This is a genomic window from Corynebacterium sp. KPL1986 (genome assembly GCF_000477975.1).
GTDB classification, from domain to species: domain Bacteria; phylum Actinomycetota; class Actinomycetes; order Mycobacteriales; family Mycobacteriaceae; genus Corynebacterium; species Corynebacterium accolens.
Window position 1 is genome coordinate 1297462 of record NZ_KI515719.1, and the last position, 56656, is coordinate 1354117.

Below are 56656 nucleotides of genomic sequence, written 5' to 3' on the forward strand. Positions count from 1 at the left end.
CTTTCCGCGGCCCGATAACCCGCTGCTGCAGGCCCGATCCCAGGCAGCCGATGCCGCCGGCCGCTCCGGGTTCATGGAGGTCTCCGCCAATCACGCGGCCCTCCTCATGGCGCAGGGATCCGGGCGGCTCTTGCGCCACGTAACGGACCGCGGGGTCGTCGCCGTGTTGGATAACCGGCTGGAATACAAGCGCTACGGCGCATTCCTCAAGGCGTCCATGCCGCGGTTCTGGCAAACCACGAACCCAGAGACGGTGCGCGGGGCGCTTAAGCGATTGGTCGCCGCAGCGCACACACGGTAGCCGAGTCCGGGGCGATCTCGGTAAACCCAGCGTCGATGATGACCACCGCGTCCTCCTGCGCGCAGGCGGTGCGAAATACCTCCGCGTCCACCTCGCGGACGGAAAGCGGGAAACCTTCTGCTGCCCAGGCGGCGGCTTCCTCTTGGCTCATGGCGGCGGCGAGCATCATCGAGCCATGGCCCACTTGGGCGGCGGCCTTGCCCGCGGTCATGGCGAGGCTGCGGTCGACGTAGATAATGGGGGCATCGGCAAGCGGAGGCCCTGGCTCGTCCATCGCGAGATCCGTATGACCAATCTGTAGCTTGCTGATTAGCGGGTCCACCTCCCCCACCGCCGAGGGTGCAAAAGCACGCGCGCGGTCATCGACGGTCACGCCAGGCAGTAGCTGCACATCGCGCCACGCCTTATTGCGCGCGCGGCGGGCGATCTTGCGGATGCGGTGGCCGTACCACTGCGCGAGCGCCGCGGCGAAGGCACCGTCCTCACCGGCGCGGTCATCCAGACAGGTGGCCACCACGGCGCGAGCGGCCGCGGCGAGCACCTCGCTGCGCGCCGGCGGATCCTGCTTGGGCAGGTGGAGCGCGATCTGCATCGCTTGCACGGTGGACGGATCCGCGGGGTCCTCGTGAGAATCCCGGGCGGCGCAGGCGGCAACGAGGCGTTGGTGCGCTATTTCGAATTTAGACATTGGCAATCCCCAGCATCGGTAGGACGGCGTCGAGGCGGCGCGGGGTGATGCAGGCATCAGCGGCCTCGCGCAGCGCAGGCTTCGCGTCAAAGGCAATACCCAGCCCGGCAGCGGTGACCATGGCGATGTCATTGGCGCCATCGCCCACAGCAACGGTAGACTCCATGCCGATTCCGGAATCGGCGGCGAATTCGCGCAAGAATTCCTCCTTGGCCTGGCGGTCGACCACCTGCCCAATCACCTTGCCGGTCAGCTTCCCATCGCGGATTTCGAAGGTATTAGCCCGCACGTAGTCGAGCTGAAGGTCTGTGGCCAGGCCCTCGAGTACCTGAATAAAGCCGCCCGAGACCACGGCGGTGCGGTGGCCCAAACGGTGGAGGGTTCCGATCGCTTCCCTAGCACCGGGCGTGAGCTCGATATCGCGGGCGACCTCATCGATGATGGAGGCATCTAGGCCCTCCAGCACCGCGACGCGCTCGCGCAGGGACTCCTCGAAGTCCAATTCGCCACGCATGGCGCGCTCGGTCACCGCGGCCACCTCTGCTTCCTTGCCCGCGTGGGCGGCGAGCATCTCGATAACCTCGCCTTCAATCAGCGTCGAATCGCAGTCGAAGCACACCAAGCGCTTGCCGCGATTGGCCAAGCTCTCGAGGGAGAAATCAATGCCGCGGTCCTTACCCACCTCCCTCAGCGCCCGCCGCGCCGAGTCCGCGTCTTCGAGCGACACAGTAAGTTCCACCGCGGAAAGGGAATCCAATGCTATCCGGCGCATGCGAAACGTCTCCCCTTTCACGGTCTCCTGCACCGCGCTAATGTCCTCGGCGGTAATCTCCGCGCCGATGATCGCGACGGCATAGCTTGGCGCAACGGACACCTCGTGTCCGAAGGGCGCCATGGCCTCGCGCACTCGTTCTTCTAGGGCAGCGTTACCGCACTGCGCGGTGAGGGCGAGGTGATTGGAGGGGGTGGCGAGGTGGACATCGGCAAGCGGGGCAGAGAAATCAGCCAACGCGGTAAAGAAAGCGGCGGCCGCCCCAGGCTCGTCCGGTCCGAAGCTAGTAATGGTCGTGGTTTCAGCTTGAATATTCACACCGGCCATTATCCCACAAACGCCAAAGCCGCCCTCCCTACCTCTGAGAGGCTGGGGAAGGCGGCTGTAGTCAGGAGTTAAAGTGCGGGCTTAGTGCTTGCCCACGTGAGCTTCCTCGCGCATGCGCTCAACCATGTGCGGGTAGTGCAGCTCGAATGCCGGACGCTCAGAGCGGATACGTGGCAGGGAGGTGAAGTTGTGGCCCGGAGGCGGGCAGGAGGTTGCCCACTCCAGGGAGTTACCGTAGCCCCATGGGTCATCCACGGTAACGACCTCACCGTAGCGCCAGGACTTGAAGACGTTCCAGACCAGCGGGATAACGGAAGCGCCGAGGACGAAGGAGAAGATGGTGGAAATCTGGTTGAAGACCGTGAAGCCATCAGACTCGAGGTAGTCGGCGTAGCGACGCGGCATACCCATGTTGCCGACCCAGTGCTGAATCAGGAAGGTGCCGTGGAAGCCGATGAAGGTCAACCAGAAGTGAATCTTGCCCAGGCGCTCGTCCAGCATGCGGCCGGTCATCTTCGGGAACCAGAAGTACAGGCCACCGAATGCGGAGAACACAACCGTACCGAACAGGGTGTAGTGGAAGTGCGCAATCAGGAAGTAGGACTCAGCCAAGTGGAAGTCCAGCGCCGGAGCGGCGAGCATGACACCGGTCATACCGCCGAAGAGGAAGGTAGCCATGAAGCCCATGGCCCAAATCATCGGGGTATCCCAGGTGATGTGGCCCTTCCACATGGTGCCGACCCAGTTGAAGAACTTCACACCGGTAGGCACTGCAATCAGGAACGTCATGAACGAGAAGAACGGCAGCAGGATGGCGCCGGTGACGAACAGGTGGTGTGCCCAGACGGCCATGGACAGCGAGCCGATGGCCAGGATGGCGAAGACCAAGCCGATGTAACCGAAGACCGGCTTGCGGGAGAAGACCGGGACGATCTCGGAGACAACGCCGAAGAACGGCAGCGCGAGGACGTAGACCTCAGGGTGGCCGAAGAACCAGAACAGGTGCTGCCACAGGATGGCACCGCCGTTAGCGGAATCGTAGATGTGGCCGCCCAGCTTGCGGTCATACAGCACGCCCAAGGCGGCTGCGGTCAGCAGCGGGAAGATCATCAGCACGATGGCGGAAGCGGTGAAGATACCCCAGCAGAAGACCGGCATGCGGAACATGGTCATGCCCGGTGCGCGCAGGGTCAGGATGGTGGTGATCATGTTGATGGCGGAGGCAATGGTACCGACACCGGTAGCACCCACACCGACGATCCACATATCGGCGCCGATACCGGGGGTATGTACGCCATCGGCAAGCGGCATGTACATGGTCCAGCCGAAGTCAGCCGCACCACCAGGGGTGATAAAGCCCAGCAGCATGACGACACCGCCGAGCAGGGTAACCCAGAAACCAAAGGCGTTCAGACGCGGGAAGGCCACGTCCGGCGCGCCGATCTGGAGAGGCAGGATGTAGTTACCAAAGCCCCAGACAACTGGCGTAGCAAACAGCAGCAGCATCACAGTGCCGTGCATGGTGAACAGCTGGTTGAACTGCTCATTGGACAGGAACTGCAGACCCGGGGTGAAAAGCTCCGCACGGATCAGCAATGCCATAAAGCCACCGAGGAAGAAGAAGCTGAAGGCCATGATCAAGTACATGATGCCCAGCTGCTTGTGGTCGGTGGTGGTTAAAAATACCCAAGCCTTTGAACCGGTCTTTTCCCTACCGGTTGGCTCTGGACGTGTGGGAGCGACGTAATCGTCGACCCGTGGCGCCACAGCGGTCATAGAATCCTCCTGAATAACAAAGTGTCAGCGGACTGGGTCCACCTACACCTAGGTTTACCTCGATTATATTAGGACATTTTCCCCTGTTCTTGCCAGCTTCCCTTAAAGGTCTGCCAGCTTGGGGGTATTCCCTCAATAACCACAACCGTCACATAGCCCCTGCACGTGGGGCGGGCATCATTTAAGGCCTACGTTCTCTCACCCAGGTTGTGGTGTCGCATGTCACAGCGTGCGCCAGATACGCAGGTCAAAAACCGAAAAACGCACCCCCGCTCGTTATCAACCTTTCGGTTGAGGTTAAAGCGAGGGTGCGCGGGAAAGGTTAGAAGTCCCAGTCGTCATCCGTGGTGTCCTCGGCCTTGCCGATGACATAGGACGAACCCGAACCGGAGAAGAAGTCATGGTTCTCATCGGCATTGGGCGAAAGAGAAGACAAGATGGCCGGCGAGACGCGGGTCTCATCGGCCGGGAAGAGGCCCTCAAAGCCCAAGTTATTCAGGGCCTTATTGGCGTTGTAGCGCAGGAAGCGCTTGACGTCTTCGGTCCAGCCCAGCTCGTCGTAGAGATCCTCGGTGTAGTCGATCTCGTTGTCATAGAGCTCGAAGGCCAGGTCGAAGGTGTAGTCCTTCAATTCTTCCTGGCGCTTTTCATCCAGCTTCTTGTATTCCTGCTGGAATTTATAGCCAATGTAGTAGCCGTGCACGGCCTCATCGCGGATGATCAGCCGGATGATATCGGCGGTATTGGTCAGCTTCGCGCGGGAAGAGAAGTACATCGGCAGATAGAAGCCGGAGTAGAACAAGAAGGACTCCAGCAGCGTGGAGGCCACCTTCTTCTTCAACGGATCATCGCCGTTGTAGTAGGACAAGATGATCTTCGCCTTCTTCTGCAGGTTCTCGTTCTCCTCGGACCAGCGGAAGGCGTCATTGATCATCGGCGTGGAGGCCAAGGTCATAAAGATATTGGAATAGGACTTGGCGTGCACCGACTCCATGAAGGCAATATTGGTATATACCGCTTCCTCGTGCAGGGTCTGCGAATCCGGCAGCAGGGAGATCGCGCCCACCGTGCCCTGGATGGTATCCAGCAGCGTCAGGCCGGTGAAGACCCGCATGGTGGTTTCTTTTTCTTTTTCCGTCAGCGTCTTCCAGCTGGGGAGGTCATTAGAGACTGGGACCTTTTCCGGGAGCCAGAAATTACCGGTCAACCGCTCCCATACCTCGAGGTCTTTGTCATCGGGGATGGTATTCCAGTTGATAGCTTTTACCGGGCTGTCATGACTAGCAACGTAGTCATCGTATTCGTGCGACACGCGATGTCACTCCAATGCTTCACTGTGTAGAATTTCGAGTCCCAGCATACCCAATGCCGCCCCGCCTCAGCCCGCCGCACCGCGCCTATATTAAAAGCGCAGTGCACAGCCAGGAAAGGACGCCCTCACCATGGCAGAAACCACTCCCCTTTTAGGCCCTGTAGTAGACCAACTGGGCACGGATATAGTCAGCGGAGACATGGCGGAAGGCACGCGGTTTCGCCTTGGGGACATCGAAAAGCGTTTTGGCATCTCCCGCACCGTGGCGCGCGAGGCCATGCGCACCCTCGAGCATCTAGGGATGGTTTCCTCTGGGCGCCGGGTGGGCCTCAAGGTGCTGCCGCGCGGTAGCTGGGCGGTCTATGATCCCGCCGTTATTTCGTGGCGGCTGGGCCACGATAGAACGCGCGTGGAACAGGTCGCGCGCCTCAACGAGCTGCGCCTTGGCATCGAACCGGTGGCGGCGCAGCTTGCCGCGCGCAATGCCAGCCCACAGCAGCGCCGCGAATTGCTGCGGCTAGCAGGAAGGCTCAGCGAGCTCGAGACCACCCCTTCCCCACGGGTGGGCGAAGAACTCGAAACCGACCTGCAATTCCATACCCTCATCCTGGAGGCCTCCGGCAATGAGATGATCGCCGCGCTGGCGCCAGCCTTGCTGGCCATCTTGAAGGGCAAGTCCGTCTTTGGTTCCCGCAAGCGGGATCCGATTCGCGGCACGACGCAGCTACATATGGATTTAGCGCGGGAGATTGACGCGGGCGAAGCCGAAGCCGCCGAGCGTACCTCCCGCGCTATCCTGGACCGCGCCCGCGCTTAGAGCATGCAGGAAACGCAGCCCTCGATCTCGGTGCCTTCCAGGGCCATCTGGCGCACGCGGATGTAGTACAAGGTCTTAATGCCCTTGCGCCAAGCGTAAATCTGCGCCTTATTCACATCGCGGGTGGTGGCGGTGTCCTTAAAGAACAGCGTCAGCGATAACCCCTGGTCCACGTACTTGGTGGCCTCAGCGTAGGTATCAACGATCTTCTCGTAGCCAATCTCGTACGAGTCCTTGAAGTACTCCAAGTTGTCGTTATCCATATGCGCTGCCGGGTAGTACACGCGGCCGATCTTGCCCTCCTTGCGGATTTCAATCTTGGAGGCGATCGGGTGGATGGACGAGGTGGAATTGTTGATATAGGAAATCGAGCCCGTCGGCGGCACCGCCTGCAGGTTGCGGTTGTAGAGGCCGTGCTTGGCGACGTCCTCCTTCAGCTCCGCCCAGTCCTCTGCGGTGGGGGTGTAGATGGAGGAGGCATCGAAAAGAGCCTTGACCTTTTCCGTGCGCGGCTGGAACTCCGCCGGATCGTAGGAGTCGAAGAACTCGCCGCTGGCGTAGTCGGATTCGGGGAACTCGGTAAAGGTCGTGCCGCGCTCGCGGGCGATCTTATTGGAGGCGCGCAGGGCGGCGTACATGATGGCCGCGAAGTAGGCGTTGGTGAAGTCCAAGCCCTCCTCGGAGCCGTACTCGATGTGCTCGCGGCCCAAGTAGCCGTGCAGGTTCATCTGGCCCAGGCCGATGGCGTGCGAGTCATCGTTGCCCTTGCGCACGGATGGAACGGAATCGATGGAGGTCTTATCCGCCACCGAGGTCAGCCCGCGAATCGCGGTCTCCACCGTTTGGGAGAAGTCCGGCGAGTCCATGGTCATGGCGATATTCAGCGAACCCAGGTTGCAGGAAATATCGTTGCCCACCTGGTCATAAGAAAGATCCGCATTGAGCTCGGAAGCGGAGTTGACCTGCAAAATCTCCGAGCACAGGTTGGACATATTAATGCGGGAGGTCTTGACCGGATTGGCGCGGTTTACCGTATCTTCATACATGATGTACGGGTAGCCGGACTCGAACTGCAGTTCTGCCACGGTTTGGAAGAAGTGGCGCGCGTTGATCTTCTTCTTCCGGATGCGCGGGTCCTCGACCATTTCTTCGTAGTGCTCGGTAACGGAGATATCGCCGAAGGCCTTGCCGTAGACGCGCTCGACGTCGTACGGCGAGAACAGGTACATATCGTCGTTGTTCTTGGCTAGCTCGAAGGTGATATCCGGGATCACCACGCCCAAGGACAGGGTCTTAATGCGGATCTTTTCATCCGCGTTCTCGCGCTTGGTGTCGAGGAAGTTCATGATGTCCGGGTGGTGGGCGTTGAGGTAGACCGCGCCCGCGCCCTGGCGCGCACCGAGCTGGTTGGCGTAGGAGAATGCATCCTCCAGCATCTTCATCACTGGGATGACGCCGGAAGACTGGTTCTCGATGTGCTTGATCGGCGCGCCGGATTCGCGGATATTGGACAGCAGCAGGGCCACGCCGCCGCCGCGCTTGGACAGCTGCAGCGCGGAGTTGATGGAACGGCCGATGGATTCCATATTGTCTTCGATGCGGAGCAGGAAGCAGGAAACCAATTCGCCGCGCTGCTGCTTGCCGGCATTTAGGAAGGTCGGCGTGGCGGGCTGGAAGCGGCCAGTCATGATTTCATCGACGAGATGCTCTGCTAGTTCGGCATCGCCATCGCCAAGGAAAAGCGCGGTCATGGAAACCCGGTCCTCGAAGCGCTCCAAGTACCGGCGGCCGTCGAAGGTCTTCAGCGTGTAGCTGGTGTAGTACTTATAGGCGCCAAGGAAGGACTTGAAGCGGAACTTATAAGAGTAGGCGCGCTTGAATAGGGACTTGATGAACTCGAAGTCATAAGCCTCAATGACCGCTGGGTCATAGTACTTATTGCGCACCAGGTAATCGATCTTTTCTTCCAAGTCGTGGAAGTAGACCGTGTTCTGATTAACGTGCTGCAAGAAGAACTGATTGGCGGCCTCGCGGTCCTTATCAAATTGAATCTTGCCGTCTCCGTCGTAGAGATTCAGCATGGCGTTGAGCGCGTGGTAATCCAGCTGCTCTTCCTGCGATACTGGCTCTGCTACGGTCTTTCCCAATTGCGTACTCACAGCTGACGCGGCCTTTCTTAAAATCAGGATTCTATTAGGTGTGTCGCACCGCGGCTAGGCTGCCTCATCCAGTCCCAACTGGGAAGCATTAGCCAGCAGGCCTTCGCGACAAATTTTTATATCTTCATCGTTTCCGAGCAACTCGAAACGATATACATAGGGCACCTTACATTTGGCGCTGATGACGTCACCAGCCTTGCCAAAATCGGCGCCGAAGTTGCTATTTCCTCCGGCGATAACCGCCCGAATAAAACTGCGGTTGTGCTCATTATTAAGGAATCTAATTACCTGCACCGGTACGGGCCGGGAGTTTTGGTGGCTAATGGAGGCTCCCCCGCCGTAGGTGGGGCACACCAAGACGAAAGGCTCGTTGACCACTAGCGGCTCATCGGTGCGGCGCAAAGGGATTCGCGCGCTAGGAAAACCTAGCTTCTGCACGAACCGGTGCGTATTTTCCGTAGTAGAGGAAAAATACACGACCAACATGACGGCACCTCCCTCCTCGGCTACTTACGCAGAGGCGGCTAGCGCGGCAAGGTTCTTGATGCGGTCAGGGCGGAAGCCGGACCAGTGCTCGCCGTTGGCTTCCACGACGGGTGCCTGGACGTAGCCCAAAGCCATAATGTAGTCACGGGCTTCATCGTCCACGGTGACATCTACCACGTTGTAATCCAGACCCGCGCGATCAAGGGCCTTCTTGGTGGCGTTGCACTGAACGCAAGCGGGCTTGGTGTAGACGGTGATAGACATAATAACTCCCTAAAATCCTTTTGCGAGATAGCTTTTGCTCGTAGAAAGCGGAGGTTCTGACCCCTTTTCGGGCCACTTCCTGCACCGCTCTGAGCGACACCAACGACACTATACTTTGGGGGGATTGACCGCAACTAACACAACATATAGTAGTTACACCCATGATATTCCCAGGAGGGCCAGGGGCGAGACCCCACATGTTGACCACCCCGGCACCCAACCGTGAAACTACACGCCTGACATTCCTGCGGGTTTACCTTCTATTCACCTAAACATGTGGCAAAGTTCACATTCCGGCGTCGAGGCGTAGAAACGAAAAATCCGCCCCGCTCCGAACGCTCGGAGGAGGCGGACTTCCTTAAGTTTCAATTAGCCCTGACGAGCCTTGAAACGGGGATCCTTCTTGTTGATCACGAAGACCTTACCGTGGCGGCGAATAACCTGGGCGCCCGGCTTCTTCTTCAGCGACCGAAGGGACTTACGGACCTTCATCGGGCGCTCCTTTCGTTATGCGCAATCTACATGCGGTTGAGTAAATAAAGCACGGACTGGGAATCCCCAGCCATGACACGAGGAATAATTTTACCTCACGCGGCCATTAAGACCAAAACACTAGGGCTTAATGGGGTGCGGATTCCCGCGAGTAGCGGGATTTCATCTCCTCGCCTACCTCATCCAGGCTACGTCCCATGGTCTCTGGTACCAAAATGCGGGTGTAGCCGATGGCGATGAGCCCCAGCACGCCGAAGACGCCAAAGGCCACCGGGCCGGTGAGCCACTCCACCAGCGGCAGGAAGTACTGGGCCACGGCCCAGTTGGTGGCCCACAGCGAGAGCCCAGCGATGCCCATGCCGAGGCCACGCACCTGCAGGGGTACGAGCTCAGAGATAAGCAACCAGGTCGTCGGCGAGACCGCTGCTTGCTGGAAGGCAATGAACGAGGCCATAAAGACCAGCGAGACCATCGCCATCGTGGTGGAATCGGCGGCGTGCGAGTACGCCACGGACAAGATGAAGAGCGAAATCACGTTGCCGGTCAGGCCGATAAGCAGCAGGCGCTTGCGGCCGATGCGGTCGACCACCTTGAGGCCCACCCAGCAGGCGATGACGGAGACCACACCAATGACAATCGAGGTATAGACCGAGTTGGTGGTAGAAATCCCCACCTGGCTCATCATGGTGGGCGCGAAGTAGACGATGGCATTAACGCCGGTAATCTGCTGGGTCAGGCCCATCAGCATGGCGAGCAATACCGTCACCTGCATCCAGCGATTGGCCTTCAGTGCCTTCCACTCGGAGCCGCTGGAACGGCGCGCCGTTTCTTGGGAGGTAAGCTCTGCCAGATCCATCCCGGCGCGGCCTGCAACCTCACGGGCCCGCGACATCTTGTCGTGCGTGGCCAGCCAGACTGGGGTCTCTGGCAAGAAGAGCATGCCCACGGCGAGGGCCGCGCCCGGTACGGCCGCAAGCCCCAGCATCCATTCCCAGCTTTCCGTGGGCGCGAGGGCAGAATTTACAAGGTAGGCCAAGAGCTGGCCTACCACGATCAGCAGGGTATTCAGGGAGACCATGCGCCCGCGAATCTTGGCCGGCACCATCTCTGAGATATACATGGGCGAGACAATGGATACCGCACCAACGGCAAAGCCCAGGAAGGTACGGGCCGTGGCCAGCATGGTCACCGATCCAGCCAGCGCGCACCAGATGGAGCCCAAAACGAAAATGATGCCGCCGGCAATCAGCGTAAAGCGGCGGCCAAACCGGTCCGCGATGCGGCCTGCGGTCAGGGCACCCACCGCGGCACCCACCAGCAGCATGGAGGTCACCCAGCCCTCTTGGTGGGCGGTCATATTAAATTCCGGGGTGATATACAGCAAAGCACCGGACATCACGCCGGTGTCGTATCCAAATAATAAACCGCCAAGGGCGGCAATTCCTGCAACTACCTTGACATAACTTTCTTTATTCACAGCACGCAATTGTGTCAGGAGACTACGATGAACGTCATGTCACCCGATGCCGAAAACTTGCAACAATCCATCATAAAACAGCTGGATGTACGCCCCTTTATCGATCCAGAAGAGGAAATTGCCCGTCGCGTGGATTTCCTCGTGGAATACTTGAAAATGACCCATGCCAAAGGCTACGTGCTAGGCATTTCCGGCGGCCAGGATTCCACCTTGGCGGGAAAACTCACCCAGCTAGCGGTAGAGCGGGTAGAAAGCGCCGAATTTTGGGCCGTGCGCCTGCCCCACGGCACGCAGGCGGATGAGGATGATGCCCAAATCGCCCTCGATTTCATCCAGCCCGATCACCGGCTCACCGTTGATATTCAACCGGCCACCGCGGCGCTAAGCCACGAGGTCGCCCGTGCGGTAGGCCAAGATTCCTTGAACGATTTCAACCGCGGCAATGCCAAGGCGCGCCTGCGCATGACCGCGCAATATGCCATCGCCGGCGAGGTGGGCGCGCTCGTTGTGGGCACGGACCACGCCGCCGAAAACGTCACCGCGTTCTACACCAAGTGGGGCGATGGCGCGGCAGACCTACTCCCTCTGGCCGGGCTGAATAAGCGCCAAGGCGCGGCTTTGCTCAAGCACCTGGGCGCGCCGGAGTCCACCTGGTCCAAGGTCCCTACCGCGGATTTGGAAGACGATAAGCCGCAGCTTCCCGATGAAGAGGCGCTCGGCGTTACCTACGCCCACATCGATGACTACTTAGAGGGCAAGGCGGTTCCCGATGCCGCCCGCGAGCGCATCGAGACCCTGTGGCACCGCGGCATCCACAAGCGCCAAATGCCCCAGGGGCCAACCGCCTAGGCCAGCGCCTCCAGCGTGGCAAGAGCCGCGCGCTCCAGCGGCCGGTTATACGCCGAGCCGTGGGTCAGCGCGTGCACGGCCAGCGGGTGCAGTTGGTGCATGGGAATCCAGGTTTCAATATCTTTCGGCGCCCCATAGCCGCGGAAGATTTCTTCTATATAGGGCGCGCCGAATAGCGCCAGCATGCCCAAGTCAGTGTGCGGGTGCCCGCCGTGGGCGGCGGGATCGATCATGATGCCACCCTGGGCATCGAAAAGCAGGTTGCCCGCCCACAGGTCACCGTGGATGCGCGCGGGCGCCACGTCCCAGCTGCGGGCGGCAATGGCATCGCAGGCCCGCTTGACCAGGTCCCGCTGCGCGGTGCTGATTCCGGCCGGCTCCGCAAAGGGCAGCACGCGCTGCTGGGTATAAAATTCACCCCAGTTATCGGTGGGCGTGCACTCCTGTTCAATGGTGCCGATGAAGTTTTTGCCTTCCCATCCCTCCGGCGCGCTGCCAAAAGCCGCGGCCCCGGCGCGGTGCATGCGCGCGAGCTCCGCACCAAACTTCCGCGCGGCCTCTGGGGTGGGCGCTACCTCGTCAATGCGCTTGGTTACGATTTCCTTCCCGTCCGCGCGCACGACGGTGACTACCGCATCCGTGGCTTCCGCCAGCCACCGCAATCCGGCGGCTTCGGCGCCTGCTTGATCTTCATCGCGTACTCGCTTCGAGAAAGTCTGCATACCCGCCAGCATAACGATTTTCGCTACTCCATTTTTGCTTGTCCCAGAAAACCTTTAGGATCATCGTGGCCTTAATCATCCCCTATCAGTGTGGTTTCCGTCCCTGCGGAAGCCTTGAGGTACACCATGAAAAACTTCAGTAAACTTGCCGCGATTGCCGCTTGCACTGCCGCACTCGTGGGAGGCAGCACCGTCGCTACCGCGGCCGTGCCTGGCAATACGGTCCTGACTGGCGATAGCGTCGTCGCCAACCCTAATTTCCTTGATTACGCGCAAAACCGCGCCGGTATAAAAGCAAACACCAAGGTCGGTTGCATTACCGATAACTCCATCGCCAACGAAATGACGCGGGTATCCGGTGCGCATGTGGATCAATACCAGTGCGCCGGCGCATCCTTTGGCACCGGCGGCCAGCACATCGATGACACCCTGCGCACGGCCGCCCGCAACGGGGATCTCAACCCCGAGACTAGGAATGTTGTCATCCACGCCGGCGCAAATGACACTTACCCGCACAAGGACAATATCGCGGCTTCCGAGCACTTCCTGCGCACCGGCATGCGCAGCGCCATCGATGTCGCCCACCACTTTGCGCCGAATGCGAAGGTAACCATCGTGGGATACCCGCGGGTCTCCAATAACAACTCCGCGTGCCTGACCTCTGCCACCATCCCGATTCCGGCTAGCAGGGTTGCTTCTACCGAAGAGCGCCTGCAAAACACCCTGCGCGAGGTAGCCGAGCAGAACGGCGCTTCCTTCTTGGACGCTCACCCGATTTCCACGGGCCACGATAACTGCTCTCCTGACCGCTGGTGGGTCAACCTAGTAGACCCGCTGCCACCGGCACCAGGTAACCTGCCGCTGCACCTCAACGCCAACGGCACCCACGCGCTGGGCGAACTCATCGGCCACTCGCTGAAGTAAGGAAAAAGAGTCTCGAGAAGCTATCTAGCCTCTCGAGACTCTTAATTTGTGGAGCTAACGGGATTCGAACCCGTGACCCCCACACTGCCAGTGTGGTGCGCTACCAGCTGCGCCATAGCCCCATATACGAGGTGCAACCCTGTGGGCCGCAACTCGTATGAATATACATGGCAAGTATTTAACTCACCAAATCGCCTGCTACTTGGTGGCGACGTCTACCCAGTCATTCAAAGACTGACCAGAATCTTTATCCGGAATATCCTTGCCGTTTTGGACAACGCGCGGCGAGGAAACGGAACCGGTTTCCTTATTCAGCTTGTCGTAGTTGGCCTTTGCCATCTTATTACCTTGCTTGATATCCACGTTCTTGATGGAATCAACCACGTCATCCTCGGCGCCAAGTTCCTTTGCTTGGTCAGCGATGTCCTCGATGCCCCACTGGGGGACAACGCTCTGCTGGTTTTGCATCATGTAGTCACGCAAATTCCAGTAGGTCTTCACATCGCCGGACTTTGCCAATTCTGATATGGCTGCGGCGGCCTTAGTTGAGTAACCATCCTGGTTTTCAACATCCTTACCGTCCAAGAAGTTCAGCGTACGCACGTGGACGACCAGCTTGCCATCCTCAATTGCCTGCTTCATCTCCTCATCGGTGCTTTTCGCCAGGTCCGCGCAGTGGGGGCAGGAGAAGTCTTCGTACAGGTCTACCTCTGGAGTATCGTCATCGGCCGCATCGGACTTCAGGGTAATCGCGTTGTCCTTATAGTCCATGGACATGTTGACGTCTTGCACCTCGATTTCATTGGCCTGCTTGCCATTCCACACGATGTAGCCAATGACCACGGCGATAATGACGAGTAGGACGCCGACGCCCCAGATGAAACCATTGCCAGACTTGGCATTCGGGTCACTTACTTTGCTCATTTAAACCTTGCCTGTTGATACTTTCGGACTCTTGCAACCTACTGTGCCCACCGCTACGGGTGGAGCGCAAATTTCGTGAACGGGCGTTTGATGGTCCATGCGGTAAGGGCGAGGAAGGCGGCATCGCGAAGCAGCGTCAGCCCATAGTTCATGCCCGGCTCCGCAGTAGCGTCACCAGCACCAAAGCACCCGCAATCGATATCCAGCCCACGCAGCCATGCCTGCAGGATGCCGACCATGAAAAGCACCATGACCACGGCCGCTACCTTGGAAGACTCGCGAAGGAAAATCCCCAGCAAGAGCAGCATTCCACCCACTAGCTCCAGCGGCCCAATGAGCTGGGCCAGATACCCAGACCATTCCGGCGTGAAAATCTCATAGGCCTTGATGGATTGCATGGTATCCAGCGGGTGCGCCATCTTTTCTACACCGGCGATGATCCACACCACGGCCATGCCAAAGCGGGCGATAAAGCTCACCACATCAAACGCGTTATTCACGCCGATTAGTTTAGCGTTTAACCTCCCCTTTTCGGATACAAACCCCTGTGCTTTTCCTGAGACTTCGCCCACTATGATGTACCCCATGCCGCACTCCCTCATCGTCGGTTCCGGTGCCGCACTCGGCGCCGGTGCCCGCTACCTCTTAACCATCGCTCTCGGCGGCGGAATGCTCCCGCTCCTCATCCTTAATATCGTCGGCAGCGCGCTGATGGGATATACCCGCCCCGGCCCCTTCTGGGGAACCGGATTCTTGGGTGGGTTTACCAGCTTCGCCAGCTTTGCTTTCTTCACCGCGGAGTCCCACTGGAGCATCGCCCTGGCCTATGTCGCGGCCACGCTCGTGGGCTGCACCGCCGCCTACCTTGCTGGGGATAAGCTGCGATGAACCTGCTCTTCGTCCTTATCGGCGGCTTTTTCGGCGGCGCGGCGCGCTACGGCTTTACCCGCCTGCTGCCCTCGCCGTATTGCACCTTCGCATCCAATATCCTGGGTTCCTTGGTCTTCGGCCTGGCGGTGGGCTTTGCGCAGCTTGCCGATGCCCCCTTCGCCCATCCCCTCTTCGCCCTCGGCCTCGCCGGTGGCCTGTCCACCTGGTCCACCATGGCAAAAGAGCTAGGAGAAATGGTCAAGCAGCGGCACTGGTGGCCGCTGTGCAAATATCTATTCTGGACCATCGGGATCGGCGTGGTCCTCGCCTGGCGCGGAGTAATGTGGGCCGGCCTTATCTATCACGGGATTTAGGTAGGCAACTCCCAGCTTTCTGCTAAACACATTTCCCCAGCACAGGCCTACCATTTCCGGTGTGAACTTCTTTATGAACTTGCCGTTGGCCGAGCCCGTCAACGGAGTCATATTCCTCCTCATCCTCGTCATTGCGGCGATTATCGTTATTGCCCAAAAGAAGGTGTGGCCACTAGCCATAGCCGTTATTGCCTGCGGCATCGCCTGGTTCTTCCTCCGCCACTGGGAAGTCCCCTGGCACATCTACCTAGCCTCCGTAGTCCCCTTGGCCGCGCTCCTTCGCAAGCCCAAGGTGGTCACGGTGGTGGCGGGTATCTTTTCGATCCTCGCCACCGTCGGCTTGGTCAATATGGAATACCAGACCTATCCGGATGTCGGTTCCTTGGATCCTCGCCCAGTGGCGAAGGAAATGAACTACAACGAATTCACCTCCACCCATTCAGGCGCCGCCATCGTCCACGTCGATCTCCCCGGCACCGCCTCCCATTTCTCCCCGCGCACCGCCACGGCGTATATTCCACCTGCTTATTGGACGGATCACAATCTCCCAGTCCTCATGCTCCTCCATGGAAACCCCGGCGGCCCGGATCAGTGGTTCGGTTCGGGGGAGGCGGCCGAAACCGCCGATCAATTCCAAGCGGCCAATGGCGGGCGCAGCCCCATCGTCGTCTCCGTTGATGCCACTGGCTCTGAAACCGCGAACCCCATCTGCGCCGATAGCGATGTTGCCCAAGTCATGACCTATCTTACCCAGGATGTTCCCCACGCCATTAAAAAGAAGTTCCAGGTCAATCCCGACCAGCACACCTGGACAGTCGGTGGTCTTAGCTATGGCGGAACCTGCTCGCTGCAGATAGCCACCACTCACCCCGCTGCCTTTGGCTCGGTAATCGATATCTCCGGTGAGGCGGAACCTACCATCGGCAACCATTCCGCCACGGTGCACAAATTCTTCCACGGTGATGAAGCTGCCTATAACAATCAAGACCCCGCTCACCTATTGGAACGCAAGCGCTATGACAACCTGCAGGCCATTTTCATTGCCGGGGACGATGATGCTCAGTCCGTCACCGCCTTGCGCTCGCTTGCGGATAAAGCCCGCGCCGCTGGAATGAAGACCTACTACGGCACCCGCCCGGGCGGCCATTCCTTCCAGGTCTGGCGCCCCGCCTTGCGCGAGTCCTTTGCGTGGGCGGCAACCCGCGGCGGCCTACAGGTAGACCGCGATCCCTTCGATGGAATTGGAGAAAATGATGTTCGTTCTTAGAAAGTTTCCCGTATCCATCGGCCTGCTGGCGGTGATGTGGTCGCTGCACCTCGTTGATTTCCCTTTGAAGCCGTGGCTCACGCTGACTACGGCGCATCCAGGCGCCTCCATCATCTTGACCGTGCTCATCGTCATCTGGCTCGCCCCTGCCGAGTGGCGACTCGGCTCCGCCTACACGCTCCTAGCCGGCCTTGCGGCGACGGCGATTGGGGTGCCGTTAACGCTGGGCATCGCCAAGCAGTGGCCCGATAGCACCGCGTACCTTAGCCCGATTGGTTTCATCGTCGGGGCTGCTGGGTTTGCCTCCGCGTTCATGCCGCGCTTGTGGCGCCGCCGCTTCCGCATCACCATCGTCTCCTTGACCGCGACATACGTGCTGTATTCCGGCACGCTTTCCGATGCCCTCGGCATCATCACCGCCGTAATCTCCATCACCGCCGGCCAACTGCTCATGAAGCCTGCCCCTGATACTCCGTCGATCCGCGAGCGGCGCGTGCTCATCGCCGTGTGCGTGGCCTGCGTGGCGATAGGCCCAGCCTTCATCGTTTTGGACCCGCTGGCGCAAGGGCCCTTCTCCGAGGTCACGCGACTGCTATGGGAGCCCAACTCAGACACCCTGGACCTCGCCCGCGCCCATGGCATCGGCCCGATGGTGGCTAACCTACTTCCGCTCATCCTGCAGCTCGTTTTTTGTTTCGGCCTAGTGCGCGGGCGCATCACCGCGTGGCGGCTCGCAGTAGCCTCCCAGGTCATAGCCCTAGCACTGCTCACCTACCAGCTATGGAACACTAACCCTTCTATCCCCAGCCTCATCCCCGTTACGCTGCCATGGTTGTGCGTCCTCGGAATCTTGCTAGCTAACCGCAGGTTATTCCGCACCCATGAAAACCGTACGTATCTCCTAGAAACGGTACTGCTGAGCACCCTCATTGCGCTGGTTGGGGCCGGATTGTGGATTGGTATCGCGCTGCTGCACGACCCACTTCCCCGCGTGCTCGCTGAAACCCCGTTACGCTTCCTGCCCACCATCGTGGCCATGATCCTGTCCCACTACGTCATCCCGGCTTCCTCCATATCGTGGTTCGTCTATGAATGGATAGGCAATGCCTTCTGGATCTTTGTCGCCTTCCGCCTCTACCGCGGCTTTTCCCGGCCCACTGACCCCGCGCACGAGGAGGATCTCCGCACCGCGCGACGCCTCCTCGAGTCCGGCACCGGGGACCATTTATCTTTTATGACGCTATGGAAATCTAATCGTTATTTCTTCCACGAAGATTCCTACGTTGCCTACCGCGTATCCAACGGAATCGCCTTAACCCTGGGCTCTCCTATTGGCAACGACATCAGCGCCGAATTTTCCGCCTTTGCCTCCGATCAAGGCTGGGACGTGGCGTGGTATTCCGTGGGGGCGGACTTCGCCGCGTCCCATCCCGAGCTCAAGAACGTCCAGGTTGCGGAAGAAGCCGTTTTACCCTGCCGCACCGTGGAGTTTAAGGGCAAAAAATTCCAAAACATCCGCACCCCCCGCAATAAGGCCGTAAAAGAAGGAATTCACACCCGCTGGACCTGCTGGAATGACATTGATCTTGCCACCATTGCCAAGATAACCGCGCTGAGTGAGGAATGGGTGGCAGACAAGGCCCTCCCCGAAATGGGTTTTACCCTCGGCGGACTAGAAGAGATGAAAGTCCCCGGCACCCGCCTCCTTGTAGCCGAAGACCAAGACGGTACGCTCCACGGCCTGACCAGTTGGATGCCGGTCTTTGAAAAAGGTTGCATAGCGGGATACACGCTCGACGTCATGCGCCGCAATGAACATGGATTCAAAGGTGTCATGGAACTACTTATTTCAGAAGCCATGCTCATCGCCCACTCCGAGGGCTGCGCCTGGATTTCTTTATCCGGCGCTCCCCTCGCCGGCGAAGCCGCAGCGCCAACGTGGCTCGATAACCTCCTGCACCGGCTAGGCAAAGAAGTAGAGCCCTTATATGGATTCCAAAGCCTGGCAGCAAGCAAAAAGAAGTTCCAGCCCGAAGAGCACCCTTGGTTCCTGTGCTACGACGACGAGCTGAAACTTCCTAATATCGGTCTAGCGACCGTGCACGCCTACCTTCCAGACCTCAAGACCACGGATGCGGTCAAGGCCTGGATGTCCAAGCATTAATCCGCAATCGCCTCCAGCGGCGGCGTCTTAGCCGCGCGTTGCGAAGGCCATACCGCTGCGATGACGCCCACAATGGCGGATCCCAGCAGCATGATCACCAGCATGCCCCACGGAACCTCGGCACCCCCAAGGCCTTGGTCATTCAGAATCTCAATGAAGGACCAGCCCAAGCCGAGGCCGATGAGGATGCCCATGATCGCGCCAAAGAGCGAAATCTGCACCGACTCCAGCGTAATCATCCGGCGGATTTGGCGGCGCTGCGTACCCACCGCACGCAACATGCCAATCTCCTGGCGGCGCTCGATAACACCCAAGGTCAAGGTGTTGACAATGCCCAGCACGGCAATGATCACGGCGAGTGCGAGAAGACCATAGAGGATAGCCAGCATCCGGTCGATGGCGCCAGCGGCCTGACCCGCGTATTCCTTACCAGTATTGACCTGCACCACCACGAGGTCCTTGACGGCATCCTCGAGGTTCTGGCGCAGCTCTTCCTTGTCATAGCCTTCTTGACCTAATACACCCACCATCTGCACAGAGAATTCTCCGTCAGCGGCGACTTCTTCTGCCACGTCCTGCGAAACCACCATATTTTGAATGGCCTCGATGGGCTCAAAGGTGCCGACCAGTTTGGCTTCCGCAGTCTTGCCCGGCTTGCTGCCGGTGACCTCGTAGGTCTCTCCTACCTTCCAGCCATTTTCTTTGGCGAAGTCTTCCGTGGCGGCAAAGCCGCCTTCAATATTGGCATCGCCTTCCACCATGTTCATCGCCAGCATCGAGGTGGGGTCAGCATCCACCGTCACGGTGAACAACCCGCCGGCGCCAAAGTCCAAGGAGGCCTGACCGTCCACGGCAACCGGGGCCGAGCCAACGGTAATGACCTTATCCACACCGTCTGCCTCTGCGGCACGCTCGCCGGTTTCCTTCGGCGTCGGGAAGTTTCCGGAGCTCGGGCCGGACAAAATATAGTCCGACGTAATATTTTGGTCCACGGTATCAGAGATGGAGGCCTTCATTGTCTGGCCCAGCATGCCGATGCTCGTGACCAATGCCACGCCCAAGGTCAGGGCAAAGGCCGTGGCGGCAGTGCGGCGCGGGTTACGCCGAGAGTTGGTAGCGGCCAGCTTGCCGATGGACCTGAAAGGCGCCCCAATAGCCTTGCCCAGCGTTGGTACTAGCGGCAAAGAGAGCGCCGGTCCTGCCAAGAAGAAGCCGATAATCACCCCGACGGCGCCGAGGCCGACGAGGATGGCGCGGACGTTCGTTTCGGCATCGCTAAGCACGCCCGCAAACGCCGCAATAATGCCGCCAATCATGAGGATCGCACCGAAAATCGTGCGGACCTTCAGCGAAGAACCGGAGGCCGACTCCGTCGTGCGCATCGCTTCAACCGGCTCCACGGCACCCGCGCGCCGCGCCGGAGCCCATGCGGAGACCACAGTGACAATCGTGCCCAAAATGATCGGAACTACCACGGCGGAAACGCTCAGGCCCAGGCCACCGCCAATGTCCATACCGTTGGCGCCCATAACCGCCTTGATCACGGCGACCAATCCCACGCCGGCAACGACACCGACGATGGATCCCAGAACGCCCACGATGACGGATTCCACCACAACGGAATTGGTGATCTGGCGGCGCGACGCGCCCAAAGCACGCAAGAGCGCGAACTCCTTGATGCGCTGGGCCACGATCATGGAGAACGTATTGGCAATAATAAAGGTGCCCACCAACAAGGCGATTAGACCAAAGGCAACGAGGAAGTAGTTCACAAACTTCAATGCCTCGGTCATTGCCTCACTGGTCTGCTCTGCAAGGCGCTCACCTGACTCGGCTTTGATGTCGAACTTGTCATTGAGGTCATCGACAAGCGCATTCGCATCCACACCATCGGCGGCAGAGACCTTCAGCTGGGAGGGATCACCAAAGCGCTCCAGGTAATCCGACTCATCCATGCGCAGCTCGATGCTATCGCCCTGCTCCACCGGCGGCTCCACGATGCCCGTAACCTTAACCTCATCCTGGCTATCCGGATGAACCACCAAAAGCTTCTGACCAACGGAGATATCGTATTTCTCCGCAGCGGACGAATTGATCGTTACCTCATCTTTGGCCTTTGGCTCATCGCCTTCCGTGAGTTCGCTCGCGCCACCGACGGTTTTATCCGCGGAATAGTACGGCACGAGGCTCGCAGTACCGCTTTGGGTTTGGAAGGCCTCCGAGTTTTCATCGGCAACAACCACAGTCTGCGAGTCAGCGACGTTGATGTTTTTAACGTCGTCATCATCAAGCAGCTGCTTGCGCAGCCCTTCATCCAGCTTCTGGTCGCTGTCATCGTTCTCACTGACCACCGCGTCTACCCCGCGGAATTGGTTATCCACCGCAGAATCAAAAGTGGCCTTCAATGAGTTAGTGAACATGAAAGAGCCAGCAATAAAGGCGGCGCCCAAAACCACCGCCAAAATTGTCAGGCCAAGGCGCAATTTATGCGCCAAAATATTGCGCACGGATACCCTGCGCATTGCGTTTCCGCGTGCCATTTAACCCTCAATCTCTGCCATTACATTGTGAATGGCCTCCATCGTTGGATCCTGCAGTTCGTTAACGAGCTTGCCATCAGCAAGGAAAACAACGCGATCGGCGTACGACGCCGCCTTAGCATCGTGCGTCACAATGACCACAGTCTGGTTATCCTGGTCCACCGCAGTGCGCAGAATATCCAATACCTCGGCCGAAGAATTGGAATCCAAGTTACCCGTAGGCTCATCGCCAAAAATAATCTCCGGCCGCGACACTAAGGCGCGAGCACAGGCCACACGCTGCTGCTGACCACCAGACAGCTCCGCCGGACGGTGCTCCAAGCGCTCCGCCAGCCCCAGGCGACGCGTGACTTCTCCGAACCACTGCTTATCGACGTCCTTGCCCGCAATATCGGTCGGCAGCGTGATGTTTTCCGCAGCCGTCAAGGTGGGAACCAAGTTGAAGGACTGGAAGATGAATCCCAGACGGTCTCGGCGCAGCGCCGTAATTTCCTTGTCATTGAGGTGGGACATATCGGTATCTCCGATAAACGCCGAGCCAGAGGTAGCAGAGTCCAACCCTGCCATCGTGTGCATCAACGTGGACTTGCCCGAACCCGAAGGGCCCATAATGGCCGTGAATTGGTTCTTTCCAAACTCAATGGAAACGTGATCAAGGGCGATAACGGCCGTGTCATCGCTTCCGTATTGCTTAAACAATTCAACGGCGCGTGCCGCGGCATCAGTCATAAAGCGTGTTCTCCTTGTAAATGGGAAATTACCTTTCTACATAGTAACCCGCCTGGTCGCAGTGTCCCATCATCCCATGGGCTGATTCGGGGGCCAGTTCAATTTTGGCGGGTGGGGCGTCCTTTTCGTTTGGAAGCCAAACCTGCAGTTCAGCGCCCGTTGACGGGTCGCTCTTCATTGCTGGTGGCTCGGGGGCGATCGGCACGGTCGCCATCCAACTTGCACGCCAACGCGGATGGCACGTTGCCGCATCCGCGTCGAAACCCAATCACGACTACATGCTTTCGCTCGGCGCGCACAAGGTAGTTGACTACGGCAACCCCCATTGGCGCGAGCAGATCCTGGAGTGGATGCCCAATGGCGTCGACGCTGTCTTGGCGGTGCAACCGGGCACCTCGGCGGAAAGTTTGCCCGTCGTGAAGGACGGTGGAACATTGGTGTCGATCTCCGGAGATGCACACATCTCCGAACGTGGCATACACATAACGGGGTCCCCTATCAAATGGACGTTCTCGATGATTTGGTGCAACTCATGGAGCAGATCGCCGCAGGGGAGATTCATTTGGAGCTTGAGCAGGTTTATCCGTTTGCAGATGCCCTGGCTGCCCTGGCGAAAGTACAGACCCGGAGGGCTCGAGGCAAACTCGTGCTCAGACGAGAGTAAAGCACATGGCCGAGGAACCATGCGGATTCAAGAAGGTGCTGCCTTGCCGAATTCTCAGCCGGTCCGGGTTATTTACAACTCTCTACCCCGTATTTAATTCATGGCTTGCGGGTAAGAGGCGGACGATGTTGAGCCGGAAGGGTTGGCATGTCAGACCGCCCAAGGCACGGGCACTGCTTGGGGCTCGGGACTACAGGGGGAGCATCTTGTACGGATGCTGATGACTTCTTCGAAGACGGGACTTGCTGCCACCGGCTACGGTTTGGCAGCGGCCACAGCGACCAGTTCGGCCGCGACTCCTGTCAATCGTCGAGGTCCTGACCAGACGGCCGTCAGGGGGCGGCTGATCCCTTGACCCTCAAAGGGAACGCGCAACAGGTCCCCGCTCTCGAGCTGGCTACGAAGGGCGAGTTCGCTCAGGACAGCAGGACCCGCCCCGGAAGCAACAGCAACGCGCACCGCGGCGTTGCTGGCAAGCACCTGCATCGGCTCGACAGTGACGGCCCCAGCCAACACCTCTTGCAGCGCCTCGCGGGTACCTGAGCCAGGCTCCCTGACAACCAAGGGGGTTTCCGCCAGCTCTTGCAAACCGATCCTGCTCGTACGGTTCGCCCATTCATGGTTGGGAGCGACAACTACCAGCAACTCATCCTCTTGGACGACCCGGGCATTCAACCGCATGGGAACGTTCGGGGTCTCAACGAAACCCAGTTGAAGAATGCCCCTTTGCACTTCTTGGAGAACCTGCGCCGAATTCAGCACCTGCACCTCGATGCGGACCGGCGGCAATCGACGTTTCAACTCTGTCAGCCAGACCGGTAGCAGGGTTTCTGCGATGGTCATGCTGGCCCCCACACGAAGTTCCAACGTTTCGTTGCTGCGGCTAGACCGTGACCAATCGTTGAAGCGTTGCCCAGCATCAAGTAGTTCACGGGCTTGAACAGCCAGCAACAACCCCAGTGCCGTCGGTTCCGAACCGCGGGGGCTGCGCTCAAGCAAAGCCGTTTTCATCCCCGTCTCCAGCTCCGCGATGGCTCGGCTTGCGTTGGGCTGCGCCATCCCCACTTTCCGTGCGCCTGCCCCCACGCTGCCTTCGTCCACCACGGCAACGAAGAGTTCCAGTACTTGAAGGTTCGGCCAAGCTTCGCTCATATCAAAAGCATATACCATGATGCGAAATTGCCGTCTAGCGGGCTGACGGGGATCAGTGAAGTATGGAAGTATGTCAACGCAAATACAACAGATAGATCCCATAACAGCCCGCCGCGGCTCCTACGCACTGAAAAAATATTCCCCCGGGTTGCTTTTGTGTGCGGTCGCTGTGGCAATCGCGATGACCGTTAACGTCTTCCTTCCCGGTGTCAGCCCACTGATCGTCGCGATCGTGCTCGGCATCGCCCTGACCAACGTGGTTCGCCTACCCGAGTCCACGGCACCGGGACTGACGCTGGCTTCCAAGAAGCTGCTCCGATTGGGAATCGTCTTCCTGGGCCTGCAACTGGTGCTCTCAGACATTGTCTCCCTCGGTGCGCCCATGCTCGTGGTCATCGTGTGCATCGTGGCCGGAGGCATTTTCGGAACCATCCTGATCGGGCGGCTGATGAAGATGCGTTCCGCCCAGGTTCTGCTCATAGCATGTGGTTTCTCTATTTGCGGCGCCGCCGCTGTGGCCGGAGTCGAAGGGGTCACCGACTCAGACGAAGAGGACGTGGTCACCGCCGTGGCCTTGGTGGTCATCTTCGGCACACTCATGATTCCGGCGATTCCCTTGCTCGGCCAGCTGCTGGGCATGGAGCCTGAACTCAACGGCATGTGGGCCGGTGGCTCCATCCACGAGATCGCTCAGGTTGTCGCCGCCGGAGGAATAATCGGCGGCGGGGCGCTGGCTGTCGCCGTCATCGTCAAACTCGCCCGCGTCCTGCTGCTCGCCCCGATCGTCGCGATTTTGAGCATTCGCCAACGCCGGTCAGGAAACGTCAAACCCGATGAAAAGCGTCCTGCGATCGTCCCACTGTTCATCATTGGCTTCCTGGTCATGATCGTGCTCCGTTCCACACTGGACCTGCCCGAGGGCCTCATCCACGCAGGAAGCCTCGCGCAAACGGCTTTGTTGTCCGCCGCAATGTTTGGACTGGGATGTGGGGTGAAGATCCGCAACCTCATCCGGGTCGGAGCCCGACCCTTCATCCTGGCCGCAGCCTCAACCATTCTCGTCACAGGCATCGCACTTGCAGGCATCGAACTCGTCCACCTCTGATAGGGAACCACATCCTGCAGTCTCCGCCCAAGCTGATACCTCGTCCGCCCACCACATGACCTTTTAGGAAGGAACCTGACTTGACATTTCTCACCGGTCCAGCTCCGATTATCATCGGCGTCGACAGCTCCGATTCTTCAAGGTGGGGGCGCCCTTTCTCTTTATTCGGTGAACGTTGCCCAGGCGGAGAAAGTGCAGGTAAAACCACACGCTAGCGAGACCTGGGGGCGTGCCTTCGCCAGCCCTTGTAAAAGCCGCCCACGAGGGGAAATGTGCGTAAGGCTACCTGTAGGCGTGCCTGGAACCGTAAATGTCCTGCCATGTGGCAAGCGCCGTGGGGCGTATATTCACCCGCCCCCATCGCCGCATCTATGCGTTCTTCAACGCCCGATACACAGTAGGGCGAGTGACCCCAAACTCCCGTGCTAGCTCTGCCTTTGGCTCCCCCGCCAGCACGCGCCTCTTAATCTCCGCTACCTGTTGTGGGCTAAGGGCGGGTTTGCGGCCTTTGTACTTTCCTGCCTTTTTCGCCAGCGCAATCCCCTCTGCTTGGCGTTCGCGGATAATGGCCCGCTCAAACTCCGCAAACGAACCTAAAATGCCTAGCATTAAATCCGCGCGTGGATCTGTGGTGTCTTTCGCATGAAGCGTCCTGGGTTTAGTTCCGCTTCTTTTACGGCCCTGTGTTGATGGGCTGGGTGAGATAGTACTCGGTTTCTACTTCCTGTGGGGTGGCGTAGTCCAAAGCTTCATGAAGCCGCTTGGTGTTCCACCAATGCACCCACCGCAAGGTGGCCAGTTCGACTTCTCCGACCGACGTCCACGGGCCTTGGGCATGAATCAGTTCAGCCTTGTAGAGACCGTTGACTGTTTCGGCTAGTGCATTGTCGTAAGAATCGCCGACTGTTCCCACACTCGGGCGGATTCCTGACTCAGCTAGCGCGGTGGAATACTTCCACGACACGTACTGGCTGCCCCGATCGCTATGGTGAATTAACTGGTTTCCATGAATTCGCCCTGCAGTCGTTAACGCATGCTCCAAAGCCTCCATCGGCAGCGCGTCGGTGCGCATTGTCGATCGTGTAACGACACCAACAATTTTTCGGCTGAATACATCCACGACAAATGCGGTGTAGGCGAATCCTGACAGGGTGCGAACGTAGGTAATGTCGGCAACCCACAACCTGCCTGGCGCCTGCGCACGGAAGTCTCGCTGTACAAGGTCTGGGCGATGATCCGGTGCCTTCGGGCTAATCGTTGTCACAGGGGTTCGTCCACGTCGGCGGCCGGAAACACCTGCGAGTTTCATCAGACGTGCGGTCTTGTCGCGGCCGATATGATAGCCTTCACGGTTCATGGCGTGCCACATTTTGCGGATGCCGTAGACCGAGAAATTCTGCGCATGCACACGCTGTATCTCTGGGATGAGCAGGCTATCGCTTAAGGTTCTTGCACTGGGAACGCGTGTGGTGGCTTTGCGGTAACCGCGTGAGGTGATGAATCCACGATCTGCTTGTTTAAGGACTCGGCAGATGTCCCCGGGCCCCAAACTGATCCTTATACGCGTCGATGTAGGAGATCATTTGGTCTTAGGGTCGGTCGAGTTCCGCTGCGAAAAAAGCCGAAGCAGTCTTAAGAATCCCGTTTGCTCGTTTCAGTTCGCGGTTTTCTCGGCGCAGACGCTTGAGCTCTTCTTCCATTGTTTCGCCGCCTGAAGCGTCAGAGTCATCACGTACTGAAGCGCTGTCACGGTACCAAGCCCGCAACGTGTGGTGAGATACTCCAAGCAGCTCACCGACCTCCGTGTAGGCGCGTTGCAGTGAGCAAGACTCCAGGCGGACCATTTCGATGATCTGATGGACCGCCTTCTCCTTGAACTCGACGGAATACTTTCTAGGCATAGTTCAATCCTTCCTTAGCTGAGGTAGGAACTAAACCCAGGACGCTTCAGTCTTGACGGGGCTATTTTTCATTCCGATCACGGCAGCGTGTACACCTCACAAGCGTTCAGAAACTACTGCTCGTCGCTGGGTGTACGCCAGTCCATGGGAGCGGTAGGAACGAGTGCGGATAGGCGCCCTAGCAGAATCGTTTAACGCTACTTTAAAGCGGGAAGTGATGCGTGATCGGAAAGTCTTTGAGGATCCGATCACCTGCCGGCAGGAAGTCTTCCGGTTGTGCATGCGCTACAACACCCGCAGGCGCCACTCTTGGTGCAACCTCGTAGCTCCTGATGTCTTTGAAGCCGAGACTTCAGCTACACTGGCTAAAGTCGCATAGTTAACCCCCGTCGTGTCTACTTTCCGGGGATCAGGCCCGTATGCGTGTCATCCAGGATGAGTTGGATAAGCGCCTCACCGGCACCGCACTGATTATTGTCGGCTTGGGAATCGATGTGGCGGGCGATAATAGCGGCCGTAGCTTTATCACACGTGAGGCTCATGGTGGCGCGGTTGTTATGCACTGACACGTTAAGGGTGGGCTCGACCTTGTCGGTGTCATCGTCTGCCAGATTGTGGGTGTCGATGAAGTCGCGGATAAACCGGCGGATATCCGCCACCGTGGGTACATGCTGGCACGGTGCTGTCGGGGTGAGAAAGTCTGCCAGGGCGGCATCCACGAGGCCTATGTGGTCGTGGTTGTCGCCTATACGTTCTATTTCCCTGTCGATAACCCTCAGGCGTGGTGTATCCAGGATCCACTGCTCAGAATTCGTGGCTGCCACTAGCGGTAGTTCTTGCATGCGGAAATGTGCCCTGATAATCCCCGACAGGGTGCTGTAGGTTAGGCCTAAATCTTTAGCCAGGCTGGTCAGTGTCAAGTCCACGTCGTCGTCGAGGTCTGGAAGGAGTGACTGGTAGAAAAACCAGGAGTTCTTCCGGGCGTGTGCTCCAGCTGCGGCAATAGGATTGTCTGGCGTGTTGGTGGCATAAAAGACTACCGGTACCTCCCTCTCAGCCTCACCATCAGAGTCGTAATCAGGATCAGTGTTGGTGTCGTAGTCCAGTGGCTCGCCGGCTTTACGGGTATTCCCCGGCGTGGTGTCGCCTACTGGCTCGTGGTCTGTCGTGGTAGGTGGTGGTGTGTTAGTTGTCATCGTGGTCGTATCCCCCGGGGAGTACTACACCCTCAAAAGTGTCGAATGTGTTTTCGCCTAACAGGGATTCACCCTATCCACCACACCTGACACTAGGGGGTAAAACCACGACACCTACCACGCATTCCCCCAGCTCGACAGGGTACACGTCGCAAATACCAACGGGGGTAAAACACCAAGTAGTCCCCGAAACACCAACCACCCAGAATTATTCGGGGTGGTGGTCTTTCGGGGACTACCAGAATCACTATTTTGTTGTTTTGTTGTTTGGTGTCGGCGGTGACTTACTCTCCCACAACCTCCCGGTTGCAGTACCATCAGCGCGTACAGGCTTAGCTTCCGGGTTCGGAATGGGACCGGGCGTTTCCCTGTAGCTATGAACCACCGACAAACCTATCAGAACACTACCCACCACAATTGTGTGGGTGTTGTGTCAGATACTGCATAGTGGACGCGACACACACGATAATGTGTATTTTTGTTTGTTTACTCGCTTCACAAGTTCACCCAACAATCATCCCCACACGTGGTGTTTGGGTTGTTGTGGTGTGTTTGTTTTGGTCAATTAGTACCAGTAGCCTTCACACCTTACAGTGCTTCCAAGTCTGGCCTATCTACCCCATAGTCTTTAGGGGACCTCAAAAGAAACCTCATCTTAAAACAGGCTTCCCGCTTAGATGCTTTCAGCGGTTATCCCTTCCGTACGTAGCCAACCAGCGATACCCCTGGCGGGATAACTGGCACACTAGAGGTACGTCCGTCCCGGTCCTCTCGTACTAGGGACAGCCTTCTTCAAGTTTCAACGCGCGCGGCGGATAGAGACCGAACTGTCTCACGACGTTCTGAACCCAGCTCGCGTGCCGCTTTAATGGGCGAACAGCCCAACCCTTGGGACCTACTCCAGCCCCAGGATGCGACGAGCCGACATCGAGGTGCCAAACCATCCCGTCGATATGGACTCTTGGGGAAGATCAGCCTGTTATCCCCGGGGTACCTTTTATCCGTTGAGCGACACCACATCCACAAGTAGGTGCCGGATCACTAGTCCCGACTTTCGTCCCTGCTCGACATGTCTGTCTCACAGTCAAGCTCCCTTGTGCACTTACACTCACCACCTGATTGCCAACCAGGCTGAGGGAACCTTTGGGCGCCTCCGTTACATTTTGGGAGGCAACCGCCCCAGTTAAACTACCCACCAGGCACTGTCCCCAACCCAGATCATGGGCCAAGGTTAGATGCTCAATCCGATCAGAGTGGTATTTCAACAACGACTCCACCACCACTAGCGTGACGGTTTCACAGTCTCCCACCTATCCTACACAAACCGAACCAAACACCAATACCAAGCTATAGTGAAGGTCCCGGGGTCTTTTCGTCCTGCCGCGCGTAACGAGCATCTTTACTCGTAATGCAATTTCACCGGGCCTGTGGTCGAGACAGCAGAGAAGTCGTTACGCCATTCGTGCAGGTCGGAACTTACCCGACAAGGAATTTCGCTACCTTAGGATGGTTATAGTTACCACCGCCGTTTACTGGGGCTTAAATTCTCAGCTTCGCTAACAAACGTTAACTAACCGGTCCTCTTAACCTTCCAGCACCGGGCAGGCGTCAGTCCATATACATCAACTTAACGTCTTCGCATGGACCTGTGTTTTTGATAAACAGTCGCTTCCCTCTATTCTCTGCGACCCCACAACACTCCAACCGCACAGGGTCTTCACGTCACAGGGCCCCCCTTCTCCCGAAGTTACGGGGGCATTTTGCCGAATTCCTTAACCACAGTTCACCCGAACGCCTTAGTATCTTCAACCTGACCACCTGTGTCGGTTTAGGGTACGGGCCATACACACACTCGCTAGAGGCTTTTCTCGACAGTACAGGATCACCACCATCAACCCGCTTAGGGTCTACGCATCACGCCTCAACCTCTATGTGTGGCGGATTTACCTACCACACGGCCTACACGCTTACACCACCAATCCACTAAGTGGCGCGGCTACCTCACTGCGTCACCCCATCACTTGAACCACACATCAGGCCCCACGACATCAACACCACCAACACTCAAAAAAGTGCAAAGGTAGCGTATCCGCAGTGGTTAGTATCCGTGCTTTATCATGGGCGCACATGTACGGGTACCAGAATATCAACTGGTTATCCATCGACTACGCCTGTCGGCCTCGCCTTAGGTCCCGACTCACCCTGGGAAGACGAACTTGACCCAGGAACCCTTAGTCATCCGGCGGTAAGGATTCTCACCTTACAATTCGTTACTCATGCCTGCATTCTCACTCGCACACAGTCCACGCCTCCTCACGGTAACGCTTCCACCCATGCACGACGCTCCCCTACCCAAACAACAAAAAAATGTTGCTTGCCGCGGCTTCGGCGGTGTACTTGAGCCCCACTACATTGTCGGCGCAGAACCACTCGACCAGTGAGCTATTACGCACTCTTTCAAGGATGGCTGCTTCTAAGCCAACCTCCTGGCTGTCTTCGCGATCCCACATCCTTTTCCACTTAGTACACCCTTAGGGGCCTTAACCGGCGATCTGGGCTGTTTCCCTCTCGACTATGAAGCTTATCCCCCACAGTCTCACTGCCGCACAACACAATTGATGGCATTCGGAGTTTGGCTGACATTGCTAAGATTGTAGTCCCGCTCAACCAACCAGTCGCTCTACCTCCACCAAGCTAAATGCGACGCTGCACCTAAATGCATTTCGGGGAGAACCAGCTATCACGGAGTTTGATTGGCCTTTCACCCCTACCCACAGCTCATCCCCGCAGTTTTCAACCTACGTGGGTTCGCGCCTCCACAACCTCTTACAGCTGCTTCACACTGGCCATGGGTAGATCACCCCGCTTCGGGTCCAGGACATGCCACTTATCACCCCATTAGGATTCGGTTTCCCTACGGCTACCCCACACGGGTTAACCTCGCGACATGCCGCTGACTCGCAGGCTCATTCTTCAAAAGGCACGCCATCACACACAAACAGGTGCTCTGACGGATTGTAAGCACATGGTTTCAGGAACTATTTCACTCCCCTCCCGGGGTACTTTTCACCATTCCCTCACGGTACTATCCACTATCGGTCACACTGAGTATTTAGGCTTACCGGGTGGTCCCGGCAGATTCACAACAGATTCCACGAGCCCGTTGCTACTCGGGAACCCAACAACCCCCACATCATCATCTTCAGCTACAGGACTCTCACCTACTCCGGCAGATCATTCCAAACCACTTCACCTAACAACAATGCAAAAAGGGCGTGCCACTGGTAGATGACACAAAATCAGGCCCCACAACACCGCACACACAACCCCTACCAGGTATCACATGCACACGGTTTAGCCTCATCCACGTTCGTTCGCCACTACTAGCAGAATCATTATTATTTTCTCCTCCTACGGGTACTGAGATGTTTCACTTCCCCGCGTAACCCCCACAACAGCTATGAATTCACTGAAGGGTAACCCCACATAACCAGGGCCAGGTTTCCCCATTCGGACATCCTCGGATCAACGCTTTATTGACAACTCCCCGAGGCTTAACGCAGCCTTACACGTCCTTCATCGGCTCAGCATGCCAAGGCATCCACCATGCGCCCTCAATAACGAACACACCAACCACCACACACAAACCACACAACCAACAAAAGGTCACACAATCCGTATGCAGTGGCAACAAGTGAACTTGACAAAATAAACAAAAAGAAAAATCACATCACACACACAACACCACCCACACACAAGCAGATGGCATCACGTGAGATGCTCGCGTCCACTATACAGTTCTCACACAACACCCCGAACCAGCAACAAACACCACCACAATGAATGGCATCCATCAACCAGTCAGGCACACAAAAAAGGGGGATAATGCCCCAGACACCCAACAATGCACCAACGTACAATCAACACTCATTTTCGTATACATGGACACTTTTACGCATGTCACAAAGCACCATTCAAACACTTAGTCCTGTCGATTAAGGTGTATGTCCTACCCGGAATTTCCACACAACGGTGGCAGCAGAACACTCGCCTACTCAACCACCAACCCACACAACACTGTGGGCAACCCACAAACAATGGGTCCTAGCTGCAACTGCAGCCTAGTAAAAGCTCCTTAGAAAGGAGGTGATCCACCCGCACCTTCCGGTACGGGTACCTTGTTACGACTTCGTCCCAATCGCCGATCCCACCTTCGACGGCTCCCTAACACGTTTAGGCCACCGGCTTCGGGTGTTACCAACTTTCATGACGTGACGGGCGGTGTGTACAAGGCCCGGGAACGTATTCACCGCAGCATTGCTGATCTGCGATTACTAGCGACTCCGACTTCATGGGGTCGAGTTGCAGACCCCAATCCGAACTAAGGCCGACTTTCAGCGATTCGCTCCACCTCACAGTGTCGCAGCGCGTTGTACCGACCATTGTAGCATGTGTGAAGCCCTGGACATAAGGGGCATGATGATTTGACGTCATCCCCACCTTCCTCCGAGTTAACCCCGGCAGTCTCTCATGAGTCCCCAACCAAATGCTGGCAACATAAGACAAGGGTTGCGCTCGTTGCGGGACTTAACCCAACATCTCACGACACGAGCTGACGACAACCATGCACCACCTGTACACCAACCACAAAGGGACGAACTATCTCTAGCCCAATCTGGTGTATGTCAAGCCCAGGTAAGGTTCTTCGCGTTGCATCGAATTAATCCACATGCTCCGCCGCTTGTGCGGGCCCCCGTCAATTCCTTTGAGTTTTAGCCTTGCGGCCGTACTCCCCAGGCGGGGCGCTTAATGCGTTAGCTACGGCACGAAAGTCGTAGAAAGACCCTCACACCTAGCGCCCACCGTTTACGGCATGGACTACCAGGGTATCTAATCCTGTTCGCTACCCATGCTTTCGCTCCTCAGCGTCAGTAACTGCCCAGTAACCTGCCTTCGCCATCGGTGTTCCTCCTGATATCTGCGCATTTCACCGCTACACCAGGAATTCCAGTTACCCCTACAGCACTCAAGTTATGCCCGTATCGCCTGCACGCCCGGAGTTAAGCCCCAGAATTTCACAGACGACGCGACAAACCACCTACGAGCCCTTTACGCCCAGTAATTCCGGACAACGCTCGCACCCTACGTATTACCGCGGCTGCTGGCACGTAGTTAGCCGGTGCTTCTTATCTAGGTACCGTCACAAAAAGCTTCGTCCCTAGCGAAAGGAGTTTACAACCCGAAGGCCTTCATCCCCCACGCGGCGTCGCTGCATCAGGCTTGCGCCCATTGTGCAATATTCCCCACTGCTGCCTCCCGTAGGAGTCTGGGCCGTATCTCAGTCCCAATGTGGCCGTACACCCTCTCAGGCCGGCTACCCGTCGCCGCCTTGGTAGGCCATTACCCCACCAACAAGCTGATAGGCCGCGAGCTCATCCTACACCGAAAAAACTTTCCAACCACCACACTAAAGATGGTTCCTATCCGGTATTAGACCCAGTTTCCCAAGCTTATCCCGAAGTGCAGGGCAGATCACCCACGTGTTACTCACCCGTTCGCCACTCGAGTACCCTGCAAGCAGGGCCTTTCCGTTCGACTTGCATGTGTTAAGCACGCCGCCAGCGTTCGTCCTGAGCCAGGATCAAACTCTCCACAAAAAGAATTTCAGCACAACACTGAAAAGGCCGTGAAAAGCCCAAACCTAACCAAAAGAACAAACCACCACAAACCCACAAAAGCAGGCCCATGCTGGCGTCCAAAAATTACTACAAAGAAAAAATAAACTGCCTCCCCCAACCCGACGGGGCACAAAAAAGGGAGACAAAAAGTTGAACACAATCACATGCCAACCAATCCATCAATGCAGCCGAAACACTAAACAGTATTCAAAAAGATGCGTATTCCAACACCTTACCGGCACACACCAACCAACAAACCACCATTAGGTTCGCCGGCCAACAGACCAATCAACACACAACCATGCACACAAAAATAAAAATAAGTACATTGGCACACTATTGAGTTCTCAAACAACATCCACACACCACAAGAAAGTTAACCAAACGTTAACCTCTCATCGGCGGCTCTTACCAACTTACCCAACAACCTAAACCAAGTCAAATCCCCGAGCCAAGCCAGTACAAAAAGTCACTCAAAAGTAACCAACCGGCTACCTCTCGGCGACTTCGATAAAGTTACACCCAACCCCGAAAAACACACAAATCCCCAGCACACACCGTAAAAATGCGTACTGGGGAGAGGTTAATTTAGAAGATTTCTTCTTCCTGCGTCCTTTCGATGGTGGCTCCAAGCCGCGAAAGGTTCTCCACAAAGTGGGGATAGCCGCGGTCAATATGGAAGACATCGTGAACGGTCGTGGCTTCGTCTGCGCACAGCGCGGAGAGGACCAGGCCGGCTCCGGCGCGAATATCGGAGCTCCACACGTGCGTAGAAGAAAGATGTTCCTTACCGCGTACCACCACGTGGTGGCCATCTACTTGGGCATCGGCACCCAGGCGCAGCATCTCGTCAACGAAGCGGAACCGGGATTCAAAGACGTTCTCCGTGATCACGGTGGTTCCTTCGGCGATGGCGGAAATGCCGATGGCCATGGGTTGGAGGTCCGTCGGAAAGCCTGGGAAAGGCAACGTCTGGTAATCCACCGCGGTGGGGCGCTTTTCCATGCGCACGCGGAAGCCGTTTTCATAGGTTTCAATATCCGCACCGGCGGACTTCAGCTTTTCCAGCGGAAGGTGCAGGTGGCGCGGGGCAATGCCGCCGACGGTGATATCGCCTTGCGTCATGGCGGCGGCATAAGCCCAAGTGCCGGCCACGATGCGGTCACCGATGACCTCGTGCTCCGTGGGATTGAGCCGCTCGACTCCGTGGATGGTGACCTCAGAGGTGCCCTCGCCCTCAATATTGGCACCCATGGATTTCAACATCTCGCACAGGTCCACGATCTCTGGCTCGCGGGCGGCATTGTGGAGGACGGTGGTGCCTTCAGCCAAGACGGCGGCGGTCAAAATGTTTTCCGTCGCACCAACGGAAGGAAAGTCCAAGCGGATGGTGGAGCCGCGAAGCTCGGAGGCCTCAGCCACCACGGCGCCGTGTTCAATGCGCGTGGTAGCGCCGAGCTTTTCCAAGCCGGTCTGGTGCATATCGAGCGGGCGGGAGCCAATGGCGTCACCGCCGGGCAGCGCTACCTTGGCATGCCCGCAGCGCGAGGTCAGTGGGCCTAGGACGCATACCGATGCCCTGAATTGGCGGACCGCATCAAAGTCCGCGTTCGATTGCGGCTTCGCGGGGGTGGTGATGCGAACGGTACTGCCATCGATTGTCACCTCGCAGCCCAAGCCTTCGAGCACCTTCTTCATCAAAGGTACGTCCAGAATCTCTGGGCAATTGGTCAGCGTCGTCGTCCCCTCCGCCAGCAATGCGGCGGCCATGAGCTTAAGGACGCTGTTTTTCGCGCCATCTACCTTGACGGTGCCTGCAAGGCGGGCACCGCCGGAAACAATAAACTGATCTTTCACAGGTTTCTACGCTACCGGTAATCAGGGCAACGCGCCGATCCGGCGGGCTGCATTGACGGCTTCGTAGCGAGTATGCGCCCCCAACTTGCGCATCACGGAGCGCAAGTAGGATTTCACGGTTTCGGCGCCAATTCCCATTTCCTCTGCCGCTTCGACGTTGGTGTGGCCGAGCGCCACGCAGGAAAGGACATCGAGCTCGCGGGCGGACAGCTTGGTCGATTGCTTCACACGCACGGGAGAAACCATCTGATCGCAGAGTGCCTCAAGTTCCTTGCGCAATTCCTCGTCCTCGACGCGGTTGGCTAGCATGCGCAGCTTGGAGTGGGTGGAACGAACCTGTTCCCATTCCGCACCGTTCATGGCGTGACCGCGGGAAGCGCCTCCCTTTCCGCCATCGGCGCGGCGCATCGCGGAATTGACCGCAAGGTCTTGCTCCAGGGTCCGGGCCGTCATCGTTACTTCCTCGATGACCTTATCTCCCAAGCGCACCGGGGAGTGCACGCCAACGTAGAGCACTCCGCGGATTTCACGCTGCACAGTAACGGGCACGGCCACGATCGAGTGCAGGCCTTCGTCTTGAATGACGCTGTCGTTCTCGTGGGAAATGGTGGTAGCCCGCGTGTAGTCCGATACGCCCACCGCGCGGCGGGTGGTAATCACGCGCCCGCCGACGCCCACGCCGGCATCGATAAGCAGATTCTGCAGCGCCGGCGTACGCAGGCCCACCCACTGGGTAATTTGCAGGCGGTTATCCGCCAATAATGTCGCGTACATCGTCACCGGGATTCCGGTGGCGGTTTTGAGGGACGACAGTGCCGCGCGTACGGATTCTTCATCATCTTTGAGGCGATGCGACTCCATGAGACTCTTTCCTCGTCGGGGGTAACCAAGCAGGTGCACCCGATATCCCCGAAAACTTGGGGACCAGCGGGTAACTACGTGGAATTATAGACAGCAAGTGGGGGTAATTCGAAATCGCCTCTTTGTTTCCCCAGCGGTGAATCCCACATTCCATGCCCGAATAGGCTGTCTGCAATAAATATACCACTCTGTCTACTTAAATAGTGTATCCTTACGCTTGTACCTGATTTGACCGCGAATCTGATTCCCAAAGGAGTCTTAATAAATGGCTATTTATAACAATGTCCTGGAGACCATCGGCGGTACCCCGCTCATCCGCATCAACCGCCTAGCAGAGGGCAAGGGCGCCACCGTGCTGGCCAAGGTAGAGTCCTTTAACCCTGGTAACTCCGTGAAGGACCGCATCGGTCTGGCCATCATCAAGGCCGCCGAGGAGTCCGGCGACCTGAAGCCGGGCGGCACCATCGTTGAGGCTACCTCCGGTAACACCGGTATTGCCCTGGCACTGGCCGGCGCAACCTTGGGCTATGACGTCGTCCTCACCATGCCAGAGACCATGTCCAATGAGCGCAAGGTGCTGCTGCGCGCATACGGTGCAGAAATCATCCTGACCCCCGGCGCCGCCGGCATGCAGGGTGCGGTTGACAAGGCCAACGAGGTCGTCGCCGAGCGCGGCAACGCCATCCTGGCTTCCCAGTTCGCTAACGAGGCCAACCCCAAGATCCACGAGGCCACCACCGGCCCGGAGATCTGGGAAGACGCCGAGGGCAATGTCGATGCCTTCGTCGCTGGCGTCGGCACCGGCGGCACCATCACCGGTGCAGGCCGCTACCTGAAGTCCAAGAACCCAGACGTCTACCTCGCAGCCGTTGAGCCGGCTGACTCCCCTGTCCTGTCTGAAGGCCAGGCAGGCCCGCACAAGATCCAGGGCCTGGGTGCCAACTTCGTGCCGGACGTGCTCAACCGCGAGCAGCTGGATGAGGTACTGACCGCTTCCCTCGAGGAGTCCATCAAGCTTTCCCGCGCTCTTGCCACCGAGGAAGGCCTGCTGGTTGGTATTTCCGCCGGCGCAAACCTCTCCGCCGCACTGAAGCTGGCCGAGCGCCCCGAGTTCGAGGGCAAGACCATCGTCGTTGTCCTGCCGGACTTTGGTGAGCGCTACGTTTCCACCGTTCTTTTTGAGGACATCCGCGAGGCATAATTAGCCCCGCCACCTAGTCCGTGAATAAAAGGCACCCGTCAAGCTTGGCGGGTGCCTTTTTGTGACCAGTACTATAGTCCCCATGAGCATTATTAAATATATCCGCGAAGATTTAGCCAATGCCCGCGACCACGACCCTGCCGCCCGCGGCGACGTTGAAAATGCGATCGTCTATTCCGGCCTGCACGCCATCTGGTCTCACCGCGTCTCCCACTGGCTATGGAAGCGCGGCCTGCGGGGCCCTGCGCGCATCCTGGCCCAAATTAACCGCTTTTTTACCGGCATTGAGATCCACCCAGGCGCCACCATCGGGCGCCGCTTCTTTATCGACCACGGGATGGGCATTGTCATCGGCGAAACCGCGGAAATTGGCGATGGCGTCATGCTCTACCACGGCGTGACGCTCGGCGGTCAGGTGCTCACCCAGACCAAGCGCCACCCCACGGTGGAAGATAACGTCACCATCGGCGCAGGCGCCAAGGTCTTAGGCCCCATCACCATCGGGGCTGGTTCCGCCATCGGCGCCAATGCCGTGGTGACGAAAGACGTCCCGGCCGACCACATCGCCGTGGGCATCCCCGCCCAAAACCGGCCTTCAAATAGGCATGAGCGGGTCAAACTCGTGGATCCGGACTACTACATCTAAATAGACTAAAAGCAGCCTACAGGCTTATGTGGGCCGCTTTTTGCTGTGCTTAACCGCGCAGCAGATCCTGGTATTCGGAGTTCTTGTCCATAAAGTGCGCCACTGCGGAACAGGTGGCGATGACCTTCATGCCGGCCTCCCGGGTTTCATCGAGGGCCGCCTTAATCAACGGCGAGGACAAGCCCTGGCCGCGGAAGTCATCCCCGATGACCGTGTGATTAAATTCGCGGGTATCACCGGAATCTACGTACTCGCAGATTCCTGCCTCCACACCATCAACGGTGAGCACGAAACGGGACAAATCGGACTGATGAGAAATTGCTTTTTCCATGTCCCCCATTAAACCAAAAATGGCCCCTCCTTGATAATAAGAAGGGACCATAGTTGTGGCCAGAGCCAGGATCGAACTGGCGACCCCACACTTTTCAGGCGTGTGCTCTACCGACTGAGCTATCTGGCCAGAAACCCGAAGGTTTCCGCGACCTTGACGGGACTTGAACCCGCGACCTCCGCCGTGACAGGGCGGCGCGCTAACCAACTGCGCCACAAGGCCATTTTCAGTTTTGTGTGCCCCTTGGGCACGGGTAGTTACTTTACACAGACGCCTCGAAACAACACAAATCAGCACTACAAAGGCGGTTTTCCCGCGCTTGCCGATGCCCCTGCATCAAGGTGACACCACCACACAGCGGCCTAAAACCAAAAAAGAACAGCACCCGCCGAAGCGTGTACTGTTCAGAATGCGACCTTGACGGGACTTGAACCCGCGACCTCCGCCGTGACAGGGCGGCGCGCTAACCAACTGCGCCACAAGGCCAAATGAGAAATTATTTAGAACCAACACGAAAGTGTTGGTACCCCCAACGGGATTCGAACCCGTGCCGCTGCCGTGAAAGGGCAGTGTCCTAGGCCGCTAGACGATGGGGGCCAGTCGCTTCTTGGCGACTTCTAGAAATATACTGGAGACATCACCAAGAAACAAAATCGCTCCCCCAGAAGGAGTTTTTACCATGTCTGAGCAGCAGAAAACTTGTTCCTGCCACGAGCCGGATGTACACGGATACAACGCCGATAGCAAGAGCAAAGCGCGTTATCTGGCGCGCCTGAAACGCATCGAAGGCCAGGCGCGCGGGATTCACCGCATGGTCGATGAGGACCAGTACTGCATCGATATCATCACCCAAATCTCCGCGGTGACCTCCGCACTAGAGAACGTCTCTCTGGCGCTCTTAGAGGACCATATAGAGCACTGCGTGGCCGGTGCGGCGGCCGAGGACGGCGAGGTGGCTAAGGAGAAGCTAGCGGAGGCTATGCACGCCATTAAGAAGCTCGTGAAAAACTAGAAAAGGAGCCGCCCGAAGGCGGCTCCTGATGTGGGCCCTGTGGGGATCGAACCCACGACCTGCGGATTAAAAGTCCGTAGCTCTACCAACTGAGCTAAAGGCCCAACGTCGCTCTATATTAGCGTGTTGACTTTTAGATCTCCTAATTCACCCCTCGCCTGAGAGTATCCACACACAGCAAAAGGAGGGCTTCCCAACCGGGAGGCCCTCCTTTGCCATGGCGGTGGAGATTAACCGCGCATGTCACCCTTTTCCATGAAGTTAACCTGGAAGTCGAAGGCGGACTTCAGGTCGTGCGGGGTGTGCTGGAACTTGTTTTCCTTCGCACGCTCGTAGTACTCCTCCAACAGCGGACGGTAGTCCGGGTGAGCCACGGCGATAATCTTCTCTACGCGCTGCTTTGGAGCCAGGCCACGCAGGTCAGCCACACCGTATTCGGTGATGATGACCATGGTGTCGTGCTCGGTGTGGTCCGTGTGGGATACAAACGGAACCAGAGCGGAGATGGCGCCATCCTTCGCGATGGACGGGGACACGAAGGTGGAGATGTACGCGTTACGGGTGAAGTCACCAGAGCCACCGGTGCCGTTCATGATGCGGGAACCGGACACGTTGGTGGAGTTGATGTTGCCGTAGATATCTCCCTCGATCATGCCGTTGGAAGAAATCAGGCCGACGCGGCGGATGACCTCAGGGTGGTTGGAAATCTGCTGCGGGCGCAGGATGATGTGGTTGCGGTAGCGGTCTGCCTCCGCGTTCATCTTTTCTGCGTACTCTGGCGACAATGCGAAGGAGGTTGCAGAAGCCACGGTCATCTTGCCGGCATCGATAAGGTCCAGCATGCCGTCCTGGATGACCTCGGTGTATGCCTGGATGTTTTCGAACTTGGAGTCCAACAGGCCTGCCATCACGGCGTTCGGCACGTTACCCACGCCGGACTGCATGATGAACTTGTCGTACTCAAGGCGGCCTGCGGCTACCTCGCCCTCCAGGAACTCGATGAAGTTAGCGGCGATCTTCTCAGAGGTCTCGTCCGGCTCGCGGAATGGAGCGTTGCGGTCTGGGGAGTTGGTCTTAACAACTGCAACGACCTTCTCCTCTGGGATCTCCATGTAGGTGGTACCGATGCGGTCGCCCGGCTTGTTAATCGGGATGGGCTGGCGGTTAGGCAGCTTGTCGATGCGGTAGATGTCGTGCATGCCCTCGAGGTTCTCGGACTGCCACTCGTTGATCTCGATGATGATCTTGTCTGCAGCCTCGACGAACTCGAGGTTATTGCCCACTGCGGAGGAGGGCACGATATGGCCTTCCTCGGTAATGCGTACGGCCTCGATGATGGCTACCTGGAAGTCACCGTAGAAGCCCTCTTCTACCTGCTGGCCCAGGTGGGACAGGTGAATGTCCTGGTAGAGCGCGGTGCCATCGTTGAACTGCTTACGCAGCAGTGGGTCAGAGTTGTACGGGGAGCGGAAGTTAATGGCTTCCGCCTCTGCCAAAACACCGTCGCAGTCCGGGGCGGTAGAAGCACCGGAGAAGAGGTCAATCTTGAACTCTTCGCCCTTGTCATGCAGCGCCTTCGCCTTATCTGCAATGGCGGTAGGCAGACCCTTAGGGTAACCGGCGCCGGTGAAGCCGGAGATGCCTACGCGGTCACCATTGTTGACGTGCTTCGCAGCCTCCTCTGCAGAAACTACGAGCTTCTCAAACGGGGCGTATGCGATTCTATCGGACAACTGTCATCCTCCTTTATCTGCGAGTAGACCGGGGTTACGGCCAACCCAATTTAGTTACACAGACCACAGTAGCGAAAATTAACGTTTTTGCCACCATCATTGTGTAATCTTCACCCCAATCATGGGAATCCTCGGTAACCACCACCTTGCTGTTAGTTGCTAAATTCCGCCGTTAACGAGCACAATTAGGGCGTGAATTTGCGCATTGGAAACTATGACCTCTCCTCCCCCGTCATCCTCGCCCCCATGGCGGGGGTAACCAACGTCGCCTTCCGCACGTTGTGCCGGGAGCAGGAGCTGGCCCGCACCGGGACGGTATCGGGCTTGTATGTCTGCGAGATGGTCACCGCCCGCGCCCTGGTGGGGCGCAACGAGAAAACCATGCACATGACCACCTTTGCCCCGGATGAAGATCCGCGTTCCCTGCAGATTTATACGGTGGACCCGGAATACACCTATAAGGCCGCCAAGATCATCGTGGATGAGAACTTGGCCGATCATATCGACATGAATTTCGGTTGCCCCGTCCCCAAGGTGACCAGGCGTGGCGGCGGCTCTGCTCTGCCCTATAAGCGCCGCCTGTTTGGCAATATCGTCTCTGCCGCCGTCAAGGCCACCGAGGGCACGAATATCCCCGTCACGGTGAAGATGCGCGTGGGCATCGACGACGAGCACCACACGCACCTCGATGCCGGGCGGATCGCCGTGGATTCCGGCGCCGCCGCCGTGACCTTGCACGGGCGCACGGCCGCGCAGCGCTATTCCGGCGATGCCCGGTGGGATGAGATCGCCCGGCTCAAGGAGCACCTGGCGGATACCGGCGTTCCGGTATTGGGCAATGGCGATATTTTCCGCGCCGATGATGCCCGCCGCATGATGGAGGCCACGGGCTGCGATGGCGTGCAGGTCGGCCGCGGTTGCCTGGGCCGGCCGTGGCTCTTCGCGGAGCTGGGCGCTGCCCTGCGCGGCGAGTCCATCCCCGCCGAGCCCACCTTGGGCGAGGTCACCCAGGTCATCCTCCGCCACGCAGAGCTACTCGCTCAGCACGAGGGCGAGGATCACGCATCCAGGGACATCCGCAAGCACATTGGCTGGTACCTGCGCGGCTTCCCCGTCGGCGGGCAGGTCCGCGCCGGCTTGGCCAAGGTGGATTCCTTAGAGAGCCTGCGCGAATTGCTCGAGCCCTGGGCGGATTCTGATGCTTTGGCTGCCGATGCCGATGGTGCGCGCGGGCGCCAGGGCTCGCCCTCCCAGGTCGCGCTTCCCGATGGCTGGCTTGATGACCCCGAGGACGAATTCGTTCCGGTTGGCGCCGATATTTACAACTCCGGCGGCTAAACCCACACTGGTGTGACTCAGCAAGCATTTGCGCGGTTTGTGAGCTATCATTTCCTGCATGCGTACTGCCTACCGTGAGCATCTGGACAACTTCTCGCACGACCTCATCGTCATGTGCGATACCGTCCGCACCATCATGGATAAGGCCTCCCAGGCGCTGCTCGATCGCGCCCTGGAACCCGCGGAGGAAGCGCTTAGCCTCACCGAAGAACTCGATGAGATTCGCTCGCGCTGCTCCGAACGCGCGGTAAAGCTCCTGGCGTTGGAAAATCCCATGGCCCAGGATCTGCGCCAGGTGGTATCTTCCATTTACATCGTCGAAGACCTCTTCCGCATGGGACAGCTAGCCCAGCACATTGCCGATGCCGCGCGCCGCCGCCACCCAGAGGCCGTCGTGCCCGCTGAATACCTCGGGTTCATGGAAGAAATGTTCCGCCTGACCCAGGAAATGGGTTCGGTGGTGCACGATATTTTGGTCACCCCGGATGCCGAGCTCTCCGTTAACCTGCGTTCCGATGATGATGCCGTGGACGATATTAACCACCACCTGCTGCGCATCCTCACCCAGCGCGAATGGGAAGGGACGGTGCGCCAGGCCGTAGAGACGGCACAGATTACCCGCTACTACGAGCGCTACGCCGATCACTGCGTTTCCGTGGCTGGGCACATCATTTACTTCGCCACCGGCCTATTGCCGGAAGAGTTTGAAAGAAAACTCCAAGAGGATCAAAAGGACGCCGAGTTCGAGGCCCGCATGAGCGAATTGGAACGCCAATTCCGCCGCTAGGACCATAGACCTAAAACTGCCACAAGGGCGGTACCTCCCTGCGCTGGAGGTACCGCCCTTGTCGGACAATCAGGGGCTACGTATTAGCCGAAGCGGCCGGAAATGTAGTCTTCGGTCTCCTTCTGGGAAGGGTTCTCAAAGATGCGGGTGGTTTCATCGAATTCCACCAGGTGGCCCGGCTTACCGGTAGCTTCCAAGGAGAAGAAGCCGGTCTTATCGGACACGCGGGCGGCCTGCTGCATGTTGTGGGTCACGATGACGATGGTGAAGTTTTCCTTCAGCTCGTGGATAAGATCCTCCACGGCCAAGGTAGAAATTGGGTCCAGTGCGGAGCAGGGCTCGTCCATCAGCAGGACTTCTGGCTCCACGGCAATCGCGCGGGCGATACACAGGCGCTGCTGCTGACCACCAGAAAGGCCGCCGCCCGGCTTATCCAGGCGGTCCTTGACCTCGTCCCAGAGGTTTGCGCCGCGCAGGGACTGTTCGGCGACTTCCTTGAGCTTCTTCTTATTCTTTTCACCGGATAGCTTCAGGCCGGCAACCACGTTGTCCTCGATGGACATGGTGGGAAATGGGTTGGCCTTCTGGAAGACCATGCCGATGGTATTGCGCACGGATACGGGGTCCACCTTGGGGCCGTAGATATTGGTGCCATCGAGCAGGATCTCGCCCTTGACGGATGCGCCAGGGATGACCTCGTGCATGCGGTTCAAGGTGCGCAACACGGTGGACTTACCGCAGCCGGAGGGGCCGATGAAGGCGGTCACGGCCTGCGCCGGGATCTGCATATTTACGTTCTGTACGGCGTGAAAATCGCCGTAGAAAATATCGACGTCATTGAGCTCGAGCTTAGACATTGTGGAGGTTTCTCCTCTTAAGGGGTGTATAAGTGGCGGAATCGAGTGCGGCTATTTCTTGACCGAGAACTTCGCGGAAATTACGCGCGCCGCAATATTGAGGATGGCGATGAGGATAACCAGCGTCAGCGCTGCGCCCCACAGCTTATCCAGCACGGCAGGCTGCGCGCCGGCCTTGTACATATCAAGCATCATCAGCGGCAGCGAAGACTGCGAGCCCTTAAACGCGTCCCAGTTGATGACCGAGGAGGAACCAACCAAGACCAGCACTGGGGAGGATTCACCCATCACGCGGGCAATGGCCAGCATGATGCCGGTCACAATGCCGGACAGGGCGGTTGGCAGCACGATGCGTGCGATGGTTTTCCACTTGGGCACGCCGAGCGCATAGGAAGCCTCGCGCAGGTCCATGGGAACCACGCGCAGCATCTCTTCGGTATTGCGCACCACGATGGGAATCATCAACAGGACCAAGGACAGGGCGACGGCAAAGCCGGAGCGGCCAAAGCCAAAGAGCGTAATCCACATGGCGAAGATGAACAGCGCCGCCACGATGGAGGGCACGCCCGACAGGATGTCCACCATGAAGGTGGTGGTGCGGCCCAGCCAGCCACCCTTGGAGTATTCCACCAGGTAGATGGCGGTAAAGATGCCGATCGGGATGGATAAGATGGATGCTAGGGCGGTCTGGACAAAGGTACCGACGATGGCGTGGGCGGCACCGCCGCCTTCGGCGCTATTCATCACGCCGCGCTGGGACAGCGTCCACCAGTCAGCGGAGAAAATCACGCCGCTACCGCGCGAGATCAGCTCCCAGAGGACCCAGATCAAAGGGACCATCGCCAAGGCCATAGCGGCCCATACAACGACGGTGGCAATACTATTGGCCGCCTTGCGGGAACCGGAGATTTCCAGGAAGGTTGCCCCACCGGCGGAGGCGGGCTTGTTATTTGTCGTAGTAGTCATTGTTGTCCTTCCTTACTTGCTCTTCACGATGGCGCGGGCAATGGCGTTGACCACGAACGTCAGCAAGAACAGCATCAAACCGGCAGCGATATACGCACCGGCGCGCGTCTCGTTACCGAACTCGGCGGCGGCGAGGGCGATGGCCGTGGCGAAGGTAGTACCGCCATCGAAAAGCGAGAAGCGGAAGTCCACCAGCGGTGAGACCACCATGTACAGCGCCATGGTCTCACCCAAAGCGCGGCCCAAGCCCAGCATGGAGCCGGCAACGTAGCCGGACATGCCGAAGGGCAGGACGGTCATGCGGATGACTTCCCAGCGCGTAGCGCCCAGTGCCAGGGCGGACTCGATCTGGCCGGGAGGGGTTTGCACGAAGACCTCGCGGGCGGTGGCGGCGATAATCGGCAGGATCATCACGGCGAGCACGATGCCACCGGTAAAGAGGTTGCGGCCGGTAGCAAAGGCGGGCGAATTATCGTAATGGGTAAACAGGAAGAACCCGCCGGCCCAGGATTCCAACCAGGTGTAGAAGCCGGACAGGGCCGGACCGAGGACCTGCCAACCCCACAGGCCGTAGACGATGGACGGCACGGCGGCCAGCATGTCCACCAAGAAACCCAGCGGCTTAACCAGGCGTGCCGGGGCGTAGTTGGACAAGAAGATGGCAATCGCAAGCGCCACTGGCATGGCCAAGATCAGGGCGAAGACCGAGATGAGGACGGTGGTGCCGAACATGGTCGGGATACCGAACTTCATCGCGGAGGTATCGGTGGTCTCCCACCGCTCACCGTGGGTGAAAAAGCCCAGCAGGCCATTCTCGTTCACGCTGAGCGCCGGCACGGCGCGCCAGATGAGGAAGGCAGCAATCGCCGCGATCATCACGGTAATCAGCGTGGCAGAGGCCGTGGAGAGGAATTCGAAAATGCGGTCACCGGGGCGCTTGACGGAGCTACCGGAGCTAGAGGTAGCCAAGTCATTCTCGTTATCGCCACGGGTATGAGGCTGTTCAACGCCAGAGACGGGAAGGGTCTCCGAGGTCGATGCCTTGGTGAGATTATTGTCTGCCATGAGACGTACTAATCCTTATTTAAAGTGGAACAAAGGGTCATGCGTTACATGCCTGCGCCCCCAAAGCGCGTCTCGAGGGCGGCAGTGGGGGCGGGCGGAGCGTTATTTCGCGAGGTAAAGCGCAGTTTACGCCTTACTGCAGTGCGTCAACGGCGCTCTTCAGGCGGTCAAGGTGGTCACCCTTAACTGGGATGAAGCCCTGCTCTGCCAACTGGTCATCCTGGTGGTCCAGAACGTCGTTGAAGAAGGTCTTGACCAGTTCAGCGGTCTCGTCATCGTAGCCAGCGGAGCAGACGATGTTGTAGGTGGTCAGGATGAGCGAGTATGCGCCCTCTGCATCGGAAGCGAAGAGGGCCTTGGAGTCAACGACCATGTCGTTCTCGGAAGCGGTGTCCTTGAACTCCAGGTTCTCCAGCGCCTTGTTGACGGTATCGTCATTCAGCTCAACCGGGCCGTTGCCAAAGTCAATCTTGGCCTTCTTGACGCCGTCAGCTTCCTTCTGGTCAGCGAAGCCGGCCTCAACGTAGGTGATGGCACCCTCGATGTTTGCAACCTGGTCAGCAACGCCGGAGGAGCCGTTTGCGCCCTCACCAACGGAGTCAGGGAACTGCTTGCCTTCGCCGTCCCAGTTACCGGTGGAAGCGGTCAGGAACTTCTGGAAGTTATCGGAGGTACCGGACTCGTCAGAACGGAAGATGACGTGGATGTCGGTGTCCGGCAGGTCTGCGCCCTCGTTATCAGCGGCAATGGCCTCGTCATTCCACTTCTTGATCTCGCCCTTGAATATCTTGGCAATGGTATCGGTGGAGAGGTTGATCTCCTGGTCGCCCAAGTTATAAGCGATGGCAACTGGGCCGATGGTGGAAGGCAGGTGCCATGCATCGTTGCCATCACAACGCTCCTTGGCAGCCTCAATCTGGCCGTCGTCTTCCTTCAGCGGGGAGTCAGAACCAGCGAAGTCTGCCTGACCGTTCAGGAATGCCTCAACACCCTTACCGGAGCCGGAAGCGGTATAGGACAGGTTAGCGTCTGGGTTGTCCTCTGCGAAGACGGTACCGAAGTAGGACATTGCGTTCTGCTGGGAGGATGCGCCCTCACCAACAAGCTCGCCAGCGACACCGCTGCCGTCGGAAGAGCCCGAGGAGTCAGAGGAGGAGGACGTGTCCTCAGAGCACGCTACGAGAGCGGTAGAGGTAGCGGCCACAAGGCCGAAGATAGCGGCAGAGCGCTTGAAGTTGCGAATCACGGGAAAACCCTTTCCGGTGCAGATCAGAGATTGATTGTCCGAGGAAACCGCATCCCCGTCACAGGGGATGTGCTGCCGGGCGGCAGCTACCTACATCCCAGCTCCGCTTTCCAGGAGCGGGGTGCAGGCGCGCAGGTGCGGCTTTCTCACAATCAGTAAAGCTAACCGGCGGAATTAACCAGCAGGGTGACGTGAGGTAAACACTTAATGAACATGCCAAGAAGCTGACATGACCTTAATCGCACTAGCCCCAGACAACGTGCTCTTCATCAACGGAAAAGCCCAGCCGCTTGTAGGCCTTCAGCGCCGGTTCATTATCCGCTTCCACGTACAAAATAACCCGCTGAGCTCCCTTTTCTACCATGCGGCGCAGGCCAATCTGCAGCAATGGACCGCCCAATTTTTGGCCGCGGTACGCCTCAGCAAGGCCCACCACGTAGACCTCACCAAAGCCGGGATCTTCTTCCTCGTGCCACTTGGTCCAGTGGAAACCAGCCAGGGTCGGGTGCCCCTGCTCTTTTTCGTCCCAGAAAAACAAAACGTCCTTAGGATCGAACCATTCGGCTTCCATGCCACGGTGTAGGCGCTCTAAATCCCAGCCGCCTTGCTCTGGGTGCCAATTAAAGGCCTCATTATTAACGCGCAGCCATTCCTTTTCCACCGTGTCCTTGCCCCACTTGTCCACCGCCTCGCTGTAATTGCCGGCCTGCAACGGCAGCTCGCCTACTTGTGCTGCGCTATCCAGATCGCTGCCATCGATGCCCATGACCACGAGGGTGCGGGTGACGTTTAGGTCACGGGAGCTGGCCAGGGCCTGTGCTGGCTTGACGTTGCCATGCGCCCAGGTCTCGAGATTGGTGGTGGCGGCAGCAGTGGCATCGTAAAGCGCGGTGCCATAGCCCTTGCCGCGATAATCTGGGGCGATAAAAAGCTCTGCGGTGGAATCCTCTCGGCTGGATACGCCAATGGGCTCGCCATCCAGCCAAGCCACCAAGTGCTTGTGGTGCAGGCGCTCATCGCGCAGGCCATTGAGGAATTGCTCCGACAGCGGGGCGATGCCGTCGGTCTTTTCAGCGTGCGCTGCTAGTTCTTCCAGGGTGCCCGCCAGCTCTGGGGAGGCGGGGAGGTTTTCTTCGGTGATATTCATGGTGCCCATAATACGTAGGCTAAATTTGAAGGCGTGAGTGTAGTCAAAGTCGACCGGCGCATTGTGCACGTCCTCATCGTGGTGGGCGTGGTCATTGCCGCATGGGTGGCCGATGCCTGCGTGGCCATGCATTCTGAGCACAAGATTGCCCAGGAGGTTAAGGAGAACTCCAGGCTGGAAAACTCGCCCCAGGTGTATATCGGCGGCACCCCGTACCTGTTGGCGGCAGGCTCCAAGGAAATTCCTTATCTGCAGGTCAAGGCGCTCGATGTGGAGGTTCCCAAGCTGGGCATGGTCAATGCCTCGACCGTGCTGCGCGATATTACCGTCACCCCTGAGCAGGTAGTAAGCGGCGATATTGAAGGCGCACCCGTATCCACGTATTCGCGCGGAATTTCCCTCGACGGCGTGGCGTTAGGCCGCCTTTTGGGCATTACCGATCTCTCCATTGCTAACCCGGATGATATTTCTCCCTCCGGCGGCGTTTCTGCCGAGGCGGAGCTTACCGGCACCCTGCCCGGCGATAAGGAAAAATCCACCGCTATGGTCACACTGCGCCTGGTGGGCCCGGAGTTCCGCATGGAGGTCTACGGAACCGATGATCCGCGCCTCAAGGAGGCGTTTTCCCTCAACTTCGATACACGCGAGCTCCCGCTGCCGGCGCAGGCCACCATGGTAAGGCTGCAGGGCGGCACCATTTACTTTGAGGTCCAGCGCCGCAATATCAAGGTCCAGATGGCCCAGCTATCCCCGCTGGAAATCGAGGGATCTGAGCAACGAGCCGTGGAAGAGGCCGAAAAGAAGGCGGCCGATACCGCCAATAAGGTAGGCCCCGCACCGAAAGAGGGTGAATCCTAGCGGAGGCGAATAAAGTCCCGCAGCACTTCCTGCACGGAGCGCTGGGCCACCTGCCGCCTGTCTTGCGGGGCGTAGACCTCGATGGCATCGGCCACAGAGGTCAGCGTCACGTGGCGGAAGGTCCCCTCGGATTCGCCATCGGCTTGGAAGCGCTGCGGGGTGTGGCAATCGAGCTCAACGCGCTTGGCGTCATCAAAGCCCAGGGTCTTTTCCTTCACCAGCCGCTTGAGCCAGCCGTGCTTATCGGCGCCAAAGAGGTGCAGCAGGCCGATGACCCCACGCACACCGCTGAGTTTTTCCAGACCGAAAAGGGCCAGGCCCTCATCGAAAGAATTGCGCGGGTTGGTCACCACCGGCAAGGGCCCCAAGAAGGTCCAGGGGTTGGTATTAGAGGTAAACAGGAGCGGGAAGTCCTTCTTATGGAGCGTCTGCCCCAAGCGCGATTCCGCGTGCACCGTAATCTGCGGCGGGTTGCGGCGCGCGCGTAGCCAGGCCCGAATGGCCACGTTCAAGTAGCGCAGCGGCGTGGCGGAAAAGCCTTGTTCGCGGGCGCGGTCCACGCGTGCGAGGACGTCCGCATCCATGCCAAAGCCGGCGTTGACGGCAAACCAGCGTTCGTTCCAAGTGCCCAGGTAAATGGTGCGGCGCAGATCGCGCTCGAGCATGCGGGCCAGAACGTGGGTGGCCTCAACCGGCGTATTGGGAAAGCCGAGGGCGCGGACGAAGACGTTCGCGGATCCGGTGGGAATGACGGCGAGCGCCGGCACCTCGTTTGGGCTGGGGATATCTTCATCGGCCGGTCCCAGCAGGCCGTTGACAATCTCATTGACGGTGCCATCGCCGCCCACGGCAATGATGACATCATAATCATCCCTGGTAAGCCCCCGAACGATGTCTTCTGCATGCCCGGGGTAATGGGTGAATTTGACCAATAGGTGCATGCCTTCTACGGCCCGCAGGGCGGGCACGATTTGGCGAAAGAGCCCGTTGGATTGCGAGGTCGAATTGGGATTGGAAATCATCAGCGCATGCACAACGGACCAGTCTAGTAGTTAAAGCGGCCCCGGCACGACTAGGCTGGACGCCCATGAGCGAAAATACCGAGAACACCAATACCCCGAACGTCGAGACCGCCGCCGCGTCCCACCCGGAAAACACCTCCGGCGCGCTCAATGGCAATGACGCGGTCAACCAAGCCGCCGAGCAGTGGAAGGACGCGGCCAGCCACAATATCCCCGCCATTGAGCTTGGCGATGTCCCTGTTCCCGCCGATACCGCCAACCTGCGCCAGGGCCCGTCGCTACACGATGGCCTGCTGGGGCTCCTCCCCCTCGTAGGCGTCTGGCAGGGCGAGGGCCAGGCCCACGACACCGATGGCAGCGAATACACCTTTGGCCAGCAGCTGGTCGTCGCCCACGACGGCGAGAATTACCTGACCTTTAGCTCGCGCACCTGGAAGATCGATACCGAAGGCAAGCCGCAGGGCCCGTCTACCCGCGAGACCGGTTTCTGGCGCATCTCCGCCAAGGATGAAATCGAGGTCACCTACACCTCTTCTACCGGCATCGTGGAAATCTTCTACGGCGAGCCCTTCAACGAGCGCGCTTGGCAGCTCGAATCCGCCTCCACCATGGTCACCGAGACCGGCCCGAAGAACCTGGGCCCCGGCAAGCGCATGTACGGCCTCATGCCCAATAACAACCTGGGCTGGGTAGATGAGCGCATGGTCGATGGCGAAATGCGCCCCTACATGTCCGCCGAGCTCACCCGCATCGCCGGCTAGAGCCGGCTAAGACTGGCTAGGCCCCTAGCGCGGCATCGATAAGCCCCCGGATTTCTTCCTCGTTATCCGGGGCTTTTAACGTTTTTTCATTCAGCTTGGTCACCCGCACCGCCACGCGCACGGAAGAGACCAGCCACACCGAGTCGGACTTTTCTAAGTACTCCACGGTCAACGGCTTGGCCTTGCATCGGTAGCCACGGTCCTGGGCATAGTCAAAGAGCGCTGCCTGCGTGGTGCCGGGCAAAATACCGCGGCCGACGGCGGTGCGCAGCTTCTTTCCCCGCACCGCCACCACGGTAGAGGTAGCGCCCTCTAAGATTTCGCCGGTATCTGGATCCGTCAGGATGAGATCGTCGTAGCCCTTGTCCTTGGCCATGCGCAGCATCGCCATCGTCGCGGCGTAGTTCAGCGTCTTGGCCGGTAGCTCTTCGGCCACGTGCCACAGGCGCGGGCTCGTCAGGACGGTGACGCCGGTGGTGCGTTGGTGAAGAGGGACATCGCCAAGCGGCTGCACCGTCACCCACGCGGTGGGCACGCCGGTCGAAGCCCGGCCGCGGGTATACGTCCAGGTGCATTTGGCATCGGGATGATCGGCATCGGTACCGCAATAATCCGCGATCGCCAGCCGGGTCGCCTCCTCCCACTTGTGCATCGGCGGTTCCGGCAAATCGAGCGCCCGCGCCGAATCGCGAAAGCGCTGGGCGTGGCGGGCGAGGTTAGCCGCCTTGCCGCCGCGGACCAGAAGCGATTCAAAGATGCCATCGCCGCGGGTCACGGCGGCATCATCAGCATAAACCAGCGGCAGGGAGGGCGAATGCTTGCGCACCGACCCACCAAAGGGTTCCACGACGTAGATGACCGGCTCTTTTCGCGGGGAGGGTTTCATAGACTCGATTATGCCCTACCATCGGTAGATGTGAGTTATTCTTCGCCACTTCTTCAACGCGCCGGTGCCGCCGAGCACCAGGACGCGACTGTACTCGATGCCCAAGGTGTGGCCTGGCACTATGGCAATCCCCTCGGGGAACAGCGTGCGGCCGAGACCGGGACCATCGCCATCGACCGCTCGCAGCGCCGCGTGCTGCGCGTCAGCGGTGCGGATGCGCCGGGTTTTCTTAATAACCTGCTCACGCAGAAGCTTGACGATGCCCCCTCCGGCTTCTCCGCCGGCGCCCTCGACCTAGATATCCAGGGCCACATTTTGCACCACATGGATATCACCCGCGCGGGCGAGGACTTCTACCTCGATCTGCCCGCCGCGCAGTTCGAATCCGCCCAGGACTTTTTGACCAAGATGGTCTTCTGGTCCGAGGTCACGGTCGAGGAAGCCGATATCGCCATCGTGACATTGCTGGGTGAGGCCGATATTCCTACCCCACCCACCGTGGTTTTTTCCCGCGAGGTGCAATGGCCGGGAATCAAGCGCGTTGACCTGGCCATTCCGCGCGAAAAGTTGGTGGAATCCATGGCCGCCCTAGAGGCAGAGGGCGCGCGGCTGGCGGGGCTCATGGCCTTTACCGCCGAGCGCGTGCGCGCCCGCGAGCCGGAGCTTGCCGCCGACTTGGATAAGAAATCCATCCCGCACGAGGTTCCGCAGTGGATTAGCCGCAGCGATGCTGACCCCGCCCACGTGCACCTAAATAAGGGCTGCTACCGCGGCCAGGAAACCGTGGCGCGCGTGGAAAACCTGGGCCGCTCTCCCCGCCTTTTGGTGCTCCTCCACCTCGACGGATCCGCGCCGGAGAGGCCGAATGTGGGCGATGACATTTCATTTAATGGACGTAAGGTAGGTCGCATCGGCACCATCGTGGATGACTGCGATTTCGGCCCCATCGCCTTAGGTCTAGTCAAGCGTTCTGCGCTAGATGCAGGCACATTGGATATCGGCGATACCGCGGCGTCGATCGATCAGTCCTCCATCCCCGAAGATGAGGGCCCAAAGGCCGGGCGCGAGGCGGTAAACCGGCTGCGCGGGCGGTAGATTTTCCACTCATCGGGGGGCCGGTGCGGAATTTTTTCGTCACACGCGCTATTGTGTCTTACAGGAAGATACACAATTGACAAGCCGATGGGGCGCCCAAGAATCCCTGGAGCGCCCTACTAGCCCAAGGGGGTCATGCACATGGGACGCGGACGCGCTAAGGCAAAGCAGACCAAAGTTGCACGCCAGCTCAAGTACAACTCACCCGAGATGGATATCGAGTCCCTTCAGCGGGAACTCGCTGCTCAGCAGGAGGGTGACTCCCACGACTACGAAGAGGATGATCCCTACGCCGAGTATGTCGACGAATGGGATGAGGACGCAGACGACGAGCGCTAATCTTCCGCTCGCCGGCTAAATCCGAAAAAAGGCCTTAGGTTATTGACCTAAGGCCTTCCTCTTGTACCTAGAAGTTTGAGTGCTCGCCGTGCATGATAACGCGCGGTTCTTCGCCGTCCGCCTCGCGGACGCTGCCTAGCTCCCACGCGTCGATGTGGCGGGCGGTGAGCATGGCCAAGGCGCGGTCGCGGTCCTCTGGGTTAACCACGGCAATCATGCCCACGCCCATGTTGAAGGTCTTTTCCATCTCCGCCAGTTCGACCTTGCCCATGGAGGAGATGAGCTTGAAGATCTGGCCTGGATTCCACGTGGAGCGGTTAACCTCAGCGCTCAGGCCCTCTGGAATGACGCGCTCCAGGTTGCCGGCCAGCCCGCCGCCCGTGACGTGGCAGAAGGTGGATACGGAGCATTCCTGCGCCAGCGCCAAGCATTCCTTGGCGTAGATGCGGGTGGGTTCCAAGAGCTCCTCGCCTAGCGGGCGGCCGAGCTCTTCCACATAACCATCTAGCGGCATGCCCGCCTGCTCCAGCAGGACGTGGCGCGCGAGCGAGTACCCGTTGGAGTGCAGCCCGGACGAGCCCATAGCGATGAGCACATCGCCCTCGCGCACGTTGTCTGGGCCCAACACGCCATCGGCCTCGACCACGCCGACGGCGGTGGCGGAGACATCGTATTCATTCTCCCCCATCATGCCTGGGTGTTCGGCCGTCTCGCCGCCGAGCAGCGCAGCACCTGCCTGCACGCAGCCCTCGGCGATGCCCTTGACTACCTCGGCCACCTTTTCCGGCACGACCTTGCCCACGGCGATGTAATCCTGCAGGAATAGCGGCTCGGCGCCGCAGACGACTAGATCATCGACGCACATGGCCACCAGATCGATGCCGATGGTGTCGTGCTTATCCATGGCCTGTGCCACGGCGAGCTTGGTGCCCACACCATCGGAGCCAGCCGCGAGGATGGGCTCCTTGTAATCGCCCAGTTTGAATAGCCCCGCAAAGCCGCCGAGGCCGCCCATGACCTCCGGGCGGGTGGCGCGCTTGGCGTGTGGGGCAAACAGGCTGACCGCGCGGTCGCCCTCTTCGATATTGACGCCGGCTGCGGCGTAGGTGTTGTCACTCATGTTCTTGGAAGTTCCTTAGAAGTTTTTATTGGGTTCCGAGCAGGGTGCGCACGGCATCGGCATTGGGGTTTCCGGCGGGAAGGCCAAGGGGGTATTCGCCGGAGAAGCAGGCGGTGCACAGCTCAGAGCGGGGCTGCTCGGTGGCGGCGACCATTTCATCGATGGAGACAAACCCCAAAGAGTCAGCGCCGATGGTCTCACAGATGGTGGAGCAAATCTCGTCCGGATCATCGGACGGGCTGGCGTTGGCAATGAGCTCGCCGGGCGAGGCAAAGTCGATGCCATAAAAACACGGCCACTTTACCGGCGGGGAGGCGATGCGCACGTGGACCTCGGCGGCGCCAGCCTCGCGCAACATGCGGATGAGCGCGTGCTGGGTATTGCCGCGCACGATGGAATCATCCACTACAACGAGCTTTTTACCATCGATGACCTCGCGCAGCGGGTTGAGCTTTAACCGGATGCCCAGCTGACGCAGCGTCTGCGTGGGCTGAATAAAAGTGCGTCCCACATACGCATTTTTCACCAAACCGTGGGCGAAGGTGAGGCCGGATTCGCGGGCGTAGCCCACCGCGGCTGGGTTGCCGGATTCCGGCACGGGGATGACCAGGTCTGCATCCTCAACCGGGTATTCGCGAGCTAGGCGGCGGCCGATCTCCACGCGGGAGGCGTTGACGGAACGGCCCTTGATATCGCTATCCGGGCGGGCCAAGTACACGTACTCGAAAACGCAGCCGCTGCGCTTGGCGGGCGCGAAGTTTTCAGAGCGGATGCCGGCCTCATCGATGGCGACGAGCTCGCCCGGCTCGATCTCGCGAATAAATTGCGCGCCGCAGATATCCAGCGCGCAGGTTTCGGAAGCAACGACCCAGCCCTTGGCCAGCCGGCCCAGCACCAGCGGGCGCACGCCCTGCGGGTCGCGCGCGGCGTACATGGTGTGGCCATCGGTAAAGGTCAAGCAGAATGCGCCCTTGACCCGCGGCAGGAGCTCACGGGCGGAGTCGAAGACGGAGGTGGTCTCATCGACGCCATCGGCAAGCAGCATGGACAAGCACATCGAGTCAGAAACCGATTCCTCGTGCGGCTTAATCAGGCCGCGCTCGACGGCCTCTGCGCGCAGCTCGAGGTAATTGACCAGGTTGCCGTTGTGGCCCAAGGCAATGTCCACGCCCGTCGAAGAGGTGGAAAACATTGGCTGCACATTGGACCATTCCTTGCCGCCGGCCGTGGAATAGCGCGTGTGGCCCACCGCCACGTTGCCGGTCAAGGCAGAAAGGGTCGATTCATCGAAAATATTGGCCACCAGGCCCATGTCTTTAAAGACGACGATGCGGTCATCATCGCCCACCGCAATGCCGGCGGCTTCTTGGCCGCGGTGCTGGAGAGCAAAAAGGCCAAAGTAGGTAAGTTTGGAGACTTCCTCCCCGGGAGCCCAGACGCCAAAGACGCCACACTCTTCGCGGGGTTCCTCCTCGTTATGATCGTCAAGGTCAGTGATACTAGGAGTATGTACTTCTACCACGGCGTTTATATTAGCGCGTTGGGCCGTCGAAAACTAACGGAATGATGGGAAGCCACTGTGCAATCTCCCCTGAACG

The 56656-nt window shown here is 58.7% G+C and carries 50 protein-coding genes, 6 tRNA genes, 3 rRNA genes and 3 pseudogenes (2 of these 62 running past the window's edge); 21 read left to right on the forward strand and 41 right to left on the reverse strand.

Translation table 11 applies throughout. From position 1 onward, the window contains the following. Window positions 1-301: the final stretch of an ATP-dependent DNA helicase gene (locus tag HMPREF1287_RS06075; protein WP_023016971.1), read on the forward strand. The gene continues 1664 nt to the left of window position 1, outside the view; 301 of the gene's 1965 nt are visible here — the last part of the coding sequence; its start codon lies beyond the left edge, outside the window; it ends in the stop codon at window positions 299-301. On the opposite strand, the gene HMPREF1287_RS06080 is transcribed toward HMPREF1287_RS06075, so the two are convergent. The 4 genes from HMPREF1287_RS06080 to nrdF all read right to left on the reverse strand — a co-directional run bounded on the left by HMPREF1287_RS06080 (window position 267) and on the right by nrdF (window position 5176). Beyond that, the gene (locus tag HMPREF1287_RS06080) at window positions 267-989 is read right to left on the reverse strand and encodes a peptidyl-tRNA hydrolase (protein WP_023016970.1); all 723 of its coding nucleotides are present in this window, start codon (window positions 987-989) and stop codon (window positions 267-269) included. The genes HMPREF1287_RS06075 and HMPREF1287_RS06080 overlap by 35 nt on opposite strands. Beyond that, on the reverse strand, window positions 982-2088 hold the full coding sequence (gene serB / locus HMPREF1287_RS06085; RefSeq protein ID WP_023016969.1) for a phosphoserine phosphatase SerB: 1107 nt from the start codon (window positions 2086-2088) through the stop codon (window positions 982-984). The genes HMPREF1287_RS06080 and serB overlap by 8 nt, the downstream gene beginning before the upstream one ends. 81 nt (window positions 2089-2169) lie before the next feature. After that, window positions 2170-3864 (reverse strand): cytochrome c oxidase subunit I, encoded by a 1695-nt coding sequence (ctaD, locus tag HMPREF1287_RS06090; protein ID WP_005277744.1) that lies wholly within the window; start codon window positions 3862-3864, stop codon window positions 2170-2172. Between the two features lie 322 nt (window positions 3865-4186). Beyond that, window positions 4187-5176: a class 1b ribonucleoside-diphosphate reductase subunit beta gene (nrdF, locus tag HMPREF1287_RS06095; protein ID WP_023016968.1), complete on the reverse strand. Its 990-nt coding sequence runs from the start codon at window positions 5174-5176 to the stop codon at window positions 4187-4189. Window positions 5177-5306: 130 nt separating this feature from the next. On the opposite strand from nrdF, the gene HMPREF1287_RS06100 reads away from it, so the two are divergent. Then, entirely contained in the window at window positions 5307-5993 is a 687-nt protein-coding gene (locus HMPREF1287_RS06100; protein ID WP_023016967.1) for a FadR/GntR family transcriptional regulator, read from the forward strand. Here the strand turns inward: HMPREF1287_RS06100 and nrdE are convergent. The 5 genes from nrdE to HMPREF1287_RS06125 all read right to left on the reverse strand — a co-directional run bounded on the left by nrdE (window position 5990) and on the right by HMPREF1287_RS06125 (window position 10871). After that, entirely contained in the window at window positions 5990-8152 is a 2163-nt protein-coding gene (gene nrdE / locus HMPREF1287_RS06105) for a class 1b ribonucleoside-diphosphate reductase subunit alpha (protein ID WP_023016966.1), read from the reverse strand. The genes HMPREF1287_RS06100 and nrdE overlap by 4 nt on opposite strands. A 54-nt stretch (window positions 8153-8206) precedes the next feature. Continuing rightward, window positions 8207-8638, reverse strand: coding sequence for a class Ib ribonucleoside-diphosphate reductase assembly flavoprotein NrdI (nrdI, locus tag HMPREF1287_RS06110; protein ID WP_005277734.1), 432 nt, complete (start codon window positions 8636-8638; stop codon window positions 8207-8209). Window positions 8639-8662: 24 nt separating this feature from the next. Next, window positions 8663-8902 (reverse strand): glutaredoxin-like protein NrdH, encoded by a 240-nt coding sequence (gene nrdH, locus HMPREF1287_RS06115; protein ID WP_005284554.1) that lies wholly within the window; start codon window positions 8900-8902, stop codon window positions 8663-8665. Window positions 8903-9271: 369 nt separating this feature from the next. Then, a complete protein-coding gene (gene ykgO, locus HMPREF1287_RS06120; protein ID WP_003847162.1) occupies window positions 9272-9394 on the reverse strand; it encodes a type B 50S ribosomal protein L36 in 123 nt (40 codons plus the stop codon). A 127-nt stretch (window positions 9395-9521) separates the two neighbouring features. After that, a complete protein-coding gene (locus HMPREF1287_RS06125; protein ID WP_023016965.1) occupies window positions 9522-10871 on the reverse strand; it encodes a sugar porter family MFS transporter in 1350 nt (449 codons plus the stop codon). A gap of 27 nt (window positions 10872-10898) precedes the next feature. Here HMPREF1287_RS06125 and nadE point away from each other — a divergent pair, with 27 nt between their 5' ends. Further along, on the forward strand, window positions 10899-11720 hold the full coding sequence (nadE, locus tag HMPREF1287_RS06130; protein WP_023016964.1) for an ammonia-dependent NAD(+) synthetase: 822 nt from the start codon (window positions 10899-10901) through the stop codon (window positions 11718-11720). On the opposite strand, the gene HMPREF1287_RS06135 is transcribed toward nadE, so the two are convergent. Next, complete coding sequence (locus HMPREF1287_RS06135; RefSeq protein WP_023016963.1) at window positions 11717-12454, reverse strand: fructosamine kinase family protein; 738 nt, start codon at window positions 12452-12454, stop codon at window positions 11717-11719. The genes nadE and HMPREF1287_RS06135 overlap by 4 nt on opposite strands. A 114-nt stretch (window positions 12455-12568) precedes the next feature. Here HMPREF1287_RS06135 and HMPREF1287_RS06140 point away from each other — a divergent pair, with 114 nt between their 5' ends. After that, a complete protein-coding gene (locus HMPREF1287_RS06140; protein WP_023016962.1) occupies window positions 12569-13366 on the forward strand; it encodes a GDSL-type esterase/lipase family protein in 798 nt (265 codons plus the stop codon). Between the two features lie 49 nt (window positions 13367-13415). On the opposite strand, the gene HMPREF1287_RS06145 is transcribed toward HMPREF1287_RS06140, so the two are convergent. The 3 genes from HMPREF1287_RS06145 to HMPREF1287_RS06155 all read right to left on the reverse strand — a co-directional run bounded on the left by HMPREF1287_RS06145 (window position 13416) and on the right by HMPREF1287_RS06155 (window position 14790). After that, window positions 13416-13488, reverse strand: a tRNA-Ala gene (locus HMPREF1287_RS06145). Window positions 13489-13564: 76 nt separating this feature from the next. Further along, a complete protein-coding gene (locus tag HMPREF1287_RS06150) occupies window positions 13565-14290 on the reverse strand; it encodes a thioredoxin domain-containing protein (protein WP_023016961.1) in 726 nt (241 codons plus the stop codon). A gap of 53 nt (window positions 14291-14343) precedes the next feature. Further along, the gene (locus tag HMPREF1287_RS06155) at window positions 14344-14790 is read right to left on the reverse strand and encodes a MauE/DoxX family redox-associated membrane protein (RefSeq protein ID WP_023023739.1); all 447 of its coding nucleotides are present in this window, start codon (window positions 14788-14790) and stop codon (window positions 14344-14346) included. An 85-nt stretch (window positions 14791-14875) separates the two neighbouring features. Between HMPREF1287_RS06155 and HMPREF1287_RS06160 the strand changes: the two genes are divergently transcribed. From HMPREF1287_RS06160 to HMPREF1287_RS06175, 4 genes are all read left to right on the forward strand, one after another. Next, window positions 14876-15178: a fluoride efflux transporter family protein gene (locus HMPREF1287_RS06160; RefSeq protein ID WP_034654214.1), complete on the forward strand. Its 303-nt coding sequence runs from the start codon at window positions 14876-14878 to the stop codon at window positions 15176-15178. Beyond that, a complete protein-coding gene (locus tag HMPREF1287_RS06165; protein WP_023016958.1) occupies window positions 15175-15534 on the forward strand; it encodes a CrcB family protein in 360 nt (119 codons plus the stop codon). The genes HMPREF1287_RS06160 and HMPREF1287_RS06165 overlap by 4 nt, the downstream gene beginning before the upstream one ends. Before the next feature lie 61 nt (window positions 15535-15595). Then, window positions 15596-16801, forward strand: coding sequence for an alpha/beta hydrolase family protein (locus HMPREF1287_RS06170; protein WP_198010365.1), 1206 nt, complete (start codon window positions 15596-15598; stop codon window positions 16799-16801). Further along, window positions 16770-18965, forward strand: coding sequence for a bifunctional lysylphosphatidylglycerol flippase/synthetase MprF (locus tag HMPREF1287_RS06175; RefSeq protein ID WP_034654216.1), 2196 nt, complete (start codon window positions 16770-16772; stop codon window positions 18963-18965). Before HMPREF1287_RS06170 ends, HMPREF1287_RS06175 begins: the two co-directional genes overlap by 32 nt. Here the strand turns inward: HMPREF1287_RS06175 and HMPREF1287_RS06180 are convergent. Further along, window positions 18962-21505 carry an ABC transporter permease gene (locus tag HMPREF1287_RS06180; protein WP_023016955.1) on the reverse strand — a complete coding sequence of 848 codons (2544 nt, stop codon included), beginning with the start codon at window positions 21503-21505 and terminating at the stop codon, window positions 18962-18964. The genes HMPREF1287_RS06175 and HMPREF1287_RS06180 overlap by 4 nt on opposite strands. Continuing rightward, window positions 21506-22234 carry an ABC transporter ATP-binding protein gene (locus tag HMPREF1287_RS06185; RefSeq protein WP_023016954.1) on the reverse strand — a complete coding sequence of 243 codons (729 nt, stop codon included), beginning with the start codon at window positions 22232-22234 and terminating at the stop codon, window positions 21506-21508. It lies immediately after the preceding gene. Window positions 22235-22338: 104 nt separating this feature from the next. Here HMPREF1287_RS06185 and HMPREF1287_RS12825 point away from each other — a divergent pair. Beyond that, window positions 22339-22659 (forward strand): annotated as a pseudogene (locus HMPREF1287_RS12825) (zinc-binding dehydrogenase); the annotation flags it as partial. A 77-nt stretch (window positions 22660-22736) separates the two neighbouring features. Then, window positions 22737-22898, forward strand: coding sequence for a zinc-binding dehydrogenase (locus HMPREF1287_RS12830; protein WP_023023751.1), 162 nt, complete (start codon window positions 22737-22739; stop codon window positions 22896-22898). A 255-nt stretch (window positions 22899-23153) separates the two neighbouring features. Here HMPREF1287_RS12830 and HMPREF1287_RS06195 read toward each other — a convergent pair whose 3' ends face one another. Beyond that, window positions 23154-24050 (reverse strand): LysR family transcriptional regulator, encoded by an 897-nt coding sequence (locus tag HMPREF1287_RS06195; protein ID WP_034654218.1) that lies wholly within the window; start codon window positions 24048-24050, stop codon window positions 23154-23156. A gap of 70 nt (window positions 24051-24120) precedes the next feature. On the opposite strand from HMPREF1287_RS06195, the gene HMPREF1287_RS06200 reads away from it, so the two are divergent. Then, window positions 24121-25155 (forward strand): YeiH family protein, encoded by a 1035-nt coding sequence (locus HMPREF1287_RS06200; RefSeq protein WP_005284587.1) that lies wholly within the window; start codon window positions 24121-24123, stop codon window positions 25153-25155. Window positions 25156-25524: 369 nt separating this feature from the next. Here HMPREF1287_RS06200 and HMPREF1287_RS06205 read toward each other — a convergent pair whose 3' ends face one another. Then, window positions 25525-25860: a recombinase family protein gene (locus HMPREF1287_RS06205; protein ID WP_255342446.1), complete on the reverse strand. Its 336-nt coding sequence runs from the start codon at window positions 25858-25860 to the stop codon at window positions 25525-25527. Then, a pseudogene (locus HMPREF1287_RS06210) lies at window positions 25829-27056 on the reverse strand (IS3 family transposase). Before HMPREF1287_RS06210 ends, HMPREF1287_RS06205 begins: the two are co-directional and overlap by 32 nt. A gap of 42 nt (window positions 27057-27098) precedes the next feature. Here HMPREF1287_RS06210 and HMPREF1287_RS12700 point away from each other — a divergent pair. Further along, a pseudogene (locus HMPREF1287_RS12700) lies at window positions 27099-27435 on the forward strand (transposase); the annotation flags it as partial. A 16-nt stretch (window positions 27436-27451) separates the two neighbouring features. On the opposite strand, the gene HMPREF1287_RS06220 reads toward HMPREF1287_RS12700, so the two are convergent. From HMPREF1287_RS06220 to ramA, 6 genes are all read right to left on the reverse strand, one after another. Beyond that, complete coding sequence (locus HMPREF1287_RS06220) at window positions 27452-28252, reverse strand: hypothetical protein (RefSeq protein ID WP_023016950.1); 801 nt, start codon at window positions 28250-28252, stop codon at window positions 27452-27454. Between the two features lie 271 nt (window positions 28253-28523). Beyond that, a 5S ribosomal RNA gene (rrf, locus tag HMPREF1287_RS06225) occupies window positions 28524-28641 on the reverse strand. A 157-nt stretch (window positions 28642-28798) separates the two neighbouring features. After that, a 23S ribosomal RNA gene (locus HMPREF1287_RS06230) occupies window positions 28799-31880 on the reverse strand. Between the two features lie 511 nt (window positions 31881-32391). Next, window positions 32392-33909 (reverse strand): 16S ribosomal RNA (locus HMPREF1287_RS06235). Together the 16S, 23S and 5S rRNA genes form the textbook arrangement of a ribosomal RNA operon. Window positions 33910-34518: 609 nt before the next feature. After that, window positions 34519-35787, reverse strand: coding sequence for a UDP-N-acetylglucosamine 1-carboxyvinyltransferase (murA, locus tag HMPREF1287_RS06240; protein ID WP_023017906.1), 1269 nt, complete (start codon window positions 35785-35787; stop codon window positions 34519-34521). A 21-nt stretch (window positions 35788-35808) separates the two neighbouring features. Continuing rightward, window positions 35809-36648 (reverse strand): acetate metabolism transcriptional regulator RamA, encoded by an 840-nt coding sequence (gene ramA, locus HMPREF1287_RS06245; protein ID WP_005279642.1) that lies wholly within the window; start codon window positions 36646-36648, stop codon window positions 35809-35811. A gap of 265 nt (window positions 36649-36913) precedes the next feature. Between ramA and cysK the strand changes: the two genes are divergently transcribed. Both cysK and epsC read left to right on the forward strand, forming a co-directional pair. Further along, complete coding sequence (gene cysK / locus HMPREF1287_RS06250) at window positions 36914-37849, forward strand: cysteine synthase A (protein ID WP_005284610.1); 936 nt, start codon at window positions 36914-36916, stop codon at window positions 37847-37849. Window positions 37850-37931: 82 nt separating this feature from the next. Next, window positions 37932-38495: a serine O-acetyltransferase EpsC gene (epsC, locus tag HMPREF1287_RS06255; RefSeq protein WP_005279637.1), complete on the forward strand. Its 564-nt coding sequence runs from the start codon at window positions 37932-37934 to the stop codon at window positions 38493-38495. 49 nt (window positions 38496-38544) lie between these two features. Here epsC and HMPREF1287_RS06260 read toward each other — a convergent pair whose 3' ends face one another. The 5 genes from HMPREF1287_RS06260 to HMPREF1287_RS06280 form a co-directional block, all read right to left on the reverse strand. After that, entirely contained in the window at window positions 38545-38826 is a 282-nt protein-coding gene (locus HMPREF1287_RS06260) for a GNAT family N-acetyltransferase (protein ID WP_167530828.1), read from the reverse strand. 56 nt (window positions 38827-38882) lie between these two features. Then, a tRNA-Phe gene (locus HMPREF1287_RS06265) sits at window positions 38883-38955 on the reverse strand. A gap of 19 nt (window positions 38956-38974) precedes the next feature. Further along, a tRNA-Asp gene (locus tag HMPREF1287_RS06270) sits at window positions 38975-39048 on the reverse strand. Between the two features lie 190 nt (window positions 39049-39238). Next, window positions 39239-39312: transfer RNA gene (locus tag HMPREF1287_RS06275), tRNA-Asp, on the reverse strand. Window positions 39313-39347: 35 nt separating this feature from the next. Further along, window positions 39348-39423 (reverse strand) — tRNA-Glu (locus HMPREF1287_RS06280). Window positions 39424-39505: 82 nt separating this feature from the next. Here HMPREF1287_RS06280 and HMPREF1287_RS06285 point away from each other — a divergent pair. Beyond that, window positions 39506-39838, forward strand: coding sequence for a metal-sensitive transcriptional regulator (locus tag HMPREF1287_RS06285; protein ID WP_005279633.1), 333 nt, complete (start codon window positions 39506-39508; stop codon window positions 39836-39838). 31 nt (window positions 39839-39869) lie between these two features. Here the strand turns inward: HMPREF1287_RS06285 and HMPREF1287_RS06290 are convergent. Next, window positions 39870-39942: transfer RNA gene (locus tag HMPREF1287_RS06290), tRNA-Lys, on the reverse strand. 126 nt (window positions 39943-40068) lie between these two features. Next, a complete protein-coding gene (locus HMPREF1287_RS06295) occupies window positions 40069-41571 on the reverse strand; it encodes an acetyl-CoA hydrolase/transferase family protein (RefSeq protein ID WP_005284616.1) in 1503 nt (500 codons plus the stop codon). Between the two features lie 192 nt (window positions 41572-41763). Between HMPREF1287_RS06295 and dusB the strand changes: the two genes are divergently transcribed. After that, entirely contained in the window at window positions 41764-42909 is a 1146-nt protein-coding gene (dusB, locus tag HMPREF1287_RS06300; protein WP_023017907.1) for a tRNA dihydrouridine synthase DusB, read from the forward strand. Window positions 42910-42967: 58 nt separating this feature from the next. Continuing rightward, on the forward strand, window positions 42968-43696 hold the full coding sequence (gene phoU, locus HMPREF1287_RS06305; RefSeq protein WP_023017908.1) for a phosphate signaling complex protein PhoU: 729 nt from the start codon (window positions 42968-42970) through the stop codon (window positions 43694-43696). A gap of 83 nt (window positions 43697-43779) precedes the next feature. On the opposite strand, the gene pstB is transcribed toward phoU, so the two are convergent. The 5 genes from pstB to mshD all read right to left on the reverse strand — a co-directional run bounded on the left by pstB (window position 43780) and on the right by mshD (window position 48977). Next, window positions 43780-44553 (reverse strand): phosphate ABC transporter ATP-binding protein PstB, encoded by a 774-nt coding sequence (gene pstB / locus HMPREF1287_RS06310; RefSeq protein WP_005279626.1) that lies wholly within the window; start codon window positions 44551-44553, stop codon window positions 43780-43782. 51 nt (window positions 44554-44604) lie between these two features. Next, window positions 44605-45519: a phosphate ABC transporter permease PstA gene (gene pstA, locus HMPREF1287_RS06315; protein ID WP_005279624.1), complete on the reverse strand. Its 915-nt coding sequence runs from the start codon at window positions 45517-45519 to the stop codon at window positions 44605-44607. 12 nt (window positions 45520-45531) lie between these two features. Further along, window positions 45532-46584, reverse strand: coding sequence for a phosphate ABC transporter permease subunit PstC (gene pstC / locus HMPREF1287_RS06320; RefSeq protein ID WP_023017909.1), 1053 nt, complete (start codon window positions 46582-46584; stop codon window positions 45532-45534). A 133-nt stretch (window positions 46585-46717) separates the two neighbouring features. Then, a complete protein-coding gene (pstS, locus tag HMPREF1287_RS06325) occupies window positions 46718-47830 on the reverse strand; it encodes a phosphate ABC transporter substrate-binding protein PstS (protein WP_023017910.1) in 1113 nt (370 codons plus the stop codon). A gap of 244 nt (window positions 47831-48074) precedes the next feature. Next, a complete protein-coding gene (gene mshD, locus HMPREF1287_RS06330) occupies window positions 48075-48977 on the reverse strand; it encodes a mycothiol synthase (RefSeq protein WP_034654550.1) in 903 nt (300 codons plus the stop codon). Window positions 48978-49010: 33 nt separating this feature from the next. Between mshD and HMPREF1287_RS06335 the strand changes: the two genes are divergently transcribed. After that, window positions 49011-49835, forward strand: a complete 825-nt coding sequence (locus tag HMPREF1287_RS06335; protein ID WP_023017912.1) for a DUF2993 domain-containing protein — start codon at window positions 49011-49013, stop codon at window positions 49833-49835. Here the strand turns inward: HMPREF1287_RS06335 and HMPREF1287_RS06340 are convergent. Next, window positions 49832-50869 carry a diacylglycerol kinase family protein gene (locus tag HMPREF1287_RS06340; protein WP_156905115.1) on the reverse strand — a complete coding sequence of 346 codons (1038 nt, stop codon included), beginning with the start codon at window positions 50867-50869 and terminating at the stop codon, window positions 49832-49834. The genes HMPREF1287_RS06335 and HMPREF1287_RS06340 overlap by 4 nt on opposite strands. A 53-nt stretch (window positions 50870-50922) precedes the next feature. Here HMPREF1287_RS06340 and HMPREF1287_RS06345 point away from each other — a divergent pair, with 53 nt between their 5' ends. Continuing rightward, a complete protein-coding gene (locus tag HMPREF1287_RS06345) occupies window positions 50923-51618 on the forward strand; it encodes an FABP family protein (protein WP_023017914.1) in 696 nt (231 codons plus the stop codon). Between the two features lie 16 nt (window positions 51619-51634). On the opposite strand, the gene HMPREF1287_RS06350 is transcribed toward HMPREF1287_RS06345, so the two are convergent. Then, complete coding sequence (locus HMPREF1287_RS06350; RefSeq protein ID WP_023017915.1) at window positions 51635-52504, reverse strand: aminodeoxychorismate lyase; 870 nt, start codon at window positions 52502-52504, stop codon at window positions 51635-51637. A gap of 30 nt (window positions 52505-52534) precedes the next feature. Here HMPREF1287_RS06350 and HMPREF1287_RS06355 point away from each other — a divergent pair, with 30 nt between their 5' ends. Together HMPREF1287_RS06355 and HMPREF1287_RS06360 are read left to right on the forward strand one after the other, a co-directional pair. Next, entirely contained in the window at window positions 52535-53599 is a 1065-nt protein-coding gene (locus HMPREF1287_RS06355; RefSeq protein WP_023017916.1) for a folate-binding protein YgfZ, read from the forward strand. A 141-nt stretch (window positions 53600-53740) separates the two neighbouring features. Then, window positions 53741-53938 carry a DUF3073 domain-containing protein gene (locus HMPREF1287_RS06360; RefSeq protein ID WP_023017917.1) on the forward strand — a complete coding sequence of 66 codons (198 nt, stop codon included), beginning with the start codon at window positions 53741-53743 and terminating at the stop codon, window positions 53936-53938. Between the two features lie 67 nt (window positions 53939-54005). On the opposite strand, the gene purM is transcribed toward HMPREF1287_RS06360, so the two are convergent. The 3 genes in view from purM to HMPREF1287_RS06375 are tightly spaced (at most 25 nt apart) and all read right to left on the reverse strand, a layout consistent with a single transcriptional unit that may run on beyond the window. Then, a complete protein-coding gene (gene purM / locus HMPREF1287_RS06365) occupies window positions 54006-55058 on the reverse strand; it encodes a phosphoribosylformylglycinamidine cyclo-ligase (RefSeq protein ID WP_005284632.1) in 1053 nt (350 codons plus the stop codon). Window positions 55059-55083: 25 nt separating this feature from the next. Then, window positions 55084-56580 carry an amidophosphoribosyltransferase gene (gene purF / locus HMPREF1287_RS06370; protein ID WP_005284635.1) on the reverse strand — a complete coding sequence of 499 codons (1497 nt, stop codon included), beginning with the start codon at window positions 56578-56580 and terminating at the stop codon, window positions 55084-55086. Between the two features lie 10 nt (window positions 56581-56590). Then, a protein-coding gene (locus tag HMPREF1287_RS06375; RefSeq protein ID WP_005279608.1) for a sterol carrier family protein crosses the window boundary here: on the reverse strand, window positions 56591-56656 show its 3' portion. It continues 339 nt past the right edge of the window; the window shows 66 of its 405 coding nt (coding positions 340-405); its start codon lies off the right edge, out of view; the stop codon is at window positions 56591-56593.

Coding starts and splice junctions, on each gene's coding strand:
- HMPREF1287_RS06260 (WP_167530828.1), bottom strand. CDS start 38,826: ATGGAAAAAGCAATTTCTCATCAGTCCGATTTGTCCCGTTTCGTGCTC.
- nrdI (WP_005277734.1), bottom strand. CDS start 8,638: ATGTTGGTCGTGTATTTTTCCTCTACTACGGAAAATACGCACCGGTTC.
- HMPREF1287_RS06220 (WP_023016950.1), bottom strand. CDS start 28,252: ATGACAACTAACACACCACCACCTACCACGACAGACCACGAGCCAGTA.
- ramA (WP_005279642.1), bottom strand. CDS start 36,648: ATGGAGTCGCATCGCCTCAAAGATGATGAAGAATCCGTACGCGCGGCA.
- HMPREF1287_RS06360 (WP_023017917.1), top strand. CDS start 53,741: ATGGGACGCGGACGCGCTAAGGCAAAGCAGACCAAAGTTGCACGCCAG.
- HMPREF1287_RS06285 (WP_005279633.1), top strand. CDS start 39,506: ATGTCTGAGCAGCAGAAAACTTGTTCCTGCCACGAGCCGGATGTACAC.
- nrdH (WP_005284554.1), bottom strand. CDS start 8,902: ATGTCTATCACCGTCTACACCAAGCCCGCTTGCGTTCAGTGCAACGCC.
- phoU (WP_023017908.1), top strand. CDS start 42,968: ATGCGTACTGCCTACCGTGAGCATCTGGACAACTTCTCGCACGACCTC.
- HMPREF1287_RS06175 (WP_034654216.1), top strand. CDS start 16,770: ATGGAATTGGAGAAAATGATGTTCGTTCTTAGAAAGTTTCCCGTATCC.
- pstC (WP_023017909.1), bottom strand. CDS start 46,584: ATGGCAGACAATAATCTCACCAAGGCATCGACCTCGGAGACCCTTCCC.
- epsC (WP_005279637.1), top strand. CDS start 37,932: ATGAGCATTATTAAATATATCCGCGAAGATTTAGCCAATGCCCGCGAC.
- HMPREF1287_RS12830 (WP_023023751.1), top strand. CDS start 22,737: ATGGACGTTCTCGATGATTTGGTGCAACTCATGGAGCAGATCGCCGCA.
- purM (WP_005284632.1), bottom strand. CDS start 55,058: ATGAGTGACAACACCTACGCCGCAGCCGGCGTCAATATCGAAGAGGGC.
- nadE (WP_023016964.1), top strand. CDS start 10,899: ATGAACGTCATGTCACCCGATGCCGAAAACTTGCAACAATCCATCATA.
- pstB (WP_005279626.1), bottom strand. CDS start 44,553: ATGTCTAAGCTCGAGCTCAATGACGTCGATATTTTCTACGGCGATTTT.
- HMPREF1287_RS06185 (WP_023016954.1), bottom strand. CDS start 22,234: ATGACTGATGCCGCGGCACGCGCCGTTGAATTGTTTAAGCAATACGGA.
- HMPREF1287_RS06200 (WP_005284587.1), top strand. CDS start 24,121: ATGTCAACGCAAATACAACAGATAGATCCCATAACAGCCCGCCGCGGC.
- mshD (WP_034654550.1), bottom strand. CDS start 48,977: ATGAATATCACCGAAGAAAACCTCCCCGCCTCCCCAGAGCTGGCGGGC.
- cysK (WP_005284610.1), top strand. CDS start 36,914: ATGGCTATTTATAACAATGTCCTGGAGACCATCGGCGGTACCCCGCTC.
- pstA (WP_005279624.1), bottom strand. CDS start 45,519: ATGACTACTACGACAAATAACAAGCCCGCCTCCGCCGGTGGGGCAACC.
- HMPREF1287_RS06165 (WP_023016958.1), top strand. CDS start 15,175: ATGAACCTGCTCTTCGTCCTTATCGGCGGCTTTTTCGGCGGCGCGGCG.
- HMPREF1287_RS06195 (WP_034654218.1), bottom strand. CDS start 24,050: ATGAGCGAAGCTTGGCCGAACCTTCAAGTACTGGAACTCTTCGTTGCC.
- ctaD (WP_005277744.1), bottom strand. CDS start 3,864: ATGACCGCTGTGGCGCCACGGGTCGACGATTACGTCGCTCCCACACGT.
- HMPREF1287_RS06140 (WP_023016962.1), top strand. CDS start 12,569: ATGAAAAACTTCAGTAAACTTGCCGCGATTGCCGCTTGCACTGCCGCA.
- serB (WP_023016969.1), bottom strand. CDS start 2,088: ATGGCCGGTGTGAATATTCAAGCTGAAACCACGACCATTACTAGCTTC.
- HMPREF1287_RS06350 (WP_023017915.1), bottom strand. CDS start 52,504: ATGAAACCCTCCCCGCGAAAAGAGCCGGTCATCTACGTCGTGGAACCC.
- HMPREF1287_RS06150 (WP_023016961.1), bottom strand. CDS start 14,290: ATGAGCAAAGTAAGTGACCCGAATGCCAAGTCTGGCAATGGTTTCATC.
- HMPREF1287_RS06135 (WP_023016963.1), bottom strand. CDS start 12,454: ATGCTGGCGGGTATGCAGACTTTCTCGAAGCGAGTACGCGATGAAGAT.
- HMPREF1287_RS06180 (WP_023016955.1), bottom strand. CDS start 21,505: ATGGCACGCGGAAACGCAATGCGCAGGGTATCCGTGCGCAATATTTTG.
- HMPREF1287_RS06160 (WP_034654214.1), top strand. CDS start 14,876: ATGCCGCACTCCCTCATCGTCGGTTCCGGTGCCGCACTCGGCGCCGGT.
- HMPREF1287_RS06080 (WP_023016970.1), bottom strand. CDS start 989: ATGTCTAAATTCGAAATAGCGCACCAACGCCTCGTTGCCGCCTGCGCC.
- HMPREF1287_RS06345 (WP_023017914.1), top strand. CDS start 50,923: ATGAGCGAAAATACCGAGAACACCAATACCCCGAACGTCGAGACCGCC.
- ykgO (WP_003847162.1), bottom strand. CDS start 9,394: ATGAAGGTCCGTAAGTCCCTTCGGTCGCTGAAGAAGAAGCCGGGCGCC.
- HMPREF1287_RS06100 (WP_023016967.1), top strand. CDS start 5,307: ATGGCAGAAACCACTCCCCTTTTAGGCCCTGTAGTAGACCAACTGGGC.